General features: G+C 40.2%; 51 protein-coding genes and 1 pseudogene (1 of these 52 running past the window's edge). 29 read left to right on the plus strand and 23 right to left on the minus strand.

The window, feature by feature from the left end; genetic code table 11:
• Positions 1-272 precede the first annotated feature (272 nt).
• Positions 273-1,415, plus strand: a complete 1,143-nt coding sequence (locus ABJK37_RS04270) for a hypothetical protein (protein ID WP_348350473.1) — start codon at positions 273-275, stop codon at positions 1,413-1,415.
• A gap of 395 nt (positions 1,416-1,810) precedes the next feature.
• On the opposite strand, the gene ABJK37_RS04275 is transcribed toward ABJK37_RS04270, so the two are convergent.
• The 4 genes from ABJK37_RS04275 to ABJK37_RS04290 all read right to left on the minus strand — a co-directional run bounded on the left by ABJK37_RS04275 (position 1,811) and on the right by ABJK37_RS04290 (position 6,739).
• Positions 1,811-2,992 carry an NAD(P)/FAD-dependent oxidoreductase gene (locus ABJK37_RS04275; protein WP_348350475.1) on the minus strand — a complete coding sequence of 394 codons (1,182 nt, stop codon included), beginning with the start codon at positions 2,990-2,992 and terminating at the stop codon, positions 1,811-1,813.
• A gap of 226 nt (positions 2,993-3,218) precedes the next feature.
• Positions 3,219-4,340, minus strand: coding sequence for an acyl-CoA dehydrogenase (locus ABJK37_RS04280; RefSeq protein WP_348350477.1), 1,122 nt, complete (start codon positions 4,338-4,340; stop codon positions 3,219-3,221).
• Between the two features lie 20 nt (positions 4,341-4,360).
• On the minus strand, positions 4,361-5,560 hold the full coding sequence (locus ABJK37_RS04285) for an acyl-CoA dehydrogenase family protein (RefSeq protein ID WP_348350479.1): 1,200 nt from the start codon (positions 5,558-5,560) through the stop codon (positions 4,361-4,363).
• 297 nt (positions 5,561-5,857) lie between these two features.
• Positions 5,858-6,739, minus strand: a complete 882-nt coding sequence (locus tag ABJK37_RS04290; protein ID WP_348350481.1) for a LysR family transcriptional regulator — start codon at positions 6,737-6,739, stop codon at positions 5,858-5,860.
• Between the two features lie 131 nt (positions 6,740-6,870).
• On the opposite strand from ABJK37_RS04290, the gene ABJK37_RS04295 reads away from it, so the two are divergent.
• From ABJK37_RS04295 to ABJK37_RS04305, 3 genes are all read left to right on the plus strand, one after another.
• A complete protein-coding gene (locus ABJK37_RS04295; protein ID WP_348350483.1) occupies positions 6,871-8,052 on the plus strand; it encodes an acyl-CoA dehydrogenase in 1,182 nt (393 codons plus the stop codon).
• Positions 8,053-8,564: 512 nt separating this feature from the next.
• On the plus strand, positions 8,565-9,497 hold the full coding sequence (locus ABJK37_RS04300; protein WP_348350485.1) for an alpha/beta hydrolase: 933 nt from the start codon (positions 8,565-8,567) through the stop codon (positions 9,495-9,497).
• Complete coding sequence (locus ABJK37_RS04305) at positions 9,494-10,651, plus strand: sigma-70 family RNA polymerase sigma factor (RefSeq protein WP_348350487.1); 1,158 nt, start codon at positions 9,494-9,496, stop codon at positions 10,649-10,651. Before ABJK37_RS04300 ends, ABJK37_RS04305 begins: the two co-directional genes overlap by 4 nt.
• Positions 10,652-10,824: 173 nt before the next feature.
• On the opposite strand, the gene ABJK37_RS04310 is transcribed toward ABJK37_RS04305, so the two are convergent.
• Both ABJK37_RS04310 and recG read right to left on the minus strand, forming a co-directional pair.
• Complete coding sequence (locus ABJK37_RS04310; protein WP_348350489.1) at positions 10,825-11,616, minus strand: class I SAM-dependent methyltransferase; 792 nt, start codon at positions 11,614-11,616, stop codon at positions 10,825-10,827.
• The gene (gene recG / locus ABJK37_RS04315; RefSeq protein ID WP_348350491.1) at positions 11,609-13,684 is read right to left on the minus strand and encodes an ATP-dependent DNA helicase RecG; all 2,076 of its coding nucleotides are present in this window, start codon (positions 13,682-13,684) and stop codon (positions 11,609-11,611) included. Before recG ends, ABJK37_RS04310 begins: the two co-directional genes overlap by 8 nt.
• Positions 13,685-13,898: 214 nt before the next feature.
• Between recG and ABJK37_RS04320 the strand changes: the two genes are divergently transcribed.
• The 4 genes and pseudogenes from ABJK37_RS04320 to ABJK37_RS04335 all read left to right on the plus strand — a co-directional run bounded on the left by ABJK37_RS04320 (position 13,899) and on the right by ABJK37_RS04335 (position 15,643).
• Complete coding sequence (locus ABJK37_RS04320; RefSeq protein WP_348350493.1) at positions 13,899-14,378, plus strand: nuclear transport factor 2 family protein; 480 nt, start codon at positions 13,899-13,901, stop codon at positions 14,376-14,378.
• Positions 14,379-14,610: 232 nt separating this feature from the next.
• Entirely contained in the window at positions 14,611-15,027 is a 417-nt protein-coding gene (locus ABJK37_RS04325; protein WP_348350495.1) for a hypothetical protein, read from the plus strand.
• Positions 14,981-15,076: pseudogene (locus tag ABJK37_RS04330) on the plus strand (hypothetical protein); the annotation flags it as partial. The gene ABJK37_RS04325 and the pseudogene ABJK37_RS04330, both read left to right, overlap by 47 nt.
• Before the next feature lie 12 nt (positions 15,077-15,088).
• Entirely contained in the window at positions 15,089-15,643 is a 555-nt protein-coding gene (locus tag ABJK37_RS04335; RefSeq protein WP_348350596.1) for a GGDEF domain-containing protein, read from the plus strand.
• 58 nt (positions 15,644-15,701) lie between these two features.
• Here the strand turns inward: ABJK37_RS04335 and ABJK37_RS04340 are convergent, their stop codons facing one another.
• The 6 genes from ABJK37_RS04340 to gmk all read right to left on the minus strand — a co-directional run bounded on the left by ABJK37_RS04340 (position 15,702) and on the right by gmk (position 20,830).
• Positions 15,702-16,340, minus strand: a complete 639-nt coding sequence (locus ABJK37_RS04340) for a redoxin domain-containing protein (RefSeq protein WP_348350497.1) — start codon at positions 16,338-16,340, stop codon at positions 15,702-15,704.
• Between the two features lie 113 nt (positions 16,341-16,453).
• Positions 16,454-17,140, minus strand: coding sequence for a tRNA (guanosine(18)-2'-O)-methyltransferase TrmH (gene trmH / locus ABJK37_RS04345; protein ID WP_348350598.1), 687 nt, complete (start codon positions 17,138-17,140; stop codon positions 16,454-16,456).
• Positions 17,141-17,168: 28 nt separating this feature from the next.
• Positions 17,169-17,558 (minus strand): RidA family protein, encoded by a 390-nt coding sequence (locus ABJK37_RS04350; protein ID WP_348350499.1) that lies wholly within the window; start codon positions 17,556-17,558, stop codon positions 17,169-17,171.
• Between the two features lie 49 nt (positions 17,559-17,607).
• On the minus strand, positions 17,608-19,722 hold the full coding sequence (spoT, locus tag ABJK37_RS04355; protein WP_348350501.1) for a bifunctional GTP diphosphokinase/guanosine-3',5'-bis pyrophosphate 3'-pyrophosphohydrolase: 2,115 nt from the start codon (positions 19,720-19,722) through the stop codon (positions 17,608-17,610).
• A gap of 107 nt (positions 19,723-19,829) precedes the next feature.
• Entirely contained in the window at positions 19,830-20,102 is a 273-nt protein-coding gene (gene rpoZ, locus ABJK37_RS04360) for a DNA-directed RNA polymerase subunit omega (protein WP_348350503.1), read from the minus strand.
• Between the two features lie 83 nt (positions 20,103-20,185).
• Positions 20,186-20,830 (minus strand): guanylate kinase, encoded by a 645-nt coding sequence (gmk, locus tag ABJK37_RS04365; protein ID WP_348350505.1) that lies wholly within the window; start codon positions 20,828-20,830, stop codon positions 20,186-20,188.
• Between the two features lie 146 nt (positions 20,831-20,976).
• On the opposite strand from gmk, the gene cyaY reads away from it, so the two are divergent.
• The 18 genes from cyaY to ABJK37_RS04455 all read left to right on the plus strand — a co-directional run bounded on the left by cyaY (position 20,977) and on the right by ABJK37_RS04455 (position 38,971).
• Positions 20,977-21,294, plus strand: a complete 318-nt coding sequence (gene cyaY, locus ABJK37_RS04370) for an iron donor protein CyaY (RefSeq protein ID WP_215931116.1) — start codon at positions 20,977-20,979, stop codon at positions 21,292-21,294.
• A gap of 21 nt (positions 21,295-21,315) precedes the next feature.
• A complete protein-coding gene (locus ABJK37_RS04375) occupies positions 21,316-21,987 on the plus strand; it encodes an alpha/beta hydrolase-fold protein (RefSeq protein ID WP_348350508.1) in 672 nt (223 codons plus the stop codon).
• 77 nt (positions 21,988-22,064) lie between these two features.
• A complete protein-coding gene (locus ABJK37_RS04380; protein WP_348350510.1) occupies positions 22,065-22,652 on the plus strand; it encodes a sigma-70 family RNA polymerase sigma factor in 588 nt (195 codons plus the stop codon).
• Positions 22,649-23,026, plus strand: coding sequence for a FecR/PupR family sigma factor regulator (locus tag ABJK37_RS04385; protein ID WP_348350512.1), 378 nt, complete (start codon positions 22,649-22,651; stop codon positions 23,024-23,026). Before ABJK37_RS04380 ends, ABJK37_RS04385 begins: the two co-directional genes overlap by 4 nt.
• A gap of 111 nt (positions 23,027-23,137) precedes the next feature.
• Entirely contained in the window at positions 23,138-26,140 is a 3,003-nt protein-coding gene (locus ABJK37_RS04390) for a TonB-dependent receptor (protein WP_348350514.1), read from the plus strand.
• Between the two features lie 73 nt (positions 26,141-26,213).
• Entirely contained in the window at positions 26,214-27,695 is a 1,482-nt protein-coding gene (locus ABJK37_RS04395) for a DASS family sodium-coupled anion symporter (RefSeq protein ID WP_348350516.1), read from the plus strand.
• Positions 27,692-28,567 carry a DUF4886 domain-containing protein gene (locus tag ABJK37_RS04400; RefSeq protein WP_348350518.1) on the plus strand — a complete coding sequence of 292 codons (876 nt, stop codon included), beginning with the start codon at positions 27,692-27,694 and terminating at the stop codon, positions 28,565-28,567. Before ABJK37_RS04395 ends, ABJK37_RS04400 begins: the two co-directional genes overlap by 4 nt.
• Positions 28,557-29,744: a M14 family metallopeptidase gene (locus tag ABJK37_RS04405; protein ID WP_348350520.1), complete on the plus strand. Its 1,188-nt coding sequence runs from the start codon at positions 28,557-28,559 to the stop codon at positions 29,742-29,744. The genes ABJK37_RS04400 and ABJK37_RS04405 overlap by 11 nt, the downstream gene beginning before the upstream one ends.
• Before the next feature lie 119 nt (positions 29,745-29,863).
• Positions 29,864-30,334 carry a YHS domain-containing (seleno)protein gene (locus tag ABJK37_RS04410; RefSeq protein WP_348350522.1) on the plus strand — a complete coding sequence of 157 codons (471 nt, stop codon included), beginning with the start codon at positions 29,864-29,866 and terminating at the stop codon, positions 30,332-30,334.
• Between the two features lie 104 nt (positions 30,335-30,438).
• Positions 30,439-30,834 carry a DUF2914 domain-containing protein gene (locus ABJK37_RS04415; RefSeq protein WP_348350524.1) on the plus strand — a complete coding sequence of 132 codons (396 nt, stop codon included), beginning with the start codon at positions 30,439-30,441 and terminating at the stop codon, positions 30,832-30,834.
• Positions 30,835-30,975: 141 nt separating this feature from the next.
• Positions 30,976-31,740 carry a hypothetical protein gene (locus tag ABJK37_RS04420; RefSeq protein WP_348350526.1) on the plus strand — a complete coding sequence of 255 codons (765 nt, stop codon included), beginning with the start codon at positions 30,976-30,978 and terminating at the stop codon, positions 31,738-31,740.
• Positions 31,741-31,835: 95 nt separating this feature from the next.
• Positions 31,836-32,306, plus strand: coding sequence for a GNAT family N-acetyltransferase (locus ABJK37_RS04425; RefSeq protein WP_348350528.1), 471 nt, complete (start codon positions 31,836-31,838; stop codon positions 32,304-32,306).
• 66 nt (positions 32,307-32,372) lie between these two features.
• On the plus strand, positions 32,373-33,302 hold the full coding sequence (gene hemC / locus ABJK37_RS04430; protein ID WP_348350530.1) for a hydroxymethylbilane synthase: 930 nt from the start codon (positions 32,373-32,375) through the stop codon (positions 33,300-33,302).
• A 3-nt stretch (positions 33,303-33,305) separates the two neighbouring features.
• Positions 33,306-34,061: a uroporphyrinogen-III synthase gene (locus ABJK37_RS04435; RefSeq protein WP_348350532.1), complete on the plus strand. Its 756-nt coding sequence runs from the start codon at positions 33,306-33,308 to the stop codon at positions 34,059-34,061.
• Positions 34,062-35,387 carry a uroporphyrinogen-III C-methyltransferase gene (locus tag ABJK37_RS04440; RefSeq protein WP_348350534.1) on the plus strand — a complete coding sequence of 442 codons (1,326 nt, stop codon included), beginning with the start codon at positions 34,062-34,064 and terminating at the stop codon, positions 35,385-35,387.
• Between the two features lie 2 nt (positions 35,388-35,389).
• The gene (locus ABJK37_RS04445) at positions 35,390-36,580 is read left to right on the plus strand and encodes a heme biosynthesis HemY N-terminal domain-containing protein (RefSeq protein ID WP_348350536.1); all 1,191 of its coding nucleotides are present in this window, start codon (positions 35,390-35,392) and stop codon (positions 36,578-36,580) included.
• Entirely contained in the window at positions 36,581-37,603 is a 1,023-nt protein-coding gene (locus tag ABJK37_RS04450) for a 3',5'-cyclic-nucleotide phosphodiesterase (RefSeq protein WP_348350538.1), read from the plus strand.
• 153 nt (positions 37,604-37,756) lie between these two features.
• On the plus strand, positions 37,757-38,971 hold the full coding sequence (locus ABJK37_RS04455) for a LysM domain-containing protein (RefSeq protein WP_348350540.1): 1,215 nt from the start codon (positions 37,757-37,759) through the stop codon (positions 38,969-38,971).
• Positions 38,972-39,065: 94 nt separating this feature from the next.
• Here the strand turns inward: ABJK37_RS04455 and ABJK37_RS04460 are convergent, their stop codons facing one another.
• The 3 genes from ABJK37_RS04460 to ABJK37_RS04470 form a co-directional block, all read right to left on the minus strand.
• Positions 39,066-39,914 carry a hypothetical protein gene (locus ABJK37_RS04460; protein ID WP_348350542.1) on the minus strand — a complete coding sequence of 283 codons (849 nt, stop codon included), beginning with the start codon at positions 39,912-39,914 and terminating at the stop codon, positions 39,066-39,068.
• A gap of 74 nt (positions 39,915-39,988) precedes the next feature.
• The gene (locus tag ABJK37_RS04465; RefSeq protein ID WP_348350544.1) at positions 39,989-40,873 is read right to left on the minus strand and encodes a polysaccharide deacetylase family protein; all 885 of its coding nucleotides are present in this window, start codon (positions 40,871-40,873) and stop codon (positions 39,989-39,991) included.
• Positions 40,874-40,962: 89 nt separating this feature from the next.
• Complete coding sequence (locus ABJK37_RS04470; RefSeq protein ID WP_348350546.1) at positions 40,963-43,236, minus strand: protein kinase; 2,274 nt, start codon at positions 43,234-43,236, stop codon at positions 40,963-40,965.
• 228 nt (positions 43,237-43,464) lie between these two features.
• Between ABJK37_RS04470 and ABJK37_RS04475 the strand changes: the two genes are divergently transcribed.
• Positions 43,465-44,262 carry a protein phosphatase 2C domain-containing protein gene (locus tag ABJK37_RS04475; protein ID WP_348350548.1) on the plus strand — a complete coding sequence of 266 codons (798 nt, stop codon included), beginning with the start codon at positions 43,465-43,467 and terminating at the stop codon, positions 44,260-44,262.
• Between the two features lie 16 nt (positions 44,263-44,278).
• Here the strand turns inward: ABJK37_RS04475 and tagF are convergent, their stop codons facing one another.
• The 8 genes from tagF to tssI all read right to left on the minus strand — a co-directional run bounded on the left by tagF (position 44,279) and on the right by tssI (position 55,935).
• A complete protein-coding gene (gene tagF / locus ABJK37_RS04480; RefSeq protein ID WP_348350550.1) occupies positions 44,279-44,974 on the minus strand; it encodes a type VI secretion system-associated protein TagF in 696 nt (231 codons plus the stop codon).
• A gap of 9 nt (positions 44,975-44,983) precedes the next feature.
• Positions 44,984-48,421 (minus strand): type VI secretion system membrane subunit TssM, encoded by a 3,438-nt coding sequence (gene tssM / locus ABJK37_RS04485; protein WP_348350552.1) that lies wholly within the window; start codon positions 48,419-48,421, stop codon positions 44,984-44,986.
• Positions 48,421-49,737, minus strand: coding sequence for a type IVB secretion system protein IcmH/DotU (gene icmH / locus ABJK37_RS04490; RefSeq protein WP_348350554.1), 1,317 nt, complete (start codon positions 49,735-49,737; stop codon positions 48,421-48,423). Before icmH ends, tssM begins: the two co-directional genes overlap by 1 nt.
• 2 nt (positions 49,738-49,739) lie before the next feature.
• Complete coding sequence (gene tssK, locus ABJK37_RS04495; protein ID WP_348350556.1) at positions 49,740-51,071, minus strand: type VI secretion system baseplate subunit TssK; 1,332 nt, start codon at positions 51,069-51,071, stop codon at positions 49,740-49,742.
• 36 nt (positions 51,072-51,107) lie between these two features.
• A complete protein-coding gene (gene tssJ / locus ABJK37_RS04500) occupies positions 51,108-51,578 on the minus strand; it encodes a type VI secretion system lipoprotein TssJ (RefSeq protein WP_348350558.1) in 471 nt (156 codons plus the stop codon).
• Between the two features lie 12 nt (positions 51,579-51,590).
• The gene (gene tagH, locus ABJK37_RS04505; RefSeq protein ID WP_348350560.1) at positions 51,591-53,189 is read right to left on the minus strand and encodes a type VI secretion system-associated FHA domain protein TagH; all 1,599 of its coding nucleotides are present in this window, start codon (positions 53,187-53,189) and stop codon (positions 51,591-51,593) included.
• Between the two features lie 269 nt (positions 53,190-53,458).
• On the minus strand, positions 53,459-53,848 hold the full coding sequence (locus tag ABJK37_RS04510) for a DUF4280 domain-containing protein (RefSeq protein ID WP_348350562.1): 390 nt from the start codon (positions 53,846-53,848) through the stop codon (positions 53,459-53,461).
• A 71-nt stretch (positions 53,849-53,919) separates the two neighbouring features.
• The gene (gene tssI, locus ABJK37_RS04515) at positions 53,920-55,935 is read right to left on the minus strand and encodes a type VI secretion system tip protein TssI/VgrG (protein ID WP_348350564.1); all 2,016 of its coding nucleotides are present in this window, start codon (positions 55,933-55,935) and stop codon (positions 53,920-53,922) included.
• Between the two features lie 412 nt (positions 55,936-56,347).
• On the opposite strand from tssI, the gene tssA reads away from it, so the two are divergent.
• Positions 56,348-57,400: a type VI secretion system protein TssA gene (tssA, locus tag ABJK37_RS04520; protein WP_348350566.1), complete on the plus strand. Its 1,053-nt coding sequence runs from the start codon at positions 56,348-56,350 to the stop codon at positions 57,398-57,400.
• Positions 57,401-57,480: 80 nt separating this feature from the next.
• On the plus strand, positions 57,481-57,671 hold the 5' end (the start) of the coding sequence (gene tssB / locus ABJK37_RS04525) for a type VI secretion system contractile sheath small subunit (protein ID WP_215931063.1). Its footprint extends 316 nt past the window's final position; 191 of the gene's 507 nt are visible here — the first part of the coding sequence; it begins with the start codon at positions 57,481-57,483; its stop codon lies off the right edge, out of view.

Here is a 57,671-nt window from a genome sequence, read left to right on the forward strand (position 1 = left end):
TATTTTGTTATTTCTAAATCAATTCCACAATAGTATGGATGTGTATTAGTATAAAAGTTCATTGAGCTTCTCCGTTTTGGTTTTGTCACCTATCAGAGTAGCCGAAAAGTTACGCTGATTGGGGAGGCTCAATGAGTATCAAGCGCTTCCAGTCTGACGCCAAAACCTACGCGTTTTGTGTTACTCGCTGCGTTCAAACATTAACACAATAACATTCCGGCTTCGGCGCAGCTTATGCGGGCGTTACAAATGTACATTCAAGGGGAAATCAATTGAGAAAAATTAGAGCTATTTTGACTTTATTTGTAATATTGAATTTCGTTGCCTGTAGCGACAACTCTTCTGAACAAACAGCTGAACAACATTTACTCACTCAAAAAGACAATATTAATGAGCCAATAAAAGATAGGGTGATCGCAGGAAATGTGCGCAATACTAGATTCGAAGTTGAAAAGGCAATTATAAATAATGGGACTTTGACTTTGCGGCAAGGCAAGGAATTTTTTGCTGATGTTTCTGTTGATATTGTTACTTTTGACAATGAAGATCTCTCAGATAAAACATTTGATTCTTCTAGTTCAGTCAGTTCATTTAAGCCTCACATCAGGTTAAATATAAAAAAGGAAGGACAAAACCTCCCAGAAGGAGTAACTATTATGAGCAATTATGAATTACTGCTCATTTTTGGTAAAAAAGAGAGCTTAGGAGTTCCTTTTTCAATAAAGCTGGTTGCTTTAAATAATGGAACAAATATCGAGGGTAAATTTTTTGCAACGTATAAAGATATAGAAATAGTAGATGGGTCAATAAACCTTAATTCAGACAGTTTCGATACCTTAGATTATTTGGCTAGAGAATATATAAATAGCCAAGATAACAAGGTCAAACTTAGAGAGCAATTTGGGGTTACATATACTAGTTATAGTGATGATTACCCCAAAAGCGGTTTTGTTGGTTATGAAGTTGATGCTGGCAATCAGTCATTAATAAAAATTCAACTTGCTAAAGATGAGAATGGTTGGAAAGTAGTAAACCAGCTGAATGCTAACCAAATACACCAAGCTCACCCGGTTGTACTCAATATAGAAGGAAACTTGCGTACGGTTGAGGGGGCAAAAGCAAAAACAGTTGCGGCTCGTAAGTTCGAGAACTATTTAAATGATCAAGGTTTAATTACCGCTACTAGGTCAACCAGCGTTAGGTGTTACTTAACTAAAGCAGCACATAGAGCGAGTTGTAGAGCGATATATGGATTGAAAACGAATGGCAATATTGAGTGCCATAATATTAACTACTTGCTCAGCAATGATGGAGATGGCTGGGCGTTTGAGTCGGAAATATTAGACACCCAAAAAGTAGATTACAATTCAGGGGAACTGGTTGTAAAAAAACCGCTCTCCATGAGCTGTCAATAACCCAAAAACTAACAAGCGAAATGTTGTTGGACTGGTTTTCCGCTGCGCTCTAAACCAGTCGCAAATGCGAGCGTTAATGTCCGCTTTCTAGTAACAATCCAATCAAAATTATAAATCATCAGCCGCTAAAATTCGGTTATTAGAATTTGAAACATAAATTTGCTAATGACTGCTTTTGGTCGATTATTTTCCTTTGTTGACTGGAACCTTAGGTCGGCTTTAGGCCGATTTAAAACCTTTATAAACTCCAACCTTATGGCGCCGTTTGGCATTTCGCTGACGGTCAGAGTTTTAAACTAAACGTTTGCAAATTTTAAGAACAAGTTTTAACGAATTTGTCCTAGTTTTGTCTCCATTCAATTCCGTTTGTCTCCATTTACCATCCAATAAACCAACTATACGTTTTGTCCAGCTACCCACCCAGAACTCCATGCCCACTGAAAATTAAACCCTCCCAACCATCCGGTCACATCCACAACCTCACCAATAAAATACAAACCCTCAACATCTTTTGCCATCATGGTTTTTGATGAGAGTTGGTGGGTGTCTACGCCGCCTAATGTGACTTCGGCGGTGCGGTAACCTTCGGTGCCGTTGGGTTTAAGTTGCCACTGGTGAAAAGCTTGAGCGGCTTGTTCGAGTTGTTTGCCTTGATATTGTTTTAGGGGTTTGTTTTCAATGCCTATATACGGCAGCGCGGCTTGCACATAACGTTTGGGGTAATGATTGCCTAGTGCAGTACTGAGTTGTACGTCTGGCTGGTTTTGTAATGTTTGCTGTAAATCAGCCAACAGGTCACCGTTAGGGAATAAGTCGAATTCTACTGTTTGACCTGGCTCCCAGAATGAGGATATTTGTAATACCGCGGGGCCACTTAGACCTCTATGGGTAAAGAGGATGTTTTCGTTAAAACTGGTGTTGTTGCAACTAGCGCTGGCATCGAGTGAAATGCCACTGAGTTCTGACAACACTGTTTTGTCGTGCTCATGCAGTGTGAAAGGCACTAGCCCGGCACGGGTGGGTTTAACCTTTAAGCCAAACTGTTCCGCTATTTTATAACCAAAAGGGCTAGCACCGAGTTTCGGCATTGACAATCCACCAGTGGCAATCACTAGAGACTCGCATTGATACTGGCCTTTAGCGGTGTTAAGTGTGTAACCAGACTCAGTCTTTTCAATGGACAAAATCTCGCATTGATTGGTAACTGTCACATTGGCCTTTTCACACTCGGCCAATAACATGTTTAGGATATCTTTGGCGCTGTCGTCACAAAATAGCTGCCCTAAGGTCTTTTCGTGGTAGGCAATGCCGTATTCGGCCACCAGACCAATGAAATCCCATTGGGTATAGCGGCTTAAAGCCGATTTACAAAAGTGAGGATTATCTGACAAAAAGTTTTCGTGGCTGGCGTACATGTTTGTAAAATTACAGCGTCCGCCACCCGACATTAGGATTTTGCCACCTAAACGCTTAGCGTGATCGAGTACCACTACGTTGCGGCCTCGTTTGCCGGCTTGAGCCGCGCAAAACAAACCAGCGGCGCCAGCACCTATTACAATCACGTCTACTATTTTCAATTTATCGCCCGCCGCTTACTACGCCTATTTTGAGGCGAGAATTATAGGGTATTAATGATTCATTAATAAGGGCTGTTGATGTGGATTTGTCATTTTCTAGAAAACGAAACAGAAAATATTGATTCTAACTGTGGTAGGGGTTTTAAAATAAGGAGTTGTAGTTAGAGTGAGTGCTAACTATAACTCCTTTGAACTGGTGGTTATCAAAGCTTAGCTTTTTATTGCGCTATGCAGAAGCGAACCGTTTGGTGTGGTTATCAGTGCTGCCAAACAAATATTGAATAGTGGTTAAACGTTTGAATATATGTCCTACATCAAGTTCGTCTGTCATACCAATGCCACCATGAATTTGGATTGATTCACGACCCACTAAGTTGGCGGCTTTGCCAATACGGCTTTTTGCAGCTGATATCGCTTTGGCATCTATGCCATTATTACTATCCATTTTTAACACCGCCATTAGCAAAATTGATTTTGCTTGTTGATGCTCAATAAACATGTTCACCATGCGATGTTGCAGTGCTTGAAACGAGCCAATAGTGTGGCCAAACTGTTTCCGTGTTTTTGCATATTCTACAGTGCGTTCATTAGCAATTTGCATCGCACCTACCGCTTCGGCGCACACCGCCAAGGTTGCCTTGTCTACAACATTATTCATGGCAGTTAAGGCATTATCTTGCTCACCTAACAATCCAAGAGTGGGGGTGTTATCAAACCAAATATCGGCAGCCTGGTGGCCATCTACATTGGCATACCCTTCGCGTTTAACACTTGGGTGATTCGCATCGACCAAAAATAAGCTGATGCCATTGTTGTCTTGCGTATCACCAGAGGTGCGCGCTGCCACCACTATGGTTTCTGCATGATTACCATTGAGTACCACTGACTTATGGCCATTAATGACATAGTCGCCTTGTGCTTGAGTTGCGCTACATTTTACGTTGTTTAAATGATAGCGGCTTTGTGGTTCTGCGTAGGCAAATGCCATTTGTAATTCGCCTGCCATGATTTTTGGTAAATACAGGTCTTTTTGCTGTTGGTTACCTACTGCGGCAATGAGTCCGCCAGCTAGAACCGCTGTTGCTATAAATGGTTCGACTACTATGCCTTTGCCAAATTCTTCCATAACAAGAGCAAGGTCAGCCATCGAGCCGCTCAACCCCCCATCTTCTTCTGAGAATGGCAGCATTAGCCAGCCGAGTTCTGCAAACAAATTCCAATTATCTTGGCTATAACCTGCTGCTGATTTGAGTATTTTTCGACGTGTTTCAAAATCGTAATCATTGAGAATAAACTTCGATACACTATCTTGAATCATTTGTTGTTCGCTACTTAACGAAAAGTCCATAGTAAATTCCTAATGCTTATTTAAAGGCCTAAAACGGCTTTGCTGATAATGTTCGTTTGAATTTCGTTACTGCCACCGTAAATAGATGTCTTACGGTTATTGAAGAAAGTCAACGCGCTGTTTGCCGCTGTATCTGGGCCAATATGTTGTCCGTCGAATTCATCTTCGAATTGTTGTGGCACGTAAGGCATTGAGTAGTACGCCGCCGCTTCGACATATAGTTCGTCTATGCCTTGGATTATTTGGGTACCTACAATTTTTAGGATTGACGACTCTGGCCCTGGAGCTTTACCGGTACTTATGGCAGACAAAGTGCGTAATTCAGTGTATTCCAGTGCTAGTAAATCTATTTCTAGGTTTGCGACTTTTTGCGCAAAAATAGGGTCGTCCATTAGTTTGTTATTGCCGTCATCAGATATTGCAGCTAATTGTTTTAATTGCATTAAACGATATTTAGAAGGAGCGACTCGTGCAATGCCGGTTCGCTCATGGGTTAACAATACTTTGGCGTAAGTCCACCCCTGTCCTTCGACGCCAATTAGATTGTTAGCCGGAACTCGTACTTCATCAAAATGCACTTCGTTGACTTCATGACTACCGTCAATAGTAATAATGGGAGAAACCGTAATTTTAGGGTCGTGCATGTTAATGAGTAAAAAGCTGATAGCTTCTTGGTTTTTAGTACCAGGAGACCCGGTGCGTACTAGGCAAAATATCCAATCGGCATGTTGACCTAGTGTCGTCCATGTTTTGGTGCCGTTTACTATGTATTCGTCACCGTCTCTGACAGCTGTTGTTTTAAGTCCGGCCAGATCAGAGCCCGCACCCGTTTCGGAATAGCCCTGACACCACCAAACTTTACTGGCCAAAATATCAGGTAAAAATCGTTGTTTCTGCTCTTCATTACCAAAAGTATAGATAACTGGCGCAACCATTTTTAAACCAAATGGAATGACATCTGGAGCGCCCGCTTTGGCACACTCATTGTCAAAAATATACTTCTGCGTACTAGTCCAACCGGTTCCACCGTGCTCAACTGGCCAGTTAACACCTGCCCAACCTTGGCTGTACAATGTCTGTTGCCATTGCACGTATTCTTCTTTTAAAAGGTGCAACCCTTTTTTGATTTTAGATGAGATGTTTTTTGGCAATTTTTGCTGTAAAAATTGACGAACTTCTTGTTGAAATTCTTTTTCTTCAGCGCTGAAATCTAGATTCATTTTGTAAACCCTTGGTGTACTTAATTGATTGAACGACTTTGAGCATATTTCTGGTAATAATCGTTGGATTTGAATTGTAGTTAGCTACAAACTACCTAGTTGAACATCACCATAAAACTTTCTACTAACGCTATCCTATGTAGTTGGGGAGTGTTTTGGAAATTATTAGTATTAATAATGATTCATAAGCATTTCAATATCTCAGAGTGATGTTCAAGATATACTAACTACGGCTTTGGTTATCAATCAAATCATCGAGGTTAGCTGAAAAAGCGCCTTGTTAAGCGTCGTAACCATTTAGCGGGAAGGCTCAACCGTTGAGCTGAGGTAGGTCATAAACACCTTGCTGGCTTTCGATAGGTAATGGTTTTTTCTCCAAGCTAGGCTTAACTTAAATTCAATTTTTGGCTCAAAGGGGATACAGGTCATCTGCTGTTCGTTTTCTAAAATACGAGACAGACAAGTGGTAATACCGACTCCATTGCGAACCAAGGATTTTTGCAGCTCTATGAGATTCGTTTCCATTCCGATGTCTAATGTTAAGTGATGTTTTTTCGAATACTGACTCACTACTTCACGTAAATAATACCCTTCATGAAACAGCACCAAAGGTTGTTGGCAAAACTGTTTTAGAGAAATCGTTTTCTCGGAGGCTAGGGGGTGTGAGCTCTCCATGCCGGCGACCACTTCTTCATTTATTAATTCGCTGTAGCGCAGTTGCGGGTTTTCTAAGTCACTACGCACTAAGGCTAAATCCAGTTCGCTATTTAGTAACATTTTCTCAAGGGCAGCGGTACCTTGGTCGACTAAGTGAATCTTTATTTTGGGGTATTGTTGCTTAAAGTCTGTCAATATTTTCGGGAAATAATAAGAGCCCATCATAGCGGGAACGCCAAAACGAATCGTGCCTCTCTCTAGGTCTTTTAGCTCTCCTAGCTCTAGTTCAACTTGTTTGGCTTGGCTTAATAGTTGTGTGGCCAGTTTGTATAAAACGCTGCCTTCGGCGGTTAAAAGTGAGTGTTTATCAGCCCGGTTTATTAACTTTAAACCCACTTCTTGTTCTAGCTTTTGAATAGCAACGCTGAGCGCTGGTTGCGCTATGCCTAAAGCCTGTGCCGCCCGAGTAAAGTTACCTAACACGGCCAGTTGGCAAAAATACTCAAGACGTTTCAAATTCATAGGAGTAAAGTCGATAGTTAATAGTTATTAAAAGTATAAAAACTATATATTATATTTATTCATTTTTTAAGCATAGAGTAATCCAATAAAATAGGCTATTACCTATACAGGTATTTAAACGGAGTGTCCTTATGAGCCAAAAACTCACCCCTTATAACTGGCAAGATCCTATGTTTCTTGATAATCAATTAAGCGAAGAAGAGCGCATGATACGTGACACTGCTTATGATTATTGTCAGCAAAATTTATTGCCTCGGGTGCTTGAAGCTAACAGGCACGAACGTTTTGACCGCGAAATAATGACAGAGTTAGGAGGCTTAGGGTTATTAGGGGCGACTTTGCCGGCTCAATATGGTGGCAGCGAAGTGAATTACGTGAGTTATGGTTTGATTGCTCGCGAAGTTGAGCGTGTTGACAGTGGTTATCGTAGCGCCATGAGCGTGCAATCGTCTCTGGTAATGCACCCTATTTATACTTACGGTACTGAAGCTCAGCGTATGAAATATTTACCTAAATTGGCGTCTGGTGAATGGGTCGGGTGTTTTGGTTTGACTGAGCCTAATTCGGGCAGTGATCCCGCTTCGATGACCACCCATGCTAAAAAAGTAGACGGGGGGTATGCCTTAACAGGTAATAAAATGTGGATCACTAATTCACCCATTGCCGATGTGTTTGTAGTCTGGGCGAAGCTTGAAGGCAAAATTCGAGGTTTTGTGCTTGAAAAAGGCATGCCAGGTTTAAGTGCACCTAAAATCGAAGGCAAGTTTTCATTGCGTGCATCGATAACGGGTGAAATTGTAATGGACAATGTGTTGGTGCCTGAAGAAAACATGTTCCCTGAAATCAAAGGGTTAGCTGGTCCATTTGGGTGTTTAAACAAGGCTCGATATGGCATTGCTTGGGGCTCTATGGGCGCTGCGGAATTTTGCTTTAATCAGGCCAGAACCTACACCCTAGATAGAGAACAATTCGGACGCCCCCTAGCTGCAAACCAGTTAGTGCAAAAGAAACTAGCCGATATGCAAACCGACATCGCTTTAGGTTTACAAGGCTGCTTACAAATGGGGCGTTTAATGGATGCTGATCACTGCCCAGTAGAATTGATTTCTATGCTGAAGCGTAACAATTGTGGCAAGGCACTAGACATCGCACGTGTTGCCCGTGATATGCATGGCGGTAATGGTATCAGCGATGAGTTTGGGGTCATTCGTCACGTGATGAATCTAGAAGCGGTGAATACCTACGAAGGGACGCATGATGTGCATGCACTCATTTTGGGGCGTGCTATCACTGACATTCAGGCTTTTTACTAAAATCCATGGCAGGTGTTGCGCTGAGCAAATGAGGTATGCTGATTGTTTAGCGCAACATTGGGTTTGTTAAACGCGATAAAGGTTTAACTAATTAAAGCCGTGGCTTGTTGGTCTACATGGTAACGTCATATTCTAACGCCGCAGTTGACTAGCAATAAACACGTAGAGATAACAACACCTACAAATTAAATAAACCAATGTTCATGTACCTTGCTGCTTAAATGTGGATATCTCATTTAACTCAACCTTGCAGCTTGAATGTTCGACTGCTTAAACACCAGCGTATAGCTAACTCACTTTATACTTAAGTTAACCTAGGTCAATAAGTAAAAATATTGGCTGAAGCACTTTTAGCGGTTAACCAAGCATAGCCTTGCTAGAGACTGATGCATTCCTTTAATTAACTGTCAATGTTGTTAGTTTTAGATTTTTTTAAAAAACTTGTCACACTTTTTAAACTCACCGTGCCTTAGATATGTTGGTTTTATTTAATACATAATAAGGAAAGTATCATGTTCAAATCTATGCAAGCGAAAAGCAGGCGTTTTTGGTTAACCTTTATTGCCGCGTTTATTTATACGGTTTTATTTCAAATGGCTATCAGTGGCGTTTTGTTTGCTGCGGAAAGTAAGGCTTCAAACAAACATTTTGTAGCCAAAGTAACAGGTGTTGGTAAGCCTGTTATTCTTATTCCAGGATTAATGTCCGATGGCAGCGTTTGGCAGGATTTAGCTAATACGTTATCAACCACTTACCAAGTGCATATTATTAATCTAGCTGGGTTCGCTAGTACACCAGCCAGCGATAATCCTTCACTTACAGAGGTTAAGCAGCAGCTTTTAGATTATGTGGACACACATAAACTGCATAAACCAGCGGTGATTGGCCATAGCCTAGGCGGGTTTATGAGTTTTTGGCTAGCGTCTAGTAATACAACGCAAATAGGTCCCATTATATCGGTAGACGGCTTACCTTTTATTGGCCCAGTGTTTACTCGCACAAATACAACAACGGTTGCGGATTTAACAGGGCAAGCACAGCAAATAAAAGCCATGTACAGCACTATGTCGCAACAACAACTGATACAGCAATCTCGTTACGGTTTATCGATACAAGCCAGTAGTGATGAGGCAAAAACAAAAGTCATGGACATGGTAAAAACCTCAGACCCTAAAACAGTTGGTGAAGCGATGTATACCCTAATGAGTCAAGATTTGAGGCAAGACATTGCCAAGATCACATCACCTGTTTTATTGTTAGGTGCATCGGGAGGCTTTAGCACAGATGAGCAACACGCCGCTATGCAAACCTTGTATGCACAACAACTACAGATGTTGCCAAAGGCGCAGTTAGTGATGAACACTCATTCTCGACATTTTATTATGTATGACGACCCGCAGTGGCTTGAAGAACAAGTCTCTACTTTCTTAGGGAGTACTTTATGAATGCCACTGCACACTCCTCTTTAAGCCTTCAAGATCAAAGTTTATTTAATGATGTTGAACTTGCACAAGAAGGCGACCAACAAGCGTACGGCCGCTTAATAAATCAAACCCGTAATTTGGTAACAAGCATTGCTTTATCTATTGTTAAAGACTTAGACAATAGCGAAGACGTTGCTCAGCAAGTCTATATTGGCGCTTGGCAAAATATGTCTGAGCTAAAAAGTACCAGTAGTTTTTTGCCCTGGTTACGGCAGATGACACGCTACAAAGCCCTTAATTTTTTGCGAGACAACAAATCCCGCCGAAAAGTGGATGGCGAGGAAGCCGATCTAATCTTGTCGCAGTTTTGTGATCCTAAGTTAGACATAGATAGCAAGATTGAGCGCGAACAATCAAATGTTATCCTAGAGGATTTTATTAGCCAATTACCTGAAGAAAGCCGAGAAATTGTGCTGCTTTATTACCGAGAAGAACAGTCGAGTAAACAAGTTGCGCTTTTATTGGAACAGAGCGAAACCAATATTCGTAAAAAGTTATCGCGGGTAAGGCAATTATTACATGAGCAGATACTACGGAAACATGGCAGATTGTTGCTAAGCACGGCACCTGCTTTGGGATTCAGTAGCTTAATTTTAGGTGCCATCACTACAAGCACACCGGTGGCTGCCGCAGCGATGAGTTCAGCGGCAGCAAGCAGCAAGTCGGGTGTGTTACATAAGTTAGGTTTGTTGCTGGGCGGTTCGATGATAGGCGCATTGCTTGGCATACTCGCAGTGCGAGTCAGCACTTCTCATTTGCTTAAAAAAGTCTCAAGCGAAGAAGTTAAAGCCAAAATACTTAATTATCGTAAAACGGTAACCATCTGGCTGGTTGTTAGTGGCTTGATGTTATTGGCAAGTTACGAACTAACAACTGGCTGGTGGGCGCCGGTCACAGCTTATTTACTGTTTGCTAGCGTACTTTTTTATCTAGTCACACGGTTGCGTAAAGTAGTAACCAATGAAATTTGCCAAGCTGAATCTACCACCACCAAACAAAAAAATATGCGACTACGCCTAGATATCTGTTATTGGTGCGGCTTAGTTCTTGGGTTTGGCGGCGGTTTTGTGGGTATGATCATCGGACTAATAAATAGTGGAAGGTTGCTATGGTAACAATGCAAATTTTTACTGTAGAACAACTTATGTGATAGGACTTAGGTTACCATCCAACAGCCAAAATTCAGGGGCTTAATAATTACAAAGTAATGATATTTTAGTGTTGTTGCGCGCCCTGATTTATACAAAAGCTTGATTGGGTACACCTAACTAGTAACCAATTGCATTCGTTAATTTGTCTTTTTAATAAGATACACATCGAACCTGTTAGCTTTACCTAACATTTCAATTTCTGGTTTTTTACCCGCCAAATATGGTGCTCCTGAGGGGCGTTTAACTACTACTCGTTTTTTAGCCAGTAATAATGCTGGTTCTAGCAACAAGTCGGCGTCTTCATCTGGGCCAAGTAATTGCTGAAACAAACGCATTTCTTTTTTAACCGCGGCGCTTTTTTTACGGTGTGGAAACATAGGGTCGAGGTAGACCACATCTGGGCGGGTGCCCGTCCAATTGTTCAAAAGGTCTATGGCTACTCCGTGACATAGCTGCATACGTTTGGGAAGCCAGCTAGATAACTCTTCAGCAACGGCGGCTCGGTCTAGGCCATCTTGTAATAGTGCGGCAACCACAGGTGAGCGTTCTATCATATCAACAACGCATCCCAAACTACTAAGTACAAAGGCATCCCGACCTAGGCCTGCTGTGGCGTCTAATATCCGCACACCTTCTTGACCTTTTAAACCAACGGCTTTAGCGATGGATTCTTTTTTACCGCCACCATGCAAACGTCGAAAGGTGAGGGCGTCGGAACCAAAATCTACTTTAACTGCGCCAACTTTGGGTTCATCTAACTGCCGAAGTTCGAGATGAGAAACTTGTTGTATTAATGCTAATCCCGCTTGGACATTGTCAACATAGCTAAGCCCCCATTTTGCGGCGGTTTGCTGGGCTAGTATCATTAACTCAGGCGTTGCACTTTGAGGTACAGTGACTGGAATATATTCTAAAGCAGGGCTATGCATGACCAAATTGCTCTTTGTTACCCAACCAACGATTCACTATGGCTTGGGCATTGCCAGGGTATTGTTGCCATAAATGATTGGCAATATTTTGTACCTGGGGGATAAGTGACGCATCGCGGACCAAATCGGCAATTTTTAAATCTGCTAAACCTGTTTGCTTAGTGCCTAATAATTCGCCTGGACCACGGATTTCTAGATCTTGCTGTGCAATGTAGAAGCCGTCGTTCGATTCTCTTAGTACAGCCAATCGTTTGTTGGCCGTTTTAGACAAAGGACTCTGGTACATCAAAACACAATGGCTTTCTACTGAACCTCGGCCTACGCGGCCACGTAATTGGTGTAATTGTGCCAGTCCTAATCGCTCTGGGTTCTCGATAATCATCAGACTAGCGTTAGGCACATCAACACCCACTTCAATGACAGTGGTGGCGACTAGCAAATCCAGCTCACCGGCTTTAAAGTCGGCCATGATTTGTTGTTTTTCATCAGATTTAAGCCTGCCATGTACTAAACCCACTTTAAGTTCTGGTAATGCCGTACGCAATAAAATTGCCGTGTCTTCTGCAGCTTGGCTTTGTAAAAATTCAGATTCATCAATTAGAGTACATACCCAATAGGTTTGCCTGCCCTGCTCAACGCTTGCGTTACGAACACGAGTGATCACCTCTTCTCGCCGAGAATCAGGTAATACTACCGTTTTTACTGGTGTTCTTCCTGGAGGTAGTTCGTCTATCACTGAGGTATCTAAATCTGCATAGGCCGTCATCGCTAACGTCCGAGGAATGGGAGTGGCCGTCATAATTAGCTGGTGTGGAAAGGCTCCTTGAGACTCACCTTTTTCACGTAACGCTAAACGTTGATGCACACCAAAACGGTGTTGTTCATCTACTATGACTAACGCCAGTGAAGAAAAAATGACGCTTTGTTGAAAAATGGCATGTGTACCCACCACCATTTTAGTTTCATTATTGGCTAATTGGTCTAACACTTTTTCTCTGGCTTTACCTTTCAACTTACCGGCTAACCAACCCACTTCTATGCCTAAAGGTTCAAACCATTGCCTAAAATTATTTGCATGCTGTTCTGCGAGTAGTTCAGTAGGTGCCATGAGTCCTACTTGATAACCAGCAGCAATTGCCGATAAGGCCGCCATCGCAGCAACCAAGGTTTTGCCCGACCCGACGTCTCCTTGAACCAAACGCATCATTGGACTATTTTGTTGCATATCATCCTGAATATCAGCTACGACCCGCTGTTGCGCATTAGTTGGCTTAAAAGGTAAATTCTTCAAAAACTGATTCAATAAATCAGCGCTAGGTTTGATGGGGAAGGTCGCTTGTTTTTGACTTTGTTGTCGTACTTTTAATACGCTCAAATGATGGGCCAGTAATTCTTCCATAACTAAACGTTGTTGAGCGGGGTGTTTTCCTTCGTCAAACAATGAAAGGGTTACATCGGGTGGAGGCCGGTGAACTAAATGTAAGGCGTCAATTAAACTAATTTGTTGTTGATATAAACCTTCGGGTAATAGTTCTGCTAAGCCTCCTTTGTCCAAAAGTTTTAAGGCTTGTTCGCTTAAATTTCGTAACGTAATTTGTTTAATACCGTCAGTGGCAGGATAAACAGGTGTAAGGGATTCCTGCATTTCATTGGGTTGATCTAAACGAATATTTTTGTATTCTGGATGCATTATTTCTAGGCCATATTTACCGGCCCTGACTTCACCAAAACAACGAATAGTAGTGCCTATTTCTAGATTGTTTTTTTGTGCTGCAGAAAAATGGAAAAAGCGTAAGGTTACCGTACCTGTACCATCACTTATTCTGACAACCAACATACGTTTGCGGCCAAATTGGATATCGCAGGAGGTTACTTCACCTTGGATACTAGTATGCAGGTGGGGTTGTAAGTCTACGATTGGATAAATACGAGTACGATCTTCATATCTAAGCGGCAAGTGAAACAATAAGTCTTGCACAGAAACAATCGCCAATTTTGCGAGTTTTTCTGCCGCTTTTGCCCCCACACCTTTTAATTCGGTGATTGGCATTTGTGCTAAGCCCTGCATAATACGCCATAGATTTGGGGCCCTGGGCATTTTGGATAATTTTTAACAAGACAAATGGCTAGTCGCCAAGGGATATTCACAGCGTTTCCTGATGTTGATAATTCAGTTACACCTATAATCGAAGAAATGCACAACCGAATCAAGCAATTGCTGTTGTATTGGTATCTAAAGTAGGCAAAGCTAGTATGGGTTTTTACAATTCGGGATCATCAAAATGCTACAAACTCGTTTATTCCTCATATTAGTGATGTGTGTGTTATTTCCAGTTCACGCGTCACAAAACCAATCCCAGATTATTAAGGTGTTAGATTCATTCCACCAAGCTGCAAGTGAAGCAAATTATCGGCAGTATTTTGATTTATTATCAGATAACGCTGTTTTTATTGGTACTGATGGAGATGAGCGCTGGGGTAAAGATGCGTTCGAGGACTTCGCTAAACCTTACTTTGAAAAAGGAAATGGTTGGACTTATATCCCGAGAAATCGACATGTAACCGTTACTAGGTCAGGCCAATTCGCTTGGTTTGATGAAATGTTGGATAACCAAAGCTACGGTGAATGCAGAGGAACAGGTGTATTGGAGTTAACTGATAAGGGGTGGAAAATCAGCCAGTATCACTTAACTATACCTGTACCTAATGAGCTGGCAAAAGAGCTAGTGCAGCAGATAAAAAAACTCTCTAGTGAGCCGTGAATAACAACGATGTAACAGTGGGTTATTGCTGGGGCTCAGAACTGTATTGCGATTTTTTGCTAAAAGCATGCTCGCCTTATTAATATAAGAATTTAATATAGTAGGTTGTTTTTTAGATTAAATAGTAATATTCGCGTTACAATATATCTATATATGAAGGGCGAGAAGTCAAAGCCCCCATGATTTAACGGTGTTTAAATATTTGTCTGTCTGTAGCAAAGTATTAAATTAAATGAATGAGCAATTAGTACAAAATATTCAATATCGGCGCGATGTGATGCGAGTCTTAGTGTCGTTTACTTTTGTTGGCGGTTTGCTATTTTCAGTAGTTAACTTTAACCGTGACATCTATATTCTCGCCGCAATTGAGCTTGGATTTGGATTTTATTCGGCTTTCTTGTGGCGCATAATCCCAACAACACCCAACTTCTCTAGGTGGGTATTGATGTACATCATTCCGTGCTTTTTAGTTATTTTGTACGCGCTTTCTCTGCCGCAGTCCTCTGAAGCAATGTTTGTTTGGATTTTGACTATTCCTTTGGTGTCCTATTTGTTAATTGGGCGGCAACAAGGTTTTTGGGTCTCGGTGTTTTTTTATTGTGTTGGGTATTATCGTTTATCATTGGCGGTTTATAGACGCCAACAATAGTTTCACTTTAAACACTGCTATCTCCATAAATGTGTGTTTCAGTGCTGTTATGTGTATGGCTATGGCGCATGTTTATGAGCTCAACCGTGAGAAAAATGAACAACGTTTACTTGAGTTGGCAGGAACAGATAAGCTTACAGGGTTAGCAAACCGTTTGAAGTTAGAAGACGGCTTTCAGCATTACTCATTATTGAGTAAACGACACAATATTCATTTTATTGTGGCGCTGTTCGACTTAGACTTTTTTAAAAATATCAATGATCAATTTGGACATGATGTGGGCGATAAAGCCCTTTGTTATGTGGCAGAGTTTTTAAAGAAAAATAAAAGAGAAAGTGATTTGTTGGCTAGGTTTGGCGGTGAAGAATTCTCACTTCTTATGACAAGCTCTGATGTAGAGAAAGCCTACACACATATCAATTTAATGCGAGAGAAACTATCACAGCACCCTTTCATTTATCACAACCATAGTATCAACATCACTATGAGTGGTGGCTTAGCAACATATGGTAAAGATGGAACTAGCTTAAGCTCACTTATGAAAAAGGCCGATGCACGTTTATATATGGCGAAAGAAAATGGCCGTAATTGTATCGTGACTCAAGATCACAAATAGCAATAGCCATTATTTTACCAAGCCAATGATTATTGACTTGGTAAATACTATTGACTTACTACAAAGATAGTTTTGCGGCCTGATAAAGAAGTTCAGGCGACAGACGAGTTTTAATATTGGGGTTAACATAACTGAATACCACTTTACCTGTGGTATCTAAAATAAATACAGCGGGTGCGGGTAATACAGCTCTGCCAGTGGCCTTTTCATTGTTAAGATTAATATCCCAATTTGTTTTATATTTTGTACGAGTTTCATTAGGTACATAAAAACCTATCCCAAAGCCACTTATTGCTTCTAAATCTGGGTCAGCCAATAAACGCACCGTAAATTTGGTTTGTAATTTTTGCTGTTGTAATTGAGCCGGCGTTTCTGGAGAAATGGCCAATATTTGGTAACCTAATTCGTCAAGTGGTCCTTCAATGTCCTTCAATCCAGCTAGTTGGCGATTACAATACGGACACCAGCCTCCTCGGTAAAAAATTAAAACAGTAGGCTTTTCCATGGTTAGCGCCTTTAAACTGACAGGATCGCCCTCTACCGTTTGTAATTTGCTGTTTGGTGCAGATTGGCCAATCAATAGAGGTGTGACATTTTCGGCTGACTCTGCAATCTGGGTTCGGTCTAAGGCGTTGGACGTGTTTGAAAATAATCCAATGGTTAGAATTACGATTACTACTAATAATGGTTGTTTCATAAGTCTCTCGAATAAAAGTGGAATCAAACTGGGTGGACCCAATATTTTCAGAATTACTTTCATCTTAGGCTCAATAATCGAAAAATAGGGTCGCTAAAAAATCGGAAGCATCTTTAAAGAGAATCGGATCGCTGCATTTGTGCCCACCAACTTTCACTTGCTTGTATTTGACCTAAGTTATTTATATAGGGGTAAGTTAATCCTTTTTGATCACAAAGTTCTCGTAGTCGAGGAAAACCACTTTCGAATAGCAGTTTCTGGCAAGCTTGTTCTGATAACTGTTGATTATCATACATGCCGGCCAATTGCCTTTGTCTTTGGGCTTCATACAAAATAAGCGCTGCAGCAACTGATACATTAAGTGATTGCACCATGCCCACCATAGGAATAGTGATGTCGTGATCTGCCAAGGAAATGGCTTGGGGAGTCGATCCTTGTTTTTCTTGTCCTAATATAATCGCCGTAGGTTGGGTATAGTCAATCTCTCGAAAATCTACAGCGCTACTTGATAAGTTAGTGACCAGCACTTGCATATTTTTTGACTTTAGATGGCTTACTGCATTTTCGATACAAGCGTGTTCTTTGGTGTACACCCAGTTTTCGCTGCCCATAGCGGTGCTTTTGCGAAATTGTGGTTTTTCATTCCAGACCGCGTGTACTTCAAAAACGCCGACAGCATCACAGCTACGAACAATGGCTGAAACATTATGGGGTTTATTCAGCTGTTCTAAACACAAGGTTAAGCTAGGTTGACGTAAGCGAAGAAACTGCCGAATCCGAGCATATCGCTCGGCAGGCATATAAATATCTGTACGCATAAAGCTACCCTTATTCAGGTAACTCCATGACGCCGTCTATTTCAATTTGAACACCTTTAGGTAAGGCACTAATTTGCACTGCAGCACGAGCAGGGTAGGGTTGTTTAAAGTATTGACTCATAATCTCGTTTACTACAGCAAAGTTAGATAAATCGGTTAGGAAAATATTGACTTTAACTAAGTGATTCAAAGACCCCTCGTCTACTGCTTCACAAACCGCCTGTACATTTTTAAATACCTGATGAGCTTGCTCGGCAAAATCTTCAGATATCACCTCCATAGTTTCAGGAACCAAAGGTATTTGCCCTGAAAGATAGACTGTTGTACCGCTTTTAATTGCTTGGCTATAAGTGCCAATAGCTTTTGGCGCCTTGTCAGTATGGATTACGGACTTAGACATAATAGTGACCTTCTTTTATTTAATTTTGGATAGGAGGATTAGGCCGTGCCTAATTCTGTTTGGCTTGACTGTGTCTAGATACCCTTTGCACTTCAGGCATAGTACGGATTTTACGCATGACGTTTGCCAGTTGTAGCCTATTTTTAATGGTTAATTCAATATCTACATAATAAATGTTACTTTCTTTTTCTTCGGTTTGTAATCCAACAATGTTGGAACCGCAGCTTGCAACCCTATTGGTTAAGTTTGCTAAGGTACCTTGGTTATTAATCAACTCGATTCGCAATGCCCCATGGAAATTACCGTGTACATCTTCTCCCCATTGCATGACCAATACTCTATGGGGTTCTTCTTTGCTTAATTTACGAATATTACTGCAACCGGTTTGATGAATAGTCATGCCTTTGCCTGGACTTAAAATAGCAACAATTTCGTCATCAGGTATAGGATGGCAGCATCTAGAATAGGATACTAATAGTCCTTCAGTTCCTCGAATAGCGACTTTATTTTGTTTATCAGACAGCTGGGTGTTCTCGCCTAACAATCGTCGTGTAACTATTGCGCTAAGTTCGTTACCTAAGCCAATATCTGCCAATAACTCCTCAAAATTATCGTGTTTTGTTTCGAGCACCACGCGGTCTATATCTGCTTGAGGCAGTTTATCTAGTTTGACTTTGCCCAATGCATGTCTGAGCAAGCGATTACCCATCACCACTGCTTCTTCAGATCTTTGGTTTTTCAAATAATGGCGAATACGAGCCCTTGCTTTGGCACTGACTACAAAGTTAAGCCAATTAGCATTAGGTTTGGCTCGAGGTGAGGTAATTATTTCTACTGTTTGCCCATTTTCTAGTGGTTTGCTCAGTGAAAATGCCCGTCTTTCTACTTTTACTCCTACACACGAATTACCTATATCCGTATGTACTGCATAGGCAAAATCGACAGCGGTTGCGCCTAAAGGCAACTCGATAATTTTACCATCTGGCGTGAACACGTAAATTTCGTCTGGAAATAAATCTGTTTTTACGTTTTCAATGAACTCAAATGAAGTACTGGCACTTTGTTGTAATTCAATTAATGACTGCATCCACTTTCGTGCCCGCACTTGGGCAGTCGTATCGTTCGTGTCTTTGGTGTCTTTATAGACCCAATGTGCTGCTACACCTTTGTCTGCCATTTGATCCATGTCGTTGGTTCGTATCTGAATTTCGACAGGAATACCATGTGGACCAATAAGTGAAGTATGTAATGATTGATAACCATTGGTCCGAGGGATAGCGATATAGTCTTTAAAACGACTCTCAATAGGTTTGTATAAACCGTGCATTGCCCCTAATGCTCGATAACAGTGATCAACTGAATCTACCACTACTCTAAAGGCATAAATATCCATCACCTCATTAAACATCAACTCTTTGTTTTTCATCTTGCGATAAATCGAATAAAGGTGTTTTTCACGCCCTAAAACCACTGCATTGATTGCAACATCACTGAGCCGGGATTCAACTTCTTTTCGGGTATTTTCAATGATTTCTTTGCGGTTACCTCGAGCTTGTTTCACTGCAGATTTAAGAGCGCGATGCCGCATTGGATACATCGCTTGAAAACCCAAATCCTCTAACTCATTTTTTATATCGTGAATACCGAGTCGATGGGCAATTGGGGAATATATTTCTAATGTTTCACGGGCAATACGACGACGTTTATCAGGACGCAATGAACCTAAAGTACGCATATTGTGGGTACGGTCGGCTAATTTGATTAAAATGACACGGATATCTTGGACCATAGCCATCATCATCTTTCTAAAATTTTCTGCTTGGGCTTCTTGGGTACTACTAAAGTGGATTTTTTCTAATTTGCTGACGCCCTCGACAAGTTCGCCTACAGTCTCGCTAAATTGACTGCTTAAATCCTCTTTATTGTGGTGTGTATCTTCAATTACATCATGTAATAACGCAGCCATAATAGTTTCATGGTCTAAACACATGTCGGCTAAAATACCAGCTACTGCTACCGGGTGAGTAATATACGGGTCGCCGCTAGACCGCATTTGTCCACTGTGGGCGTCCCTGGCAACAATGAAGGCTCGCTGAATTTCCGCAACCTTTTCAGACGGCAGATAGGCTTCAAGTTTTTGTTTTAAACCCTCAAAAAGATACACTTTAAACGCTTATACAATGATTCATTTGGGTTAAGAATACGGGGAATTTGGCGGGATGCCAACGGCTAAACATCAGATTGATGCAAAGCCGTCACAAAAAGAGATATTTACTGCTCTTGTAGGATGTTTGCTACAGACGTAAATTCGGCTTGATCTTGCGCTTCTTGATCGCGAATATTTTCTGCTTCTAGCGTATCTGCTGTCACTAAACCGAGTTCAATTTCTCGTAATGCAACTACAGTAGGCTTATCTGTGCCACGTTCTACCATAGGGTCTTTGCCTTCAATAGCAATTTGGCGAGCACGACGAGCAGCCACTAAAACTAAATCGAATCGGTTGCCAATTTTATCTACAGCATCTTCAACTGTTACGCGGGCCATGATGATCTCCGTCGGGTGGTTATATGAAAAAAAGGTCGCATAGTGTACTGATTAAAATGCAAGTTTAAAAGCTATTTGATCAATTATGATCCTAATAAATTATCAAATAACTTTTGATGGCGAATAATTTGTTTCTCTTTACGTAGTCTGCGAGTGGTTACTATCGCATCTAACTCAGATAATGCAGAAGTAAAATTATCATTTACCACAATAAAGTCAAATTCATGATAGTGGGAAATTTCTGATACAGCTTTAGTCATACGTTGCTCAATTATCTCCGCTGAATCTTGTCCACGCTCGGTTAGACGTCTTCTTAATTCTTCTTTTGAAGGCGGCGCAACAAAAATGGTGGCAGTATCGGGTATTTGGGCTTTAACTTGGCGCGCTCCTTGCCAATCAATATCAAGAAAAACATCAATTCCTCGGCGTAGGGTTTCTTCTATGACAATTTTAGACGTGCCATAATAATTGCCAAAAACCTCAGCATGTTCAAAAAAAGCCTGTTGTTCGATCAGTGATTCAAACTCTGCGTGGTCGACAAAATGATAATGTACCCCGTCAATTTCTCCGGGGCGTGGTGCTCTTGTAGTATGAGACACCGATACTTGCATCGCATTATTGTGTGCGTCTGTTGCTGGGTGTTTTTCTAGAAGGGCTTTGATTAAGCTAGATTTTCCGGCTCCTGATGGTGCCGCTAGAATAAATAAATTTCCAAGGGTTTGAGGCATTTTTTTGTCTTAAAGTGATTAATAATTTGTGTGGTGATTGGTTAGCAATGTTAGCATATTCTTATTATACGCAATATGCTGATGTGGTTATCTAACCAAATAATCGTAAAATACCACTTCTTAGTAAAAATATGGGTGCAAGCAATATGAATGATAGTTTATATCATCAAATGACCGATGATTTGTTGATCGATATTGAACAAATGCTCGATGAGTGTGAAGTGGATATCGATTATGAGTCAGCGAGTAGCATACTCACAATGATTTTTCTAAATGGCTCAAAAATCATTATCAATAAACAACCACCCCTACACCAATTATGGGTGGCGACTAAATATAATGGCCATCACTTTAATTTTCAGAATGAACAGTGGATAGATGAGCGCACTGGAGTAGAGTTTTGGTCGTTTCTTGATGACGCAGTGTCTAAACAAGCAGAAGCAGACGTCAAACTTAGAAAATAACCTAGCAACGAGAATACGTAAATGAGTCAACCAGCTTTACCCTATGTAGAAGTTAACCCTGATGTTAAAGCAAAAGCCACTGTGATATGGCTTCATGGCTTAGGTGATTCGGGAAACGGCTTTGCTCCTATAGTGCCGGATCTAAAATTACCCAGTGAATTGGGAATTAGGTTTGTGTTCCCGCATGCGCCTACCCGCCCAGTCACTATCAACAACGGTATGTTGATGCGTGCTTGGTACGATATTACGAGCTTGGACTTTAATCACAGGGCAGATAGTCAAGGGGTGAAAGAATCGTCTGCTTTTGTCGCAAATTTAATTGAGCAGGAAATTGCTCAAGGGATCCCTGCCAACAAGATAGTGTTAGCAGGATTTTCACAAGGTGGTGTTATCGCGCTAAATCTTGGTACACGCTATGAGAAGACATTGGCGGGAATTATGTCGATGTCGAGTTATATGAGTGAGCCAGAAAAGCTAAAAGAAGAAGCTCATAGCGCAAACAAAAGTACTCCGATTTTTGTGGCCCACGGCACTCACGATGATGTGGTTCCCGTTTTTATGGGTAACGCCGCATTTAAAGTATTACAAAGTAACGGTTACCAGGTCACATGGCATGAATATGCGATGCAACATAACGTGTGTATGCAGCAGCTAAATGATATTTCAAGCTGGTTGCAGGAAAAGTTAGCTTAAAATTTTTGATGGTGCTCTATATTTTTTGATTTCATTTTGAATCTTTGAATTAAAGGTAAAACACTGAGGATAAGCATTTGGACAAAAGTTACACACTTAACTTTGAAGAAGCGCTGCAAGAGTTCATCGCCCAAACTAAACCGCAACAGCTAGCTCTGTTAGCTAAAATGGTAAGTATGGGGGAAGCAGAAGAAATATTGCAGGAGGCTTATTTGAAGATTTATCTATTCGTGAGTAAGAACCCCAATAAACAGCGGCCGTTAGAGCAATTAAAATCGTTAACACCTATGCTCTATTCCATTGCAAAAAACCTTGCAATAAGCAACATTCGACATCAAAAAGTAGTCAACTTACATCTACAACAAACGGGTAGCTGTTTAGTCGAGGACGAGTCCCAAAAAATTTATAGCTCTGAGTCTGAATTAATCAAACAAGATGAAGAAGCCTTAATACTGCGGGCCATTAATCAGTTACCACCTATATGTAGACAGGTCTTTGTTCAACGAAAATTACATTCTAAAAGTAACTCTGATATCGCCGCTATGCTGGGAATTTCTATAAAAACGGTGGAAAGTCATTTGGCTAAAGGTCTTTTCTTATGCAGGGAATACGTGCGTAAAAGCAAACGGATAAACAAAGGTAAATTAAGAGCGAATTCAAATTGAATATCGAAGAGTGGTCAGGTTATGAAGTGTCAGAGTCCGTGCTTGCAGAAGCCGCAAATTGGATTGCTATGCTTGATTCAGACACTTTGGATGAAAAAGGACAAATAGCCTTTTACGATTGGTTGCAAGCACAACCTGCGCATCAACACGCCTATATAGAACTTTCAGAAATGTGGGCGAAAAGCTCATGTATAAAAAGCATGGAACAATTAGTTGAAAAATCTAAAGTTTTGCCTTTTCCAAATCCGATACCCAAGCAAGATACTCAACCCGACAATCCGCAACCTACAAGCAGCCCAGCTTGGTTATATTCGTTGGCTATAGGTCTTATTTTTGTTGGATTAAGCATGCCGATTATTCAACAATTTGTTTAGAGGGGGAGTTTTCACTCTGTTTGTAAAGTTTTTGTAAATAAAAGTAGGGGTTTTTGATTCGTGGTGCGTTCTTATTGAAAAGAATAAGAAATCACACATCGAGGCAAATACATGCAACATTATTTCGTAAAACAAAAACTTCCGGGGGTTACTCCTAAACTTCTCTCTCTCACCATTGCTTCTCTCTACTCATTTTCGATCTTTGCCCAAGAGGCGAACACGAGCGTAGATGAAGATAAAGCAGTAGAAAAAATTCAAGTTGTAGGCTCTCATATAAAAGGAGGTCAAGTGGCAGAGGCCTTGGCCGTATCGGTAATTGGTGCGGACGCAATTGGTTCCTTAGGTATTGATTCAGTTGATGATCTTTTACAGCTCATCCCTGAAAATGGCCAAAACTTTTTTAGTGAAGCTGAAAATATAAGTGGTGGTGTCAATGCTGCACGAGGCGATGTTGGTACCTACAATTTACGCAATTTGGGTACCGGCAATACTTTAGTTTTGCTTAACGGACGCAGAATGGTCAATTCTGCCTCTTATCAAACCGAAGAGGTGGGCGGTAGTTTTGTTCCCGTAAGTTCCGTCAACGTTAATACCATTCCCGTAGTTGGGCTAGATCGCGTGGAAGTGTTGCGTGATGGAGCTTCTGCAATTTACGGAGCCGACGCAGTGGCGGGTGTTGTAAACCATGTTGTGAAATCTGATTTTGTGGGTTTTACCCTTTCAGGAAGGTGGGCGGAATACGAACATCTACCGCGAGACCAACAAACTCTAACGCTTGAATGGGGTAAAGATTTTAACGAAGGCAGAACCAACGTTAGCACTTTTGTTAATTACTTTTCGCGGGATAGGGTTAATTCTCAAGATGACGAACGCTGGGCAAATGCCGATTTTCGTTCCCGAGTGCCAGAAGACTCGCTGTGGGCAGGTAATACCTCGTTTAGAAACGATACCGCCAACTCGTTGTTTGGCCAATTTGACCTAGTAAGTAGTGCGTCTGGTGCTGGGTTAACAGACATGTTTACAGATAGTAGCGGTGAATTTGAGACCTATCCTATTGGTGATGACAGATGTCAGTACGTTATAAACGCAACTACTTGTGGCGGTAAAGATGGTCAAGGAACCTATCGATTAAATCTCAATGCAGATCGTGACTTAAGTTCTGAGCTAAAACGAATGAACTTTTTTATGTTTATTAATCATGAGTTCGAAAATGGCGTTGAAGCCTTTACTGAGTTGTCATTTTATAAATCTCAAACCAACCTGAGACGTCATGCCACTGCTCCTTTTTCTACTTCAAAACTTAGAGTCGGTGCTGAAAATTATTACAATCCTTTCGGTCCTTGCGGTTCACCTAATAGACTCTCTGATGAGTTGATCCCTGATGTACCTTGTAGCGGACTAGAATTGACTATCGATAATTATCGATTTGCGGAATTACCGCGTATCGTTGATAACGATGGGGACACCTATCGTGTGTTGCAAGGATTCAGAGGAGAAGTGGGTGAATGGGATTGGGAAACAGCGATCTCACACTCCAAAGCAACAAAAGAAGACATCACCCATAACAGAGTATCGAATAATCTCATCGCGGAAGCATTATTTGACTCTACTGCAGCGGCCTATAATCCTTTTAGTGGTGGCGTTGATTCAAATATTGAGCGGGCACTTATAGATGTTGTGAGGCTTAATGAAACAGAATTAACCACATTTGATGCTAAATTTGCAAATCCAGAAATTTTCATGTTACCAGCTGGTCCAGTGGGTTTTGTGGTGGGGGTTGAATATCGCGAAGAGTCTTTTATTGACGACCGAGATGACCGCTTAGATGGTACTATCACCTTTACCGACTATGAAGGTGATACGTATCCTTTCGTATCAGATGTGGTTAATTCTAGTCCTACTCCTGATAGTAGTGGAGAACGTGATGTTGCGTCTCTATTTGCAGAGTTTCAAGTACCCATTCTGGAAAGCTTGAACGCCCAAGTAGCGTTGCGTTACGAAGACTTTTCAGATGTTGGTAACACGACTGTGGGTAAATTGGCCTTCGGTTGGCGACCAGTAGAAACGTTACTGGTACGTGGTTCTTGGTCAGAGGCGTTTAGGGCTCCGAATTTGGTGACCATTAACGAGAGTATTGTTGCTCGCAATAATACCAGAACGGATTACGCCTGTGCCTACGCAGCGGCTTATGGTGGTGACCCTGAGCAAGACACTCTTGATTGTACCAATTCAGTACAACGTATTGCCCAAGGTAGCGACTTTTTGAAGCCTGAAGAGTCAACCAACACCTCCTTTGGTATTGTGCTTACACCTAACGATGAACTGACAATTACCTTTGATTATTGGTCTATTGAAAAAGAGCACACTATAGGCCTATTTGGTGAGGAAAATCACACCGTTCTAGATTTATTAATGCGCATCGAAAATGGTTTGAGTAATTGTGATACTGCACAGTTTAATCCAGCCGTGACACGACAATCACCAGTCGATGATCAAGTTGCCATTTATGAAGCCGCTGGAATATGCGCCGGAGGGGATATTCAATTTATTGATGATCAATATGCAAATTTGGATGACCGGAATTTAGCCGGGTATGACCTTGGCATTTATTACGATGTAAAAACTGAAATAGGTAAGTTTAAGTTTAGTTACAATGGCTCGTTTATTGAAAAATTTGAACAAGTCGCCGGAGGCGAAGCCGCTTTACTAGTAACTGCCCAGGAGTCCGGAGTGTTACCAGCGGATATCCCTATTGCTGGCTTCGCTGACTTGATTGGACAAGATGGTAACCAAGAGAAACGCCAATCAATGCGTGTTTCATGGCGTAAAGGCGATTTAGGCGCATCGTTAAGTGGAAATAAAATAGGAAGTTTTTATCAAAGTTCATTAACCCTTGCCGATGGAACTCGTTACGTCATACCTTCTATGACAACCTTTAATGCCACATTTGACTATAACTTCGAGGTGAATAATATCAGTACGCGTTTGCGTCTAGGTATTCGAAATCTAACTGATGAACGAGCGCCTTTAGCAGACCGTTACTTCGGATTTTTTTCGGACGCGCATCGAGATTATGGCCGCAGTTTTTACTTAGATTTCAAAACCAAGTTTTAACTCCTATCTCCATTGGGGCCAAATATTAACAATATTTTGGCCCATTCTAGAAACTTCAACACAAGGCAGTAAAATGAGTAATAGTTTACCGGATATTACCGACCAACACCGTGCTCGATTTCAAGATATAGGTTTGGTGGTGGGACCAGGGATTTTTGTATTGATGATGCTATTTGGTGGAACACAGTCGAGTATGGAGCCTGTAGCTTGGCGTGTGGCCGCCGTTGGGTTGTGGATGGCGATTTGGTGGGCAACTGAGGCTGTTCCGGTTCCGGTCACTGCCTTTTTACCTATAGTCACCTTTCCTTTTTTAGGCATTAACACTATTGCAGAAGCCAGCGCCTCGTACGCTAATCCGATTATATATTTGTTTCTTGGGGCGTTTATTCTGGCTCTTGCGGTTGAGAGGTGGGATTTACATAAACGTATTGCCTTAGGCATATTGTCTTATACAGGTACGGATGGAAGCCGCCTGATAGGCGGTTTTATGTTAGTGGCTGCTTTATTGTCAATGTGGATGACAAATACCTCTACCACTATGATGTTAATGCCTATCGCGTTATCGGTCGCACGAGTCATTTCTGAAAATAACGCCGAGTTAAGCGAAGAGCAAACCAAAACGTTTCAGGTAGCCATGTTGCTTGGACTGGCCTACGCAGCCACTATAGGAGGCTTGGCGACTTTGGTTGGCACCCCACCTAACGCTCTTCTAGCGGCATTTCTAAGTGAAAACTATGGTATCAAAATTACTTTTGCGAGTTGGATGTTAGTCGGTGTTCCCGTGATGTTATTGATGCTGCCACTGGCTTGGTTATCGTTAACTCGCTGGACCTTTAAAATAAACATTCCAGCAAATCCAGAGGTTACCAACCACCTAGCACAGTTAAAAAGTGACTTAGGAAAAATGACTAAAGCTGAAATTCGCGTCGCGGTCATTTTTGCACTGGTTGTGATATTTTGGATAGTTAGAAGGCCATTATCTACGTTGTTAAGTATCGATTTTTTGACTGATACAGGCATCGTTATGTCCGCAGCCTTAATTCTGTTTTTATTACCTAGTGGTGATAAACAACAACCTCAAATCATGATTTGGCATGATGTTAATAGGTTGCCGTGGGGGGTATTGATTTTGTTTGGTGGAGGTTTGAGCTTAGCGGCGGCCGTATCTTCTTCAGGATTAGCTGCATGGTTAGGCGGTAGCTTAACTCCTCTAGGGGGATTCGGAGTGTTTGCTTTGGTCATTGCTGCTTCAGGTTTAGTGATTTTTTTAACCGAACTGACCAGTAATGTCGCCACTGCCGCTACCTTTTTGCCAGTAGTTGCAGCAGTTTCTCTTGAATTGGGGGTATCACCTCTATTGTTGTGTATTCCAATAACACTGGCGGCTAGCTGTGCTTTTATGCTACCCGTTGCTACGCCACCTAATGCCATAGTGTTTGCATCTGGGCTTATTAATATCCCGCAAATGGTGAAAGCTGGTGCGATACTAAACTTGATTGGAATGTTATTGCTTTCAGTGGTCTCAGTTTGGCTAGCGCCGCAGGTATTCTTATGAGTCATTTAAAGTATAAGAGTGTTGCTGTGATTCGGGTGAGCTTGTTGGTCATCATTGCTGTTATGAGTCAAAACCTGTTTGCAACTGTTACTTCAAACAAGGTTAAAGAGCTCGTGGATTCATTGGTCGCTCCAGAGATCAAACCCGTATCAAAGCTAACCCGAGTATTATTTGTAGGTAATAGTTTTAGTTTTTACAACAACGGCATACACAACCATTTAGGCAGTTTGATTCGTTCATCTGGCGAATGGAATAAAAACCAAAATCGCCTACGGTTATCCACCTTATCTGGGGGGTACATAAAGGAGCACATTGCAGATTTAGAATATATGATAAATGTGACTAATCGAGACTGGCAAGCTGTTGTTTTGCAGGGGCATAGCAAAGAACCAATCAACGCGAAGAGTTACCAAAAGTTTGTAGAAGCTACGTCTATCGCAGTACAGAAAATCAAAGCTAAGGATATTCAACCTGTTTTATTTATGACTTGGGGATACAAGAGCCAAGCACGCATGGGTAGAGAACTTGCGAATGTTTATACTCAATTAGCTAATAAGTTAGGTGTGCTAGTAGTACCTGTTGGTGTGGCTTTTGCTCAGGCTGAAACAGTGCTAAGTCATATAGAGTTATTTGTTCCTGACGTAATGGGAGTCGACAGTAAAGGCCAACTGACATATAAAATAAACTGGAAACACCCTAGTGAAGCAGGTACTTATTTGGCCGCATGTGTATTTTATGCAACATTCTACCAACGCTCTCCAGAAGGTTTAAGTTATACAGGTAAGTTGGATAAGGAAATCGCTTTAGCCCTACAAAATCTCAGTTGGAAGGTCACACAACAATTTTATAAACGGAATAACGATGCAATCTAAAAATCACAAGAGTTTATTATTAGTCCTGATATTTTGTGTGTTGAGTTTTGAACTTTATGCACAAAGTTGTGAATTTGAGCGAGTGAGTTTTACCGCTAACTTTGAAACAGCAAGGCTCAATAGTTGTAAGAAGTTATCTGAAGATCACTATTTGTTGACTACCAACCCTGAAAACCGGCCTATTAATCCTAGTCCTTGGTATGCGTTTAAAGTTGAACCTAAAGAGCAGGGAAGCAGCAATTCAATAAAAATTACTATACAAGCAGAAAGAGCCAAACCCAGATACCTGCCAAAAATAAGTAAAGACAGACAAACTTGGAAAAATTTACCTTTTGTGGTCAAAAATAATCAACTCACTTTCAAGGTCACTGCTTTCCAAGACTCGTATATTGCCGCGCAAGAAATTATTGATAACAATCACTATTTGAGTTGGATTAATGAAATTGCGCAAAGTAGCAGTTTTAGCCAAATAAACTTAGGTCATTCAACTTTAGGTAGACCAATTGAGGGATTAATTTCACTTAGAGACAATAATAATGAATGGCTACTGGTAATAGGTAGGCAACATCCGCCAGAAGTTACTGGTGCGCTAGCATTGCTGGGTTTTGTAGAGCAGTTGGCGCAACCAACACAAATTCAGCAAGCGTTTTTGCAGCGTTTTAATGTATTGATAATACCTAATTTAAACCCTGATGGGGTCGCTTCGGGAAATTGGCGACACAATAACAAGGGGATCGATTTGAATCGTGATTGGGGGAAATTTACTCAGTTAGAAACTGCGTTGGTTAAAGCGAAATTAGATAGTCTGTTAAAGGCGTCTCAACACTTAGTATTTGCAGTGGATTTTCATTCTACTCAGCAAGATATTTTTTATACCATGCCTACTGATTACAATGTAGCGCCATCACAATTTACCAATGACTGGTTAGCTAAAATAAAAAGTCAAACTGTTGCATCTTTTGTGGTCAGGCCTAAACCCGGTTCGAGCCCCGGACGCGGCGTGTTTAAGCAGTTTATTGCCGACGAATATAAGGTGCATGCGGTTACATTTGAAATAGGTGACAACACTCAGCGAGAGCTAATTGATCATCTTGCTAAAACTAGTGGATTAACATTAATGGAGCATATGCTGGAAACACCATCACAGGCATTCATTTTTTCAGCGGCAGACCCATAACAGTTTCCTAACTGAAGTTTTAGCAATAAAAGTACAACAAAAAAATTGAGATGAAAGTTTATTCACCTTAATCCGGTTTAGTCTCTCAAGGTTGTTGAAATTGTTGGAACGAATTTGCAATGCATAAATTGATGAAATATTTAGCGGTAACGTTTTTTACGCTTGTAACTTTACCCGTTTTGGCGGTTGATGACGCTGTGAATACCGGATTTTTCAATAACACTGCCATAGAAGGATACGATACCGTTGCGTACTTTACTCAAGGGGAACCGGTTGTGGGAAACAAGACGTTTCAAGTCTTATGGCGCGGCGCTAATTGGCGTTTCTCTAGTCAAAAGAATTTGGAGTTGTTTGAGCTAAACCCTGAAAAGTACGCTGCTCAATACGGTGGTTATTGTGCTTGGGCAATGGCTGATAGCAAAACTGCTGGTATTGATCCTAACGCTTGGCATATTGAAGACGGAAAATTGTATTTGAACTATAACCAAAAAGTAAAAAGAGATTGGCTTTCAACCATTGATGCAGACATTGTTTCTGCGAATAAATATTACTCTGAAATTACCAATGTGAAAAAATACCAAGACAACTAAATTAAGTTTTCACAAATCTCAGCCCGTAAATTCGGGCTTTTTTTTGGATAGAAAAAAGTGCAGAGTTAAGCACTTAGGTACCTAAGCATATTTTGGAGAACACTGTGAAAAAATTCTCACAGCTATTAATGATTTTATCGTTGGGAATATTTAGTCAATTTACCATGGCACAAGTAGAGCGTAGCCAATTGACTAGTAGTATTGAAAATAGAGAGCCGACTGATGACCTAGAGGGATTTGTCGAGGGGCAAGTTGAACAAATGAAGCGCGTTTACTTTTTCACGCAGGTAAGTGGGCTCGCTAGTAACCAAATTATTCATAGGTGGTTGTACCAAGGTGAAGAAAAAGCCACTGTGACCTTAAATATTGGTGGCGATAATTGGCGTACATATTCAAGTAAAAGCCTACCCAATTACTGGCAAGGGAAATGGCAAGTACAGGTATGGCATGGCGACTTAATGTTAATCACCCATCATTTCGAAGTCAGTTACCCTGAATAATTCATTGGAGCGGTCACTTTTTATTTTCAAAACACTTCAAATCTGTTGCTTGTTTAATCAATGAGCAGTTGCGAGTATACTGAGTTTTCGTTCCGTTAAATTCGAGACATCCATTGTGATATTTATTTTGAGTGAATCTAAATGAGTATTTTGCCTCGTTTTGTATTCTTTTATTGTCTCACCGTCAGTTATTTCACCAATGCAGGAAGTTTCGTAATTGGTGTTGAAGACATAAGTTATTACCCTTATTACGATTTCGCTTCTAACAAGAGGTCTTTTTCGAAAGTTATTTTTGATCAGTTTGCAAAGGAAAATGGGCATAAAATAAGTTATTTATCTTTGCCAATTAAACAGTTTCCTAAATGGTTATACGAAGAAGATATAGATTTTAAATTTCCTGATAATGCTAGGTGGCAAAAAAGAAACAACGAGCATCATCTCCCTATATATTTTAGTGACGAGATTGTTGCAATGACTGCAGGGGCGATTGTGCTGGCTAAAAACAAAAGTAAAGCCCCGTCTTTCTTCAAGACAATTGGTACTATTACTGGTTTTTTCCCGACGCTCTGGGTCAAAAAGGTTGAACAAGGTCAGCTCAAACTCTATGAAGATTCAAGCTCTAAAATATTGGTTAAGCATCTTGTCAGCGGTTTATTAGATGGTCTAGATATTGACCTTGCGGTCGCAAACGCTAGCTTACAACAATTGCATATTCAAGAGAAACTGGTGGTCAGTGAAACCTTGCCGAAACAAACTTATGCGTACCAAATTTCTACGGTTAAATATCCAGAAATAATCGAGCAGTTTAACCTATGGTTAGTGAAACGTCGCAAATATGTCGAGTCTATCAAGGCTGAGTTTGGGATTTCGAAAGTTGAACCCAGCGAGGCAATTAACGTAAATTAATCATTGCTCTAGTGACGTAATAAAATGGGACTGGAGTACTACAATTTTAGTTGTACGGGGGTTTTTGGTTTCTTTATTTTTTTAATGGTGATTTGATGACAACAAATATAATTCGATGCGCTAAACCGCAAGAAGCCTCATTTCTCAGTGACTTGGCCTTACGTTCAAAAGGGTATTGGGGTTATGACTCAGAGTTTTTGTCGAACTGTAAAAAAGAACTAACTTACAACGAGAGTCAAATTTTATCATCGAATTATAGTTTTAAGGTCGCGGAGTCGAGTGAGCAACATATTGTTGGCTTTTTTATATTGGATTTCACGGAATCTAAAAAACCGCAACTAGAGGCTTTGTTTATCGAGCCGGACTTTATTGGATTAGGTTGGGGGAAACGATTGCTTGGCGCAGCTATATCGTTAGCTAAGCAACGCCAAGCAAAGTGTATTAGCTTACAAAGTGATCCTTTCGCAGAAGATTTCTATCTCGCAAATGGCGCTAAAAAAGTTGGTAGTAAGGAATCTCATAGCGTTCAGGGGCGATTTTTACCCTTGCTTGAAATTTGTCTTTAGCCAAGTACTCAAATTGTTCGTGTTTCTGATAACATATACTGCGTAATTTTTTGTTCAGGAAGTTTCATGTCAACACGCATTATCCGTATCGCAACACGAAAAAGTGCTTTAGCGTTATGGCAAGCCGAATACGTCAAAGCGGCGTTACTTAACGCCCATAAAAATCTGCAAGTAGAACTTGTCCCTATGACGACTAAAGGCGACAAAATCCTAGATACACCACTCGCTAAAATTGGTGGTAAAGGCCTGTTTATTAAAGAGTTAGAAGTGGCCATGACTGAAGGTCGTGCAGATATCGCCGTACATTCTATGAAAGATGTACCCATGGCCTTTCCTGAAGGATTTGGGCTGCATGCTATTTGTGAACGAGAAAACCCGTTTGATGCCTTTGTATCTAACCGCTTTAATACACTCCAAGAGTTACCCCAAAATGCTGTTGTAGGCACGTCTAGCTTAAGACGTCAGTGTCAAATACGGAAAATTAGACCAGATTTGGTGATCAAAGATTTGCGCGGCAACGTTAATACCCGGCTAAGTAAATTGGATGCAGGGGAATACGATGCGATAGTGTTAGCTGCAGCAGGCTTGATACGATTGGGTATGCAACAACGTATTCAATCAGAGATACCAGCACAATTATCACTACCTGCGGTAGGGCAAGGAGCAGTAGGTATTGAGTGTCGCAATGACGATCTAGAGTTGATTGAGTTGTTGGTGCCTTTGAATCACACTGAAACTGCTATTCGAGTCAAAGCAGAGCGCGCTATGAACGCCAAGTTAAACGGTGGTTGCCAAGTGCCTATCGGTAGTTTTGCTGAGTTAAATGGACAACATATCACGCTGCGAGGATTAGTTGGGTCGGTTGATGGCAAAGTATTGTTGCATGCTGAGCATACTGATGTGCTTGAAAACGCCGAAACTTTGGGTGAACACGTTGCTCATTTGTTACTTGAACAAGGCGCAGGGGATATCCTCAGCGCGTTATATGCAGGTTAAGTTTTGACTTTTTTGCTGCTTAGACCTCAAGCTAAGTGTCTAGCGAGTGCGCAGGTTTTTAATGAAGCGAAGCTGTCGGCTGTTGCTTGTGGATTGATTGATACTGTTTTAGACAAAGACTGTATTGCTCAATTACCTTTAAGAATTGCCGATTTGCGCAATTTGGCAGCCACTGAAATCTATATAGTAGTAACAAGTACCGTGGCGGCTCAGCAATGTGTGCAGCTGAAAAATCAATGGCCCGCAAATGTATGCTTTTTTGCAGTTGGCGCCAGTACCGGAAATATTTTACAAAAAGCTGGTTTTGACGCGATTGTTCCACAAGCGCCTAGAACTGAAGGTTTGCTTAGCCTTGCAGAGCTTAACGATGTGGTTGATAAAAATATTGTTATTATGAAAGGTTTCGGTGGTAGAGAATTGCTTCGAGATACTTTGACAAGCCGCGGTGCAGTTGTCTCAGAATGGGAAGTGTATAAAAGGGTTAAACTAGACTCTCCAGTTTGCACACAAGGCTGGCAACAGGATCAAATCCGTTGCATTATTGCTACCAGTGGCGAAGTTATTCAGGCTGCCTTTGAGTATTTTGAGACAAATTGGCTGCAAAAGTTAAACTGGATAGTGGTTAGCCAAAGAACTGCAGATATAGCATCTAAACTGGGTGTGTCCCAAATAAGTATTAGCCGAGACGCCAGTGATCAGGCCTTAATTCAATGCGCAAAACAGTTGATTACCCGCGCAAGACATTCTTCGGAGCATTAAATGGCAGATGAGAACAAGTTAACCCCGTCAGATGAAGCAAAACTGAAAGCGTTGGAACAGCAACTCGCTAAAGAAAAAACTGCCAATCCGTCAGTAAAAAAAGAGCAGGACGCATCAGCCAATAAAACAACGGCATCGAAGCAGCCTGCACATTATGCTGCAGCTCAAGGTAAACAAGCTAGCGTGAAACCTAATAAAAGCGATACATCACAAGGTAACTCAAGGTCGGAGCCGAAAAACAAAACAGGTTTTCTGTGGTTCTTCACTATCCTCAATTTACTGTTACTGGCGGCCATTATTGGTGCTGGTTACTGGGCATGGATGCAGTGGCAAGTTCAAAGCCAACAACAATATGATACCTTAAACGCTCAGCAAACTAGTATTCAGCAGCAACAAGAAAGTGTGCGACAGCAGCGGCTTAGTTTGGAACAACAACAAAATGATATTGCCCAATCCATCGCTTCTAATCAACTTGCTAAGGGGGAGTTGCAACAGCAAAACCAAAGTTTGCAAACTCGCTTACAGAACTTAGATGAACAGCTACAAGGTACTCGTGCACGAGTACAAACGAATCAACGAAATTTGGCTGATATCTCTGGTCGTAGACCGGCTGATTGGCTGTTAGCGGAAGCTGACTATCTAATTCGAATGGCCGGACGCAAACTATGGTTAGAACGTGATGTAAAAACTGCAAGAATGATGCTGGAATCAGCTGATAGCCGTATTCAAGATTTAGACGATCCCAGCTTGTTGCCTTTACGGGCTATGATTGCTGAGGATTTACTGGCTTTGCAACAAGTAAATCAAGTTTCAAGCAGTTCAATTGCAATCGAAATAGGGGCCATGATTAATCAAGTAGATAATTTGCCGCTAGCGTTTTTTCGAAGGCCAGAAGCTGAGGATGTTGACGATAGCATCACCGAATCTATCGATGATTGGCGAGCGAATTTAGCCCGTAATTGGAAAGAAGCAACTAAGAACTTTTTTAGCTTTAAAAAGGTAACTACTGAAATTAAACCATTCATGTCTGAACAACAGCAATGGTTAGCTAAGGCACAACTTAAGTTCGCTTTATTGCAGGCGCAAGTGGCGGTTTTACAAGATCAGCCGGTCATATATGAACAGGTATTGAAAACAGCGCAGAATGTACTAATTGAATCATTCGATATGACAAAAGACGGGGTGGTGCGCTTTTCTGAAAGTTTAAGTCAGCTACAAGCAACTGACTTTGAAAAAAACTATCCTCGAAAATTTAAGGTCACACCTTTAATAAAAGATTTAATCGAAGAGCGCTTAGAAAGTCGTTTTGTGAACGGAAGTAATTAATCATGAGGCAATTAATAAGAATATTTTTGGTTTTGCTTATCCTGCTTATTAGCGTCGTGATTGCGGCGATGATATTTGATGATAGTGGCTACGTTATGGTCGAATTTAACGGTTGGGTCGCTGAAATGAATGTTTGGTCACTTTGCCTATCTCTGATTGCTATTTTTGTCGGGTTAATGTTAATAAATTTGTTGGTCAAAGCTTCTTTGGCAGCAGCCTCTGGCTCAAAGAACTGGCTTGGGAATTGGGGGAGTCGTAAAAAACAAAGAGCCTTTACCGCTGGTTTAATTGCAATGGCTGAAACCAATTATTTGATTGCTAGAGACAACTTCAAAAAGATAGAAAATGAAGATTTCGATGGCATCAATTTACTCGCTGCCGCTGACGCCGAGGTTCAATTAGGCAACTTAGAGAAAGCCAAAAGTTATTGGAGTATGGCTAAAACCTATGAAAAATCCGCTTTGGCAGCGAATTTGTGCTTAATTCGGGACGCCTTACAGCACTATCGGTCAGATGAAGCGATAGAAGTGATCCACACTCTGACTGAAAAACAACAAGCGCAAACACCAGTGTTAAGACTATGGGCTCAAGCGCTAGCTCAGGCAAACAAGTGGCAAGAGTTGAAAGACAAGTTAAAAGGTTGGAAAAAAGCGCTCGGCGATGATTACGACGTGCTCATGCAGCAAGCCTCTAAAGGTAACTTCGCTGAAATAGCGAGCAAAGAGGGGGCGGAACAACTAAAACAAAATTGGCAATCGCTGCCTAGAGCCACGCGAAAAGACCCTGCTCAACAAGCTGCCTACACACAAATGCTTATCGACCAAGGAATGCACTTAGATGCTGAGCAAGCCTTGCTGGAGTTTCAGTCTTCTTCACCGCATCCCCTATTAGTGCCTTTGTTTAAGCAAATAAAACTACCGAATCCAGCGGGAGCAATAAAAAAACTCGAAAGTTGGATAAAGAAAGATGACCTGAATGTCGAACTGCTATCGACGCTAGGTCATATTGCGTTTAATGCAAATGACAAACTTTTAGCAGAAAAAGCCTTAGCAAAGGCAATTAAATTGGGTAATCGACAAGAAGATTTGGTTTTAATGTCGAGCATCAAAGAATCACAGGACGATCAAAAACAGGCGCTAACGTTATATAAACAAAGTGTAGAAACTCAATCAATCCAAACAAAGGTTAAGTGATTGCAACGCAACATACATATTTTATTCATCACTGCATTAATCGTATCGTTTCAACTATATGGAGAACAAACTCCAGTTAGCATTAACTCCGAGACGAAAGGGGTATTTGAATTAGTTACTTTGGGTAGTACAGGTGGGATTCAAGATGGCAATCTCAGTGCTTTCTTACTAAGGACTTTATCTGAACCTAATTACATTGCTTTAGACGCAGGTACATTAACTAATGGCATCAACGTTGCGCTCAATAATAATGCTTTTAAATATCTCCCTGTACATTCAGATCCCACCTTGTCTACAACAGGTGAAATTTTACATCACCACATTAAAGGCTATTTGATTAGCCATGGTCACCTAGACCATGTGGCCGGTTTGTTGGTTGCCTCACCTGAAGATAATAACAAACCAATCTATGGGTTGAAGTCGGTTAACCAAACGATGAGCGATACTTATTTCAATTGGCAAGCTTGGGCTAATTTTACCGATAGAGGTAAACCACCTTTTTTAAACAAGTACCAGGTTATCGATTTAGTGCCTCAGCAAACTGCGAACCTTAAAGGTACTCAACTAAAAGTCACAGCATTCAGTTTAAGCCATCCCTTAGAATCAACGGCATTTGTGATTGAATATGAAGATAATCTGTTTGTCTATTTTGGTGACACTGGTCCAGATAAGGTCGAAAAGCAAGGTAAACTCGCTATTGTTTGGGAATATTTAGCTAAGCAGATGCGAACCAAACAACTTAGAGGGGTTGTAATAGAAGTCTCATTTGCTAACAGTCAACCGGATAATTTGTTATTTGGTCATCTTACCCCTAAATGGCTATTGTCAGAAATGCACTATTTCTATTCGTTAGTCGCCGACAAGCAGCAAATGAAGGATATGAAAGTTATCATCAGCCATATTAAATACAGCCTAAAAAGTGGTATTAATCCAAGGCTTAAAATTCAACAAGAATTGAATCAAGGAAATACCCATGGTTTGAAGTTTATACTTGCCAAACAAGGACAACTCCTTATATTGTAGAATATATTTATCATACTATTTTCAAGATGTTACCAATTAGATGATAAAATTCAGATGGAAAAACATGCTTGACGATTACAATTGTATTAAACTGCTTCGTACCGAGAAACTTAGATTATCGACGACTGTTTCTTATATTTTCAGGGGTTATAAATGATTAGTTGTATGGACAATAAAATAAAATTATCAGCTGCTATTCTTGTAGCAGGACTAATTTTATCAGGATGTGGTGGTACTGGAGGAGGTACAGCTGGAAAAACGACCTCCGCAGAGGTCAATAAAACTAAGGGAGTTCAGAACAATAAAACTTATATAGCTGAAGTCGGTTTGACGCCCAGACAACGTTTTAGTAAAGCGTTAGAAAAGCTCGAAAATGGTGAAGATGGTCAGGCGTTGGCAGAACTCAACGCATACTTAGAAGCGGTTCCTAGAAGTAATAGTGCCAGAAATTTAGTTGCACAAATTTCCACTGACTCAAGTCAATATTTCCCCGCCGAATATTTCAAGGTAAACCTAACCTCAGGCACTAGCCTATCTACCCTAGCAAAAAAATATTTAGGTTCTGCGCTAAAATTTTACGCATTAGCGAAATACAATAATATCGCTAATCCTAGCCGAGTTAATATAGGGCAAGAAATTAAAATCCCAATGACACAACTGGCCAGAGCGCAACGTGACAAAGACGCGTCCCAAGAGCTTGAAGTTCCTAGCGCAGACAGTGAAGATGCTAGTGTTGAATTAGCAATGCAAGAAGAAATTAACGAGGTAAACGAATCTGCTGAAGCGGCTGAGGATTTAGTCGAGTCCTCTGAAATACCCGTTGAAGAGCCAGTATTAGCAGAAGTTGTTCCAATCGCCCCAGTAGAAACAGCTGAATCGGCCTTAAGTGATTTAAAAGAATTGGCTCAAAATATGGATTATCAAGCTGCAATTGAAAAGTTAGCGACGCTTAGTACTTTTGGTAAGCTAAATAGCGAAAGCAGAGATCTGGCGATATCAACATATATTGGACGTGCCAAAGAAATTGCAGAAACAGATAATGTGTTAGCTGCCACCTATTTTGAAAAAGCGGGGCAGTTGAATCTACAAAAAGAAGAACCCTTTAATGCTTTCGAAAATTTTAAGATGGCGACAGAGTTAGACGGTCAAAATGACTTAGCGATGGAAGAAATGTTGGTATTGCAAAAAGAAATCGCTGATAAATACCACAGAGAAGCGTCATCAGCATTTCGACGTCAAGAACTCGATTTAGCAATTGAAAAATGGGATATGGTTTTGAAGGTCAATCCAGACCATTCGAGTGCGAAGTTATATCGGGCACAAGCCTTAGAGCTACAAGAAAAATTAGATAACCTCAATCGGAATTAGAGCCCTCAGCGGATAAATAGCCCTCAGCGGATAAAGAGCCTTAAGCGGGTAAAGAACATTAGCCTAAAGTAGACTCTTTACTCGCATAACACCCTTAATCAGAATTAGAATCAAGTTTTTGGATTTTTAATAAATTCTCTCTAATCTTTATGGCTCGCTGCATTAATTGGCGAGCCTTATTATTGTTGGGCTGATATTTAAGTGATTGCTCAAAGTAATTAATGGCTTCATCTAAGTCAGTTTTAAAAACTTGATTAGCTAATTTCAAATACCTATTGGCAATAAGCCCAGACAGCTGATCTGTTTTCTTTTGGAGGTTGGGTAACTTTTGACCTTTCACTGCAGCCACTTTCAAAGCTTGTTTATAGAACTTAATCGCTTGCTTTGTATTGTTGTCTTTTTGTTGTTCCTCTCCTAATTTGGAGTACGCCAATATTCGATATTCGTTTGGAAGCAGGTGTTTTGGATAGGTGTTTTCAAACTTATCAGCTAGTTGTAGTAAATCTTGATACTTTTTATCGGAAACGAACTGTTTTCCTTGTTCAATGTAGTTATTGAGCTGAATAGAAATTTTAGCTTCTTGCTGTGTTTCAACAAAATATTTCTTAATGTTAGCTGTTTTTGAACTGGCTTCCTGATATGCGTAATTCCATTCGAACTGCCGTAACTCTTCAATCGCTATTTGATTATTCGGTTCTAGAGCTAATATTTTAAGGTAGACCTCGCGCTCCAATTTTTGATCACCTGAAGCTTTAGCTTTATCTAGAATCGCTAATTGTTGAATGACACTATCTGATATTAGGAGTTCAAGCCGATGTATATTTTGTTTGACCACTTCATCGTCTGGATAGGCTATCTGCAAAACCTTCCACTGCGTCAATGCCTCTGCGTAACGTTGTTGTTTTTCCAAAGCATCAGCAATCGGGCTGCGTTGTTCAAACATTGCATTGTTATCAATAAAGTTTGTGCTACATGAACAACAAAATATTATCGTGGCTATCCAGAAGATCCGCTCTATCATTTCAGCATCACATTTCTATATACATCGAGGCTTTTTTTGAATGTATTCAAACTGTCTCCCCCGTATATCATGGTTCTATGCAATAAATACGGGGCTGAAAACGAAGGGTTGCTACCTTTATGTACGGTGACTGCAAGTTCATAATCGTTTTGTTTTAGGAGTTCAACAACCTCTAAACTACTATTCCCATAGGGATAAGCAAAATGATTAAACTCTTGTTTGGTTCTTCGTACCAATACTTTTTCTGCACCTTCAACTTCAATCTTTAGGCGCGTTAGGTAATCTTCTTCTGACTCGCCTAATGGTAATGGAGATAAACTGTCATGTGATTTTGAGTGAGATTGTATGTCTACCAATGGTGATTTGCTTAGGTACTTTACATCATTCCATTTGAGCGCTGGCCTAGCGCCAATAAAGTCAGGGTAAACAAACATTGTAGAGGGAAAGTTGTATCTTTTGAGAATGGGGTAAGCCACATCTAGATAACTTTTATAGCCATCATCTATGGTTATCACAACAGACTTCTTAGGTAGTTCTTTTTCACCACTGATAAATTTACCCAAATCGCTTAGTGATATTACTTGATAATCATTGGAGTAAAGGTAAGCCATCTGCCGCTCAAAGTCTGCACGAGGAACAACCATCTTGTTTTTGCTCTTACTATCTTCAGTAAATTGGTGATAACACAGAACCGGCACACGTTGGTAGCCGTCAACAAAAACACCAGAACTATTGATCACCTTTCTAGGAATCGCTATATAGCTACCTGAAGAGATAGTTGTTTGCGGATTATATCTTTCAAGAATTTCTGTGTATTGTTTGCCCCCCAAAAACTCTTCCGCAAGGGAACCGAAGGTATCATTATGATCTGTCTGTAACACGATAAAATCATCGTTACTTGCTACTATTCTCCGTTCTATAGTTGAACAGCCACATAACAAGATAGACAAAAAGAAGAGTGGAAAATACCTCAAATTTTTGTACTCTGGTCAGAATCAGCAATCGCGTCTTTAGTTGCGGTGTCTTCAGTTTTTACTTTAGCCTTGGCGGGCTTTCGGGGTGTTCTGCGTTTTGCTGGTGGCTTTTTAGTTGGAAGTGGAATTTCTTGTTCGGTAGAGCTATCTTCTGCATCGATTTTTTCAGATTTGCTATCTGCGGTGCTAGGTTCTTCTTTTACCTCATCGCTTTTAGTCGATTCGCTTTTCATAATAATTTGGCTAGAGGCGATAACTGTTTGGTCAGGATTTTCTTCGATCACAGACTCAGTATCCGGGGTTTCTTGTTTCGTTTCTTTTGGTGGATTCTTTTCGTCGGACTCATTTGACGCAATATCTAGATTGATCTGACTACTGGAAATGATGGTTCTATCAGCGTCAGCATCTGAATCAGAGTCAATTTTTGACTGAATCTCAGACATTTCAGTAGGCTCAATATTTTCCTCTACTTTTTGCACAATATCCTGATTAGGTTTGTTTACTAGGTCAATTTGACTGTTGGAAATTACAGTTTCATCTGGCCCTAGATCTGCAAATTCACTCTCTAACTTATCTATCTCTTTAGCTTTAACTTCAGCTTCCGAAGCATGAGTACCACTCTCTTCCGGTTTATCTGCAGTGATCCCTGTTTTATCTATACCTGTCTGTGCTAACTCATCGGTAACTTCTGTATATCTATCCTGAATCGCAGCAGCCATATTATTGAAGCAGTCAAATACTTCACCTATCTCATCATTTCGTGTCAAAGATATTCTTGTGTCTAAATTACCTGCCGCAAAACCTTTCAAAGATTGGTTTAACACTTTAAACGGACGAGCAATTAACCCACCAAAAATAAACATCACCACAGCCACTGAAGAGGTAGTGATCAAGGCTAGAATAAACATTAACGAACCAGTAATGCTTTTAACCTCATCTAAGCCATCTTGAGACAAACCTAAGATTATTTGACCCACTTCAGTGCTCTGAAACAAAATGGGCGTTCGTATATTAAAGATGTTCTTACCATCAGCAGTTTCAGTGCTGGTTGTATGCACATCCTCTGTTTCACTGACTAGTACATCATTCTCATTGGGTTGGTATATCTTACCTACCAAAGTGTTGTCACTGGCACCACGGACAATTCCTGATCTGTCAGTCACTATTAAGTATGAAAATGTATCTCTACTGGCGGCATCACCAATAAACGTCTCTAAGGAAATCCAATCTTCGCTCAGAATGGGTATCGCGGTTTCTGTAGAAATAAATTTCGCAAACGAAGCACCTGAATCAACCGCTTGTTTAGTCATCGCCTTAGACTGCATGTTAAATACAATGTTGATACTAATAAACGATACCAATCCCACGATTGCACCCACAGATAAGGTCCAACGTATTTTTAAGGGGATATATTTATGTTTTTTTTGTTCGGCTTGTTGGTCGCTTAAGGTACTTAATTCTTTGCCCAATGCCTCTGCTAGTTTGTTTCCAGTTTGGAATCGCTTATCAGGAGACTTTTGTAGTAATTTTTGGATTATTTGACGAACACCTGCAGGAATTTCGGGGCAAAGAGTTTTTAACGGCTCAGGTTGTTTTTGAGCGATTTGTATCATTAGTGTGGCCATATTACCGGCGTCAAATGCTTTGTTTCCGCTAAGCATTTCGTACATGATTGTGCCTACCGAGAATAAATCCGAACGACCATCAACAGGATTACCTAAAGCCTGTTCTGGTGACATGTAACGTGGGGTACCCAAAACAGATCCAACTTGAGTCTTTTGAGACTCTTCAGTTTCGTTCATTCTTGCGATGCCGAAATCTGCAACTTTAATGGACTCGCCATCGGGCATAACAATAATGTTATCGGGTTTAATATCGCGATGAATGATCCCTGATTTATGGGCATAATCAAGGGATTTAGCTAATTGTAATGCGATAATCAGGGTTTGCTTGAGTGAAAGTTTTTTCTCTTTTTTAAGTACTTCACCTAAGTCGCTGCCGTCTAAAAGCTCCATCATAATATACGGAGAATTTTCAAATTTACCTACATCATAAACCGTTACAATCCCGGAGTGCGAAAGCGCCCCTGCAGCCTTAGCTTCACGTAGAAATCGCGACAAATACTCTTCATCTACGCAGTGATCTTCTTTGAGTACTTTAAAAGCAACTGAACGGTTAATTTCAGGATCATAGGCTCTATAAACTTTAGCCATCGCTCCTTCACCAATCATTTCCTTGATTTCATAGCGCCCGATTGTTTTGTTCAACATGTTTTCTTCCACTAAGCGACCTTCTATTTTGAGAATTAATGCAAGAATGGCTTCAATATTTAAGAAAATTCGTGCAGAATTTGTACTTTAGTCTACCTAGAAAAATACCAGCAATCAAAGACATTTGTATCTATAATGTCTCGAGTTTGTTTGACGAAGAAGTTAGGACGACTTAGCTGTTCGAAACCTGTAAAGTGATTTATATTGGCCGCACTGGAAACTAAAATTATGCTTGAACGTTCATGGAAATCGGTTGGGAAAACAGATATTGGTACCATTCGTAAAGTTAACGAAGACGGATATCTAGACTGTTCCCAAGATGGCATGTGGTGTGTTGCTGACGGTATGGGCGGGCACGCTAAAGGTGATGTCGCTAGCAAAATGATTGTAGATAGTTTGCGAGATATTGCTGATTCAAATAGCTATCCTTTGGCTACACAGCAAATCATGCAAGTGCTGCAGGACGTCAATACACGTTTAGTATCGATGGCGAGCGAAAAGCAGGCCGTAATTGGCAGTACAGTGGTGGTTCTGGCTTTTGACCATCAATTCGCTCATTGTATTTGGGCTGGTGATAGCCGCATTTATCGTGTTCGTAATAATAAACTCACGCGACTTACACAAGATCATAGCCAAGTAGAAGAATTAGTTCAAAAAGGGCTTTTAACGCCTGAAGAAGCCGAACGTCATCCAAATGCTAATGTGATTACACGAGCAGTTGGTGCCAGTGATGAGCTTGACTTAGATATAGTGAGCGACGTCAGGCTTGACGGGGATAAATATTTTTTATGTAGTGATGGATTAAACAAAGTTATTGATGATGCTGAGATTGAGCAACTGCTGCTTACAACACCATTAGAATCTATTGCTCCACTATTGATTAAAACTTCATTAGAGCGGAATGCTCGTGACAACGTTACGGTTATCGTAGTTGATAATCAACAGTCGTTGGAGATAGTTGATGGAAATGAAAATATCCATTCCAACTTTTCAAATTTAGACGATACCTTACCCTTAAGTCGATGAGTTGCTAGCGCTGTAGCTAGCTCTCTTGATTCTCACCGGCAATTAAGAAAGAGTAATAGTTGTCGGTAGGTGGCATACCAGAAAAATAGCGTATTTGAGGATCAACACCTTCAGTATTTCCCATTGACCAAATCGACATATTAACATTTTTTTCATTCATTAATATCTCTAGGAAAGACTCGTTACCCAATGTGAAATCAAGCGAGTCAATTTCGGTAATACAGGCTAATTCCATTACGGAGCTCACCGATTTGAATTGTGCACTTTGACAGTTAGATTCTTGCACGCTTTCATAGATTTCATTCAAAACGCTAGTTATTTCGTCTAGATCCGGCTTAGTGTTTTCTAACAAGCTTAAAGCAAAGTCTTCACCAACTTCATGAATAAGATCTATTTTTCGAGCCATTACAAAAGGATTGACTTGTGAATCTGCTTGGCACACCACTGTAAAAGGGTAGCAGCGCCCAGCTTTATCTACACTCGGCATAATAAAGCCTGCTACAGTCGTTTGGCTAGCCGAGTCTTGGTTAATCACAAAGCGCCATATCGGGCTATTAAAGTAACTGGTTCTCCAAGAATCGCCTAGTTGTTCGCGAGATGAACTGAGAGACTGTAATACCCAATTATCCCAATATTTTATAAACTCGGGACATACATTGCGCTGTATAAAATCACCATAACCTGGGAGTTTTCCAAAATATCCAATTTTCATTTTATATCGCTAAAATTCACTGATGCATTTGAAGTTAGATAACTGGGAAATGATTAACGGATTTGTTCTTCCATTCCCTGTTATTTCATATATTGCTTCGTATTCATTTTTAGTAAATGTCACTTCTATCTTATTTTCATTAATTCTCTTGCTCTTTGATTCATCAATCAGTTTGAATAGTGCGAACAAACCAGTTTTGCTTTCACCAACATCACTACCATCACGTCGTTCAAAGGCAAACTGACTGCTTGAACCAAAGTCTTGTGGCGGCCAAACGATATTTGTACTCGAAGGGCGTCCGAATTGATAACTCATACTTTGACCATGTATCGACATCTTGAATTTCGACAACCGAGAGTCTAAGTAAATCGGTTTAAAGGCTAACGTTAGTTGTGGATTATCACTGTCATCGGCAAATAAACTATCGCGGATTTTGTTGATTTTTTCAAAAAATGGTAAAACATTGTTGTTAAAACCATAGGTTCTCGCGACGTTTTCTTTCCATTGATAGGGATACGAATTGCTTCTGATTAACGGCTGTATATGTTTTGTGAAGAACTGATAAATACTACCCGACGAGCCAAATAATTGAGATAAATCTCTCAGGCTAGCGTCTGTTGTGGCGGAGCGCTGAAATGGGTATTTAAATTTAATCGTATCATTACATTTGTTAAATACACTTTGCTGCCAAAGTTTAGCAATCTTCAGTCTTTGGGTCTGGTCGCGCATTGCCTTTATGTTGGTTGCCATTTCCTCGCCCCATCGATTTAATGGTGCTGGTTGGCTATAAGCGAAGGCTTGCAGTGGCTTAAGGATGTTGTCGTTAACGCTTACTTCCTCATTTCTCAAATCAAAGTTCAAAGACACTGAAATATCGGAAACAATGGTTGTCATTTTTTGCAGTACTACTGTTTTTTGGTCTTGACTTAGGAGTTCATGCAATTGGCTAAACTGAGAAGTAATTAAATATTCGGGCGTATCAGTGCTACGTAGACTGTTTAACCTATTAGCTTTATTCATCGCTCTATCTACGGTAGATGATAAGTTTGCTAAGCTTGATTCGGAACTAATCTCTACAAGTTTAGTGGCCTGGGATACAGATTCAAGTAGCTGAAATAGTGGAGAGTTTAATCCGCCAGCAAGTTTCAAGGCTGAATCTAGTGCCGCCATATTTGTTGTTCTTTTTACAGAAACCGACTGAAGTAAATCTTTCCAATTATTGACGTAATCTCTAGCGTATGACTTCTCTAGTTGTGTTGTTAAGGTGCCCTTATTGATTACGTTACCTTCGCCTAAAATCCATGTTTCTGATTCTAGCTGGTTTAAATAGTTTTTTATCTCACTACCCAATACTTGTGAGAAAATCTCAGGGGTAAAAAAGCGTGGGATAGTTTGTATATCGTCTTTAGAAGAAGTTAATAAAGTACGCCAATCAGAACCAGCCAGTTGCGCCATAGATAACATGTCTTGTGACTTGTTCAAGTAGGCTATCTTAAATTGGTCATAATATATGTCTGATATAGCTTGAGATTGTAGAATGCGCCTCGAGTCATCTACTAACGAGCTATCAACACTTGCAAGTGACATATCATTCTTAACCAGATTATTAACGTGAGCGCTTACTTGTACATATTCTGTATTGGTGAAAAATGCCTGATTATTAAGGTTTTTGTGCAACCAGTAAATTAGGAAAACAGGGTCTCGTTTATCCGCGTTTGCCAGCATTAAATAGGCTTTTAAGGCCTGATACTTTTCACTTACATCATCACTATTTCGTAACTGAAGCTCAACTTGTCTTTTTACATAAGGCATTAAAACTGATGACAGTAGTCGATTGTAACTAGCTGTTAGGGCGTTTTCCAAAGCACTGGATTGAGCCAAGCCTAAGCCCGAAAACTCAGTTTCACTTTGTTCCACAAAGGCCGCTATATTATCAGAAAAGTCGTTTAATGCGGGTATGTAGGTCCTTAGGTCAGCACCACTAGACACCGAGCTTTCATACTGTTTGCTCCAGTTGTCTACTGATAATTCGCTTTGTTCAATATATCTTGCATTGTTCCCAAAGCTAATGAAAAAGCCGAGTACTAGTAACAGTGTGACGACACCTGCCGTGGCCATAGTGATACGTTTAATTAAACTTTTTCGTTTGTCATGACCGACCAATACACCAAATTGATCAGATTCAGGGAAGATAACCTGTTGCAGTAATTCCTTAATAAAATAACTACGTTGGTCGTTATTCCACAGCGCCTTAGCTTTACTTTTTAGCCCAAATGCCGATGAAACTTTAGCGATAATACGATCGATAGGAGCGCCGTTCTGTGTTCCGCTAGTAAAGTAGATGCCCCTAACAATTCCGGTTGTTAATCTGTCGTCAACCTTAGCTAGATTGCCTACTATATTATCTAGGGTAGGTTTTAATGAAGAAAACTGGTCGCTAAAACTGTAAATAAGTGATTTACGGTTCGGATCCCTTTCTAAGGAAATTCTTTGCCATTGGCGTCTGGTAACAGACTGAGTTAATTGTCTAAACTCTTCAGAAAACTTGCCTAATATATCACCTTGAATACTGTCTTCTTTAGTAAAGGTAATACCAAATGCCTGCTCTCTTTCCTTATGCGAAAACGTCTCATAAAATTGGCTAAAACCCGCGAGCATATCTGATTTGGTAATAACGATATAAACTGGAAATTTGGTCTTAAAGAAATCATTCACTTCAGCGATGCGTTTTTTCATTTGTAGGATGTGTTGACTCATTTCGTATTCATTCATACTCATCAAGTCAGACATGCTAAAACTTACCAGCAAACCACTAATTGGTTTTCGGCGATACTTTTTGATTAAACCTAGAAAATTATTCCATCCCGTTTCATCTGCCTTTTGATGACTATCTTGGGAGCTATAGCGGCCGGCAGTATCCAATAATACGGCATCTTGAGTTATCCACCAGTCACAGTTTTTCGTCCCTCCCACACCTTGTACTGCTTGATTTCCAAGCTCATTAAATAATGGAAACTGCAAACCAGAATTAGATAACAAGGTGGTTTTACCACTACCGGGCGACCCTATTATCATGTACCAAGGAATGTCGGTAAGGGTGTTCTGCCCCCCTTTTTTGTTTTTTAGTAATTTGAAGGCTTCATCAAACTTAGTTTTTAGTTCTGCGGACTCAGAGTTAATAACGTCATTGAGTCCATCCTCTTCTGTAATATCTTTAACTAAATTTTGCTGTTTTTTCATTTGTCGGTGATATTTAATAAACTGCACTAACAAATAAATAAACAATACTACGAGGATCACGATAATTCGCGTGCTCAAAGCTGCTAATGGGTAGAATTCTGCGAAAGCAAAGTAGGGCCCTGCAAACAAAATAAACAACGAAAAAAGCAGGAAAAAGATGACAGGAATAAACCATCTGCTAGAAGTTATTGCTTTTATTTTTTCCATTATATGAGTTCATCCTTCAAAATAAGGGTCAATTCCACGCGGCGATTAATGCTTCTATTGTAATCACTATCTTCGCTCACTAATGGTTGTGTATCAGCAACCCCTCTGGTCATTGTATTGAACAACTGTTGGTTACTAGTTGTTAACCATCTAGCGATTGCTTCTGCTCTTTTACGAGAAATTACCCAGTTGGAATCAGGCTTACCTGTAGAGTCGGTATGTCCAACAACTAATATTCGATCGGCATAATTTTTAATTGCATTGACCAAAATGTTGACGTCGGGTAATGCATTCTCATTAATGGCGCTGCTTCCTGATCTAAACAAACTGGGACTAATGAAACGTATAAAAATCTGCCCGTCTCTTACATCAACTGACACGGTTTTGTTGTCGATATAGACCGCTAATATTTGCTTTAATGAGCTGGCAATTTTGTTTATGTCAATACGGGGTGCTTCGGTGTTGGTGGGTTGAGAAATAGGTTGCTCCCAACCAATAGATTCGATTTTTTGGTAAAGAGGTTCTACTTTTGCTTTTAAGCTTGATAAAAACGCTACATAAACCGCGATTAAAATGAAACCAAGAATTAAAAAAAACACCGGAAGCGGAAACCCTTTAACAAAACCTGTTTTTAACTCTCCAACTCCTTGCCAACTAGGGGACAAATCTCGACCGATAGGACGAATTTGTTCAATCGGTGTATACAACCTTTGACTTATTTCTAATAATTCGGATTCGCCTTGTTTTGAAAGTCGGTATTTTCCACAAAAACCAGATGATAAACACACGTAGCACAATTCAATTAAATCAATGTTGCGCTGTGGCTGTTCTAGCAGTTTATTGACAATTAGAAAAAACTTCTCTCCACCTGACGTTTCGTTGTGATATTTACTAAGTAGGGTTTGATTACTCCAAGCACTTTCTGATCCCCAGGGAGTCGACAATACCAACTCATCAAGCAAGCAACATATGAGGTAACGTGATGTTAGCGCCACTTCTTTACTTAAATTTAATTGATTAAGTTGTTGGTCAAACTTTGTAATTAAGGCTTCGATGTCTCTACGTAACTGTTCAATGCTATTGCTGGGCTCAAGCGAGCGAATATGACTCGCTAAAATTATCAAGTCACTCGCAGAAGATAGAATGATGTTCTCACCGTCAAACTGTGCAGAAGCATTTAAATTGACTTGTGCTGTTGAATTTGGGCTATTGGGCTGATTCAACTCTGGCGGTGAAGGTCGGAACGTTTGTGTGTTTGCCGATTTCCGTCGTCCTCCCGGATTCGGAATAATCATAGTCCTATCTTCGTCTTGCATTGTTATTTGCTCCTGATGGCCCAAAGCTCAATTTTTAAATTTGGAAATTTGGTGCCTACATGTAATGCGATGCCGCCAGATTCTGCCAACGCAGTCCAATATTCTCCATTCTGAATCAATTCATAATATATAAAATTACGTTGGTAAGGAATTTCTCTCGGGGCGACTGCTAAGTTATTGAGTTGAATGCCAGGTAGCTGCACATTCACCAACTCTTTAATTTGTTCAATGGCACCAATTTTGATTTGTGCTTGAAAATACTTGCGAAGCTCATCGGTTGAAAGGTCTGAAGTCACAGCTAGTATAAAGGACGCAGAAGAAAATAATGTTTTGTCGGCTATCACCCCAACACTGATACCGTACTGCTTTTCTTGTAACGGTATGTTGATTGAATTTTGCTCTAGGACAACACTGAATACTTGTCTTAGCTCCTCAATTAATGTGTCAAACACCTGTGTTAGGTTGGTGTGTTGATAAATTGGTAACTCAGGAGTCATTTTATCTGCTTTGATAAAGGTGCTCATATCTCCAATAAGGCAAATGAATTTTTCGTACAATTCGTATGCAGATAAGCTTTCTGTTTGCTCTAAGTGAATTAAAATAGGTGAATGTCGATTAAGAGTTTGCAACATTAAAAAGTCGGTTACTTCTGTTGTTGTGGCCTTTCCTGCTACAGATACTCTTGATGCGAGTGCACTTATACGATGCTTTACCAGTTTCACCAACTCGCTTAAAAAACTAGAGATATAAATGTTGTTCTTAATATTGAGACTAGGTTCCACAAAGTTTGCTTTTAAACTAACGTTATTGCTTGTACTTACATCTTCTATGAAGGCAATCGGAATACAACTGAATTCATTGTTGTCATCTTTGTCAGTTCGCAAACAAAAACTGAGTCCCGACACTTCAACTATTTGCTGAGTTGAGGATATACCTGATATATCTCGTACTTCATGTTCCGCTATTGAATAACGACTTTGAATCGCACTGTCTCGGGATGTTTCAGTATTTCCGTTGCGTCTTATAGGAACCGCTAAATATACAGTTGTATTCAAAAAGTCCTGATTGATATCCATTGCCAAGGGTAAGTTATCGATACTTGGGAAGTTAAAGTAGCTCCCGTCTGGCAAAATACCTTCGGCTGTATTGACACAGAACTTACCGTTCTTTAAGTGTGACTTATCGATTTCAATTGAAGATATGCCCCAATAATGAGGCCGGCATAAAGAACTGATATATCTTAACTGAGATTCATGATATCTGGATTGTTGCTGAAAATGATGGGGCTGAAGCATCATCCCTTCCGACCAAATTACCCTCTTTTCCCATGCCATATAAACCGATCCTTTATTTATTGTTTAAATTAATATCTAAATTTCAACTACCCGAACAGACAACTTCTCTATCTTAAACTCGATGCCAGAGTTTCTCCAAAAACTTCCTTCTGGTACCTCTTTTATCGTTCGCCATGTCACCATATCGGTACTACGATAACCAACCACTACTCCTATATACTTAGCATTCTCGGAAATCTTAAGTTCAACTTCTTTCTTGCTTCCAGGATCAATTAAGTATTCGTTTAAAGTAATATATTCAGTGCCTAGGGCATTATGATTACTTTCAAATAATTCATCATAGCTGGCATTTTCAAAATTAATTCTGTTCGTTAACTGATAAATTCGAACAATAACAGACGACGGACGGCCCGCAATGTCAGGGTTGATATCTTTAGATGCAGTAATGAAATAATTAAAATCCACAGTGTTTTCAGTGGTATTCGAACAGGCGAAAAGTTGTAAACATAAAAATATGATGCCGATTTTTCGTATATGCCTTAACATGCTTTTTCCTCTTTATTTGTCAGTCTTATAACGATTAATGTGAGATTGGTATGAATCTGAGAAATAAGTCCCAAGTACCTCATTAATATTCTCTTTCACACTCTTTGTAAGCAAAGGGTGTTTTTCTTTGTAAATTTTCCAACATTGTGAATTAGAATTTAACCCTTTAAACATTTGGGATTTATTGTTTACTTGAGATTCAATGTCTTCGGGGGAGAGTTGTGCTAACACCCCATCTAAGGTGCCTTGCAATCCCGACATAAATGCCATCTGGTGCAATTGAATATCTTGCATAGCTTCATCATACGAGTCCCCAACAGACATGTACCCCTTTTTTTTCTTCACTAGCAACATTTCCAAGGTATCAACCGGATCAATTGAAAATTTTATTGGGTTATTTGATTTCGGTTGAATCAGTGTTGCAGACATTCTGGATTCTTGTTTAAAAGCGGTTCTACTGGCTAATAGTGACATTAGACCTTGAGTAGTTGACAACAATATAGTCGCAATGTCTTCGGCAAAAGTATCGCGATCAATAGATGCCTTAAATTCTTTCGATAGCCCTAACTTTTCGTATAAAGAGTCAAAAAAGTCATCGTTAGTAGTTTTTGAGACTTCTTTTGATTCTGCACCTGCATTTGACTGAGCTTGTTCAGTAGCAGCTGGCTTAGTTTCTTGAGGAGCGGGTACTATCGCTGGCGTAGTTTCAAAAATAGGCGTGTTGATTTGTGGTGAAAATTCTGAGGCACTTTGCTGTACATTAGATTGTGCCAGTTTATTTACTTCCGGACTTTCTGCAACGGTGACAGGCTCAACAGCAACCTTATTTTCAACAGGAGGCTCAAAGTCAGAAACAGGAGGCATAGTATCAAACATTTCCCAATCATCGGGTATCAGTGCTTCATCCGATTTCATGTTTGGGTTATTGCTGTCGTTTCCTGAAGGCGTATCAAAAGGAGAAGATGATGGGTTTGCTTTAAAAGGATTGGATTGCTCATCAAAATTCGAAAAATCACTTTCAGTAGTCGACTTGACTGGTGTAGATAAAATATCTCCTAATCCTAAATCGTTTTCTGGCTGCGGCGTATCAAAGAGGTTTTGGCTTCCTGCACTCTGCGCTGCGTCGGAATTTCCCGCACTGTCCGAGATTTGGAAAGGTGATTGTTGGAACGGTGTTGGTTCTTGTGGTGGAGCTGCAGCGGCATTTGTGTCCATAACTAAGCCCAACAAATCTCCTTCACTTTCTTGAGTCTGAAATGGATTCGCACTGACATTTGCATTGGGGATCTCAAGACTCATATCTTCGACCTTAACCACATGTTTCCCAATCACTAATGTGTCCATAGCCTGAAGCATGTGTTCATTGCCGTGGCCTAATGGAGTACCGGCTCCATTGACAATCACACCATTGCTACTGACATCCGTTAAGACAAATTGTTGATTTCTATAGGAAACCACCAAATGTTTCTTAGATACGAATCTATCGCTATCTATTAGCGTCCAATCGCAATCCACAGACCGACCTATAGAACCACCTAATTCCGTAAAGTCATAGTTATCGTTTTGACCTATTTCACTGCCCGATACAATTTTAAGTTTCAAATATGGCATAGCTAAAAACTAATCCCTCTTGTCAATTTATAATGAAACATAACGTCAAATCCACCTTGAATATCGCAGTTATCTTCCGATGATAGCAATAAAATTTCAATTAGGTAATAAGCACGTTGGGCAAGAAATAAACTATTTTTCACTTGAAACCAAATTTCCTATAAATAGTTGTATCTATTACGAATTTAGGTAAAGACTCGGGCGTAACTAAGGTGTTTTACTATTTGTTGGTATTTTTTAAAAGGGTTAAACAATAATTCAAAGCCACCTTAAGGCACCATTACTTTTGTACATCCGGGGTTCGTAATAGAAATGACGCCAGCGAAAGTACACATACACTTACTGGTATTATTTAAGGCTGGAAAATTAGCAATCATTACAGTGGACGACCCAGGAGTCCATGGACTTGGTGTTACTGGTGTGCACGGCATAGGTGTTAATACACCCAAAGCCGCTGCTGTAGCCGCGGCAACTGCTGGATTTGCCGGTGACTTACACATTCCGAAAGGCATAATGTTAACAAAAGGTTTATTATCCATAATATTAGCTGCTGGTTTACCTTCAGCCATGGTTCTATTCTGAGGTAACACCACTAATGAACTAGGAGCGAGTCCCATAGTGCACATTAAACTGGCGCCCATATTGACTTCAATAGCCATGTCTACCCTCCCTTTTTATCGTTACTTGAATATTCGTTTAAATATTCGCAATAAAATTATGCCTAACAATCTTAATTAATCTTAACCACACTACCTTTGATGGTCGCCACACCACCTGATTCGAAGTTACCCATGGCTCCGGCTTTGACTTTGGTATTTGCACCGGATTCTGTATCGAGATTTTTACCTGCATCAAGTTTAATGTCGCCTGAAGTTTCTATGGCTATTCCTGAAGAACTGATCGCGATAGTTGACTTACCTACTTTCAACGTAATGTTGTCAGATGCTTCGATACAAATATTGGTACCTTTAATGTAGCTATCATCTGTTACTTCCATAGAGTGATTGGATTTAAAAACCTCAGCTACGTCCCCTGTTACAGTAAGTGAAAGAGATTTTGTGACTTGTTTGGCTTCTTTTCCAATTACCTCTAAATGTCTATCTTTACCAATTTTTTCAACATGGTCAGCTTTGACTTCTTCACTACGATTGTTTTCAACTAATTCAACTTGATCGTTTTTAACAATCAAATGACGATCATTTCCAATCGTCTCAAAACAGTCATTTTTTATGTTAATGTCTTGGTTCTTTTCGCCATGAACAAATATTTGTTCTTCGCCTTTTTTGTCTTCTAGGCGAATTTCGTTAAAACCACCGCCTCCCTTGCTTGACCGCGACTTTACCCCTGACATGGTCGCATTTGCAGGTAATTCATAGGGAGGCATTGTGCTGCCGTTATATACACTGCCAATAACAATTGGGTTGTCAGGATCACCGTGAATAAAATCAACTAATACTTCTTGTCCAATTCGTGGAATTTGGATAGCACCCCAATTTTTACCCGCCCAAGTTTGTGAAACTCTTATCCAGCAGGAGCTTTTTTCATCGGCCTTAGCATATCGATCCCAATGAAATAGGACTTTTATTCTTCCGTATTTGTCTGTCCATATTTCTTCGCCATTTTTTCCAACCACTATTGCAGTTTGTGGGCCGGAAATTCTCGGTTTTAGAGCAAGGCATTGTGGTCTGAAAGCAACTTTCGCTGGAATGGCAGTAAAGTTGGAGGTAAAAGTTTCTTCGCCTTCTCCTGAAGTTTCAGCAAAATACTCCTCAGATTTGAGGACACAGTGAAACTTCACTATTAGGTAGTTGTCATTCTGGTCGTCTCTGTGATGATCTATTAACTTAAACTGACTACCAGCGTATAAGTTCCTAGCGTTTCCTTCACAATATTTCTGATCATAGTGAACGTTTTCTTTTTCCATTAATATTTTGGTGTAATTGTTTCCCTTTGATTGCTCGGTATATTTTCCAGGGTAATTAAATTTTTGTAGTGAAGATAATGATCCAGTTTTGGGATCAGCAGTAACAGAACTAAGATTTTTTGATGGGGTAGTAAAATCAAAATCACCTAAACTAATTCCACCAGTTCGAATTTTTCGATAGTTTTCCCACTTTACAATCCCCTCAACATCAATAATTCCGGCACTTTCCTCTTTTTCATAAAAAGGAATGTCTCCAACATCGGGTTGCACTGAACTATCATCGGCCAACACCATTGAGTGTTTGCCATTGGTGTGTGTGAAATAATAGTAAATGCCTTCCTGTTCCATGATTCTCGATACAAAATTGAAATCGCTTTCGTTATACTGAACAACGTAATCTTGCGGGGAATAAGAGCCCGTAAGTTGATTTTCAAAGTCTGAAAAACCTAGGTCTTCGAAAACTGATTTAATGATATCTGGATAGGTTTTTTCTTGGAAAATTCGACAATTTTCACTCAATGTTAAAAGCCAAAACCAAGGTTTTAAAACCGCTCCGAAACATGCTGTTCTATCGATATTCTCTTTTTGGAAAAACTCGGTAACAATTCCATTAAAAAAACGACTCTCGTCTTCTGTTTCTAATCGAATTGTTACATTCTGGCCGAGAATATCGTCTAGAGATATTTCTTCGTCATCACTTACAAGTTCAACTTCTATGTTAAAAGGTCTGCCAAGCTCTTCAACTATCTCTGCTTTTCGCAGCAATAATTTGCCATCACCCAGAGGTGTTGAAATAGCTAATAAACTACTTGATCCTGACATTTTCAATTCCTTTAAGTAGCCACAAATTTTGTAGATTTCAGGAGCTTCAAATCTGCGCTTATATATTGATGATAATTGTTATCTCTAATTTTGATGTATTACTTTTTATATCGCGTCTTAACACTGACTATTCGTGTACGCAGTTTGAATGCACAACTATAATACATAGCATAGTCAAACTATAACGCGTCTACTTGATAAAATTTATACAATCCTACACTGCTTTGCAAAATATGTAACTGGCAACGCAATTTATTGACTTTGATTATTTAAGTTAGATTAATTATTAGGATTTTTTTATTTGTTCTCGAATAATATGATTCTTAGAAGCAAAAAATTTCTCTTTGCATTAATCTAGATTTGTATTAGATTTGACCGAGAAATAATCAAAACAGTCTAAGGAAAGTGCTAGATGGATTACGATCAAGAGATCATCTCCGATATTTCGGGTGATACGGTATGCGGTGTGAATCTTGAAGATGACTCCGGATTTCAGAATTTCTTTTTCGAATCTCAGGGAACAGCGGAACGTTTTGATGGCAATTCCACTATCCCTGCCGAACCTCCTGAGTGGCGAACAGTAAAAAAACAAGCGCTCGAGTTTATGAAGAAAACTCGGGACTTAAAACTTATTGGCGTTTTGGCTCAATCAGCTTTAAATACCGAAGGCATATTCAAATTTGAACAATGCTTAAACGGTTTGTCGCAGTTAATAAAAACCAAATGGCAAGAAGTCTATCCAGAATTGGATGAAGATGATGGCGACCCGCTAGAACGAATTTCTGCGATGGGACATTTATCCGATAATAGTTTTGTAATCAATACTATAAGAACTCTACCTCTAGTACATTCCAAAATTTTAGGGAATGTAACTTTACAGCTAATTGACAATGCGATTAGCCCGTCCGATAGCAAAAAAGACGATAGTACTGAAATAGAATTATCCCAAATTATCGGTATTTTCAAAGAATCCAATGTCGAAGAAACGACGGCTTTGTTTCAATCAGTTAATCAATGCATTGTACATCTTAATGATATTAATCAAACATTCATTGAGCATGCAGGCAATGAGTATAGCGTTGACTTCGATGCTCTAACCTCTGAACTAAATCAGGTTTCTAGTGCGTTAAAAAAGTACGGCAATCTCGAAGTTGAAGTTGTGACAACACCTGACGAAAGCACTGAGTCTTCAGAAGGTGAGCAAACTGAAGGCGCTACAACTTCCACTGGAAGCGTCAATTTTAATAGTGCAAATATGAAATTAACTTCACGACAAGACGTAGAGCGTTGTTTCGATTTAATTCTTAGCTACTACAACGAATATGAACCCTCTAGCCCAGTACCGATTTTAATTGGTCGCGCAAATAAACTGGTGAATTTAGATTTTCTGGATATAGTTAAAGATATTTTCCCTGATGCATTAACGCAAGTTCAGTCACTTGGCGGAATTTCAGATTCAGAATAAGATTCGAATGATAATTTCAAATAGATAAAGCCCAGATAAAAACATATAAAAATTAATTAATAATATTAAGGAGAATTAACGTGTCTAGTGGTCAAAAGTTTATCGGTCGCAATAGAGCGCCGAGAGTTCAAATCGATTATGACGTAGAGCTTTACGGTGCAGAGAAGAAAGTTCAAATTCCTTTTGTTATGGGTGTAATGGCAGATTTAAGTGGCAACCCAGCAGAGCCACTAGCACCAATTTCAGAACGCAAAATTTTAGAAATAGATGT

It is taken from the genome of Paraglaciecola sp. (assembly GCF_039964565.1).
In the GTDB taxonomy this organism is placed as follows: domain Bacteria; phylum Pseudomonadota; class Gammaproteobacteria; order Enterobacterales; family Alteromonadaceae; genus Paraglaciecola.

What these genes read in the sequence shown, in the direction of transcription:
- ABJK37_RS04280 (WP_348350477.1), bottom strand. Translation starts at nt 4,340, where the DNA reads ATGGACTTTTCGTTAAGTAGCGAACAACAAATGATTCAAGATAGTGTA.
- ABJK37_RS04285 (WP_348350479.1), bottom strand. Translation starts at nt 5,560, where the DNA reads ATGAATCTAGATTTCAGCGCTGAAGAAAAAGAATTTCAACAAGAAGTT.
- ABJK37_RS04290 (WP_348350481.1), bottom strand. Translation starts at nt 6,739, where the DNA reads ATGAATTTGAAACGTCTTGAGTATTTTTGCCAACTGGCCGTGTTAGGT.
- ABJK37_RS04295 (WP_348350483.1), top strand. Translation starts at nt 6,871, where the DNA reads ATGAGCCAAAAACTCACCCCTTATAACTGGCAAGATCCTATGTTTCTT.
- ABJK37_RS04300 (WP_348350485.1), top strand. Translation starts at nt 8,565, where the DNA reads ATGTTCAAATCTATGCAAGCGAAAAGCAGGCGTTTTTGGTTAACCTTT.
- ABJK37_RS04305 (WP_348350487.1), top strand. Translation starts at nt 9,494, where the DNA reads ATGAATGCCACTGCACACTCCTCTTTAAGCCTTCAAGATCAAAGTTTA.
- ABJK37_RS04310 (WP_348350489.1), bottom strand. Translation starts at nt 11,616, where the DNA reads ATGCATAGCCCTGCTTTAGAATATATTCCAGTCACTGTACCTCAAAGT.
- recG (WP_348350491.1), bottom strand. Translation starts at nt 13,684, where the DNA reads ATGCAGGGCTTAGCACAAATGCCAATCACCGAATTAAAAGGTGTGGGG.
- ABJK37_RS04320 (WP_348350493.1), top strand. Translation starts at nt 13,899, where the DNA reads ATGCTACAAACTCGTTTATTCCTCATATTAGTGATGTGTGTGTTATTT.
- ABJK37_RS04325 (WP_348350495.1), top strand. Translation starts at nt 14,611, where the DNA reads ATGAATGAGCAATTAGTACAAAATATTCAATATCGGCGCGATGTGATG.
- ABJK37_RS04335 (WP_348350596.1), top strand. Translation starts at nt 15,089, where the DNA reads ATGGCGCATGTTTATGAGCTCAACCGTGAGAAAAATGAACAACGTTTA.
- ABJK37_RS04340 (WP_348350497.1), bottom strand. Translation starts at nt 16,340, where the DNA reads ATGAAACAACCATTATTAGTAGTAATCGTAATTCTAACCATTGGATTA.
- trmH (WP_348350598.1), bottom strand. Translation starts at nt 17,140, where the DNA reads ATGCCTGCCGAGCGATATGCTCGGATTCGGCAGTTTCTTCGCTTACGT.
- ABJK37_RS04350 (WP_348350499.1), bottom strand. Translation starts at nt 17,558, where the DNA reads ATGTCTAAGTCCGTAATCCATACTGACAAGGCGCCAAAAGCTATTGGC.
- rpoZ (WP_348350503.1), bottom strand. Translation starts at nt 20,102, where the DNA reads ATGGCCCGCGTAACAGTTGAAGATGCTGTAGATAAAATTGGCAACCGA.
- gmk (WP_348350505.1), bottom strand. Translation starts at nt 20,830, where the DNA reads ATGCCTCAAACCCTTGGAAATTTATTTATTCTAGCGGCACCATCAGGA.
- cyaY (WP_215931116.1), top strand. Translation starts at nt 20,977, where the DNA reads ATGAATGATAGTTTATATCATCAAATGACCGATGATTTGTTGATCGAT.
- ABJK37_RS04375 (WP_348350508.1), top strand. Translation starts at nt 21,316, where the DNA reads ATGAGTCAACCAGCTTTACCCTATGTAGAAGTTAACCCTGATGTTAAA.
- ABJK37_RS04390 (WP_348350514.1), top strand. Translation starts at nt 23,138, where the DNA reads ATGCAACATTATTTCGTAAAACAAAAACTTCCGGGGGTTACTCCTAAA.
- ABJK37_RS04395 (WP_348350516.1), top strand. Translation starts at nt 26,214, where the DNA reads ATGAGTAATAGTTTACCGGATATTACCGACCAACACCGTGCTCGATTT.
- ABJK37_RS04400 (WP_348350518.1), top strand. Translation starts at nt 27,692, where the DNA reads ATGAGTCATTTAAAGTATAAGAGTGTTGCTGTGATTCGGGTGAGCTTG.
- ABJK37_RS04405 (WP_348350520.1), top strand. Translation starts at nt 28,557, where the DNA reads ATGCAATCTAAAAATCACAAGAGTTTATTATTAGTCCTGATATTTTGT.
- ABJK37_RS04410 (WP_348350522.1), top strand. Translation starts at nt 29,864, where the DNA reads ATGCATAAATTGATGAAATATTTAGCGGTAACGTTTTTTACGCTTGTA.
- ABJK37_RS04420 (WP_348350526.1), top strand. Translation starts at nt 30,976, where the DNA reads ATGAGTATTTTGCCTCGTTTTGTATTCTTTTATTGTCTCACCGTCAGT.
- ABJK37_RS04425 (WP_348350528.1), top strand. Translation starts at nt 31,836, where the DNA reads ATGACAACAAATATAATTCGATGCGCTAAACCGCAAGAAGCCTCATTT.
- hemC (WP_348350530.1), top strand. Translation starts at nt 32,373, where the DNA reads ATGTCAACACGCATTATCCGTATCGCAACACGAAAAAGTGCTTTAGCG.
- ABJK37_RS04440 (WP_348350534.1), top strand. Translation starts at nt 34,062, where the DNA reads ATGGCAGATGAGAACAAGTTAACCCCGTCAGATGAAGCAAAACTGAAA.
- ABJK37_RS04445 (WP_348350536.1), top strand. Translation starts at nt 35,390, where the DNA reads ATGAGGCAATTAATAAGAATATTTTTGGTTTTGCTTATCCTGCTTATT.
- ABJK37_RS04455 (WP_348350540.1), top strand. Translation starts at nt 37,757, where the DNA reads ATGATTAGTTGTATGGACAATAAAATAAAATTATCAGCTGCTATTCTT.
- ABJK37_RS04460 (WP_348350542.1), bottom strand. Translation starts at nt 39,914, where the DNA reads ATGTTTGAACAACGCAGCCCGATTGCTGATGCTTTGGAAAAACAACAA.
- ABJK37_RS04470 (WP_348350546.1), bottom strand. Translation starts at nt 43,236, where the DNA reads ATGTTGAACAAAACAATCGGGCGCTATGAAATCAAGGAAATGATTGGT.
- ABJK37_RS04475 (WP_348350548.1), top strand. Translation starts at nt 43,465, where the DNA reads ATGCTTGAACGTTCATGGAAATCGGTTGGGAAAACAGATATTGGTACC.
- tagF (WP_348350550.1), bottom strand. Translation starts at nt 44,974, where the DNA reads ATGAAAATTGGATATTTTGGAAAACTCCCAGGTTATGGTGATTTTATA.
- tssM (WP_348350552.1), bottom strand. Translation starts at nt 48,421, where the DNA reads ATGGAAAAAATAAAAGCAATAACTTCTAGCAGATGGTTTATTCCTGTC.
- icmH (WP_348350554.1), bottom strand. Translation starts at nt 49,737, where the DNA reads ATGCAAGACGAAGATAGGACTATGATTATTCCGAATCCGGGAGGACGA.
- tssK (WP_348350556.1), bottom strand. Translation starts at nt 51,071, where the DNA reads ATGGCATGGGAAAAGAGGGTAATTTGGTCGGAAGGGATGATGCTTCAG.
- tssJ (WP_348350558.1), bottom strand. Translation starts at nt 51,578, where the DNA reads ATGTTAAGGCATATACGAAAAATCGGCATCATATTTTTATGTTTACAA.
- tagH (WP_348350560.1), bottom strand. Translation starts at nt 53,189, where the DNA reads ATGCCATATTTGAAACTTAAAATTGTATCGGGCAGTGAAATAGGTCAA.
- ABJK37_RS04510 (WP_348350562.1), bottom strand. Translation starts at nt 53,848, where the DNA reads ATGGCTATTGAAGTCAATATGGGCGCCAGTTTAATGTGCACTATGGGA.
- tssI (WP_348350564.1), bottom strand. Translation starts at nt 55,935, where the DNA reads ATGTCAGGATCAAGTAGTTTATTAGCTATTTCAACACCTCTGGGTGAT.
- tssA (WP_348350566.1), top strand. Translation starts at nt 56,348, where the DNA reads ATGGATTACGATCAAGAGATCATCTCCGATATTTCGGGTGATACGGTA.